36 protein-coding genes (1 of these 36 running past the window's edge) are annotated in these 57,671 nt (G+C 55.1%); 17 read left to right on the forward strand and 19 right to left on the reverse strand.

The features are described 5' to 3' along the window. The 3 genes from BM155_RS16035 to BM155_RS17165 form a co-directional block, all read left to right on the forward strand. Positions 1–222, forward strand: a 222-nt coding sequence (locus BM155_RS16035; protein WP_139223307.1) for a transposase, incomplete at its 5' end; no start/stop codon positions are given. Between the two features lie 224 nt (positions 223–446). Beyond that, on the forward strand, positions 447–689 hold the full coding sequence (locus tag BM155_RS17905; protein WP_437438175.1) for a DUF6988 family protein: 243 nt from the start codon (positions 447–449) through the stop codon (positions 687–689). 5 nt (positions 690–694) lie between these two features. After that, a complete protein-coding gene (locus BM155_RS17165) occupies positions 695–880 on the forward strand; it encodes a hypothetical protein (protein WP_139223308.1) in 186 nt (61 codons plus the stop codon). 903 nt (positions 881–1,783) lie between these two features. On the opposite strand, the gene BM155_RS16045 is transcribed toward BM155_RS17165, so the two are convergent. The 8 genes from BM155_RS16045 to BM155_RS16080 form a co-directional block, all read right to left on the reverse strand. Further along, entirely contained in the window at positions 1,784–2,557 is a 774-nt protein-coding gene (locus BM155_RS16045; RefSeq protein WP_074904265.1) for a nuclease-related domain-containing protein, read from the reverse strand. Positions 2,558–2,811: 254 nt separating this feature from the next. Beyond that, entirely contained in the window at positions 2,812–5,355 is a 2,544-nt protein-coding gene (locus tag BM155_RS16050; RefSeq protein WP_302848374.1) for a glycoside hydrolase family 3 protein, read from the reverse strand. Between the two features lie 427 nt (positions 5,356–5,782). Next, entirely contained in the window at positions 5,783–7,573 is a 1,791-nt protein-coding gene (locus BM155_RS16055; protein ID WP_074904271.1) for an IlvD/Edd family dehydratase, read from the reverse strand. Between the two features lie 97 nt (positions 7,574–7,670). Further along, positions 7,671–9,107 carry an aldehyde dehydrogenase family protein gene (locus BM155_RS16060; RefSeq protein WP_074904274.1) on the reverse strand — a complete coding sequence of 479 codons (1,437 nt, stop codon included), beginning with the start codon at positions 9,105–9,107 and terminating at the stop codon, positions 7,671–7,673. A gap of 43 nt (positions 9,108–9,150) precedes the next feature. Next, the gene (locus BM155_RS16065) at positions 9,151–10,353 is read right to left on the reverse strand and encodes a fumarylacetoacetate hydrolase family protein (RefSeq protein WP_067155710.1); all 1,203 of its coding nucleotides are present in this window, start codon (positions 10,351–10,353) and stop codon (positions 9,151–9,153) included. A 56-nt stretch (positions 10,354–10,409) separates the two neighbouring features. Next, the gene (locus BM155_RS16070; protein WP_074904276.1) at positions 10,410–11,291 is read right to left on the reverse strand and encodes an SMP-30/gluconolactonase/LRE family protein; all 882 of its coding nucleotides are present in this window, start codon (positions 11,289–11,291) and stop codon (positions 10,410–10,412) included. Between the two features lie 3 nt (positions 11,292–11,294). Beyond that, a complete protein-coding gene (locus BM155_RS16075; protein ID WP_074904279.1) occupies positions 11,295–12,737 on the reverse strand; it encodes a sugar porter family MFS transporter in 1,443 nt (480 codons plus the stop codon). A gap of 235 nt (positions 12,738–12,972) precedes the next feature. Further along, positions 12,973–13,992: a LacI family DNA-binding transcriptional regulator gene (locus BM155_RS16080; protein WP_067155715.1), complete on the reverse strand. Its 1,020-nt coding sequence runs from the start codon at positions 13,990–13,992 to the stop codon at positions 12,973–12,975. Between the two features lie 178 nt (positions 13,993–14,170). Here BM155_RS16080 and BM155_RS16085 point away from each other — a divergent pair, with 178 nt between their 5' ends. Further along, positions 14,171–14,989 carry an SDR family NAD(P)-dependent oxidoreductase gene (locus BM155_RS16085; RefSeq protein ID WP_067155718.1) on the forward strand — a complete coding sequence of 273 codons (819 nt, stop codon included), beginning with the start codon at positions 14,171–14,173 and terminating at the stop codon, positions 14,987–14,989. 68 nt (positions 14,990–15,057) lie between these two features. On the opposite strand, the gene BM155_RS16090 is transcribed toward BM155_RS16085, so the two are convergent. After that, the gene (locus BM155_RS16090; RefSeq protein WP_074904281.1) at positions 15,058–16,578 is read right to left on the reverse strand and encodes an MFS transporter; all 1,521 of its coding nucleotides are present in this window, start codon (positions 16,576–16,578) and stop codon (positions 15,058–15,060) included. Positions 16,579–16,899: 321 nt separating this feature from the next. Here BM155_RS16090 and BM155_RS16095 point away from each other — a divergent pair, with 321 nt between their 5' ends. The 4 genes from BM155_RS16095 to BM155_RS16110 all read left to right on the forward strand — a co-directional run bounded on the left by BM155_RS16095 (position 16,900) and on the right by BM155_RS16110 (position 24,186). Further along, positions 16,900–18,750, forward strand: coding sequence for a glycoside hydrolase family 13 protein (locus tag BM155_RS16095; protein ID WP_074904284.1), 1,851 nt, complete (start codon positions 16,900–16,902; stop codon positions 18,748–18,750). Positions 18,751–18,775: 25 nt separating this feature from the next. Next, positions 18,776–21,211 carry a glycoside hydrolase family 31 protein gene (locus BM155_RS16100; protein WP_254773215.1) on the forward strand — a complete coding sequence of 812 codons (2,436 nt, stop codon included), beginning with the start codon at positions 18,776–18,778 and terminating at the stop codon, positions 21,209–21,211. Between the two features lie 23 nt (positions 21,212–21,234). Next, positions 21,235–23,088 carry an alpha-amylase family glycosyl hydrolase gene (locus BM155_RS16105; RefSeq protein WP_074904289.1) on the forward strand — a complete coding sequence of 618 codons (1,854 nt, stop codon included), beginning with the start codon at positions 21,235–21,237 and terminating at the stop codon, positions 23,086–23,088. A 174-nt stretch (positions 23,089–23,262) separates the two neighbouring features. Continuing rightward, entirely contained in the window at positions 23,263–24,186 is a 924-nt protein-coding gene (locus BM155_RS16110) for a sialate O-acetylesterase (RefSeq protein WP_067155733.1), read from the forward strand. Positions 24,187–24,613: 427 nt separating this feature from the next. On the opposite strand, the gene BM155_RS16115 is transcribed toward BM155_RS16110, so the two are convergent. Both BM155_RS16115 and BM155_RS16120 read right to left on the reverse strand, forming a co-directional pair. Then, complete coding sequence (locus BM155_RS16115) at positions 24,614–26,320, reverse strand: alpha amylase C-terminal domain-containing protein (protein ID WP_067155736.1); 1,707 nt, start codon at positions 26,318–26,320, stop codon at positions 24,614–24,616. Positions 26,321–27,066: 746 nt separating this feature from the next. Continuing rightward, complete coding sequence (locus BM155_RS16120) at positions 27,067–28,728, reverse strand: alpha-amylase family glycosyl hydrolase (protein WP_074904292.1); 1,662 nt, start codon at positions 28,726–28,728, stop codon at positions 27,067–27,069. A 430-nt stretch (positions 28,729–29,158) separates the two neighbouring features. Between BM155_RS16120 and BM155_RS16125 the strand changes: the two genes are divergently transcribed. The 4 genes from BM155_RS16125 (at position 29,159) to BM155_RS16140 (ending at position 35,535) form a co-directional block, all read left to right on the forward strand. Continuing rightward, positions 29,159–29,830, forward strand: coding sequence for a DUF3014 domain-containing protein (locus tag BM155_RS16125; protein ID WP_254773216.1), 672 nt, complete (start codon positions 29,159–29,161; stop codon positions 29,828–29,830). A gap of 130 nt (positions 29,831–29,960) precedes the next feature. Further along, positions 29,961–30,809 (forward strand): universal stress protein, encoded by an 849-nt coding sequence (locus BM155_RS16130; protein ID WP_067155745.1) that lies wholly within the window; start codon positions 29,961–29,963, stop codon positions 30,807–30,809. Between the two features lie 428 nt (positions 30,810–31,237). After that, positions 31,238–33,523 (forward strand): alpha-amylase family glycosyl hydrolase, encoded by a 2,286-nt coding sequence (locus BM155_RS16135; protein WP_074904295.1) that lies wholly within the window; start codon positions 31,238–31,240, stop codon positions 33,521–33,523. A gap of 164 nt (positions 33,524–33,687) precedes the next feature. Further along, positions 33,688–35,535, forward strand: coding sequence for a glycoside hydrolase family 13 protein (locus BM155_RS16140; RefSeq protein ID WP_074904298.1), 1,848 nt, complete (start codon positions 33,688–33,690; stop codon positions 35,533–35,535). An 83-nt stretch (positions 35,536–35,618) separates the two neighbouring features. Here the strand turns inward: BM155_RS16140 and BM155_RS16145 are convergent, their stop codons facing one another. From BM155_RS16145 to BM155_RS16165, 5 genes are all read right to left on the reverse strand, one after another. Further along, positions 35,619–37,112, reverse strand: a complete 1,494-nt coding sequence (locus BM155_RS16145; RefSeq protein WP_074904324.1) for a tryptophan halogenase family protein — start codon at positions 37,110–37,112, stop codon at positions 35,619–35,621. Between the two features lie 91 nt (positions 37,113–37,203). Beyond that, positions 37,204–40,053 carry a TonB-dependent receptor gene (locus BM155_RS16150; RefSeq protein ID WP_074904301.1) on the reverse strand — a complete coding sequence of 950 codons (2,850 nt, stop codon included), beginning with the start codon at positions 40,051–40,053 and terminating at the stop codon, positions 37,204–37,206. Between the two features lie 175 nt (positions 40,054–40,228). Further along, a complete protein-coding gene (glk, locus tag BM155_RS16155; protein WP_067155750.1) occupies positions 40,229–41,191 on the reverse strand; it encodes a glucokinase in 963 nt (320 codons plus the stop codon). Between the two features lie 189 nt (positions 41,192–41,380). Next, positions 41,381–42,958, reverse strand: a complete 1,578-nt coding sequence (locus BM155_RS16160) for a sodium/sugar symporter (RefSeq protein WP_074904327.1) — start codon at positions 42,956–42,958, stop codon at positions 41,381–41,383. 361 nt (positions 42,959–43,319) lie between these two features. Further along, positions 43,320–46,172, reverse strand: coding sequence for a glycosyl hydrolase (locus tag BM155_RS16165; RefSeq protein ID WP_074904304.1), 2,853 nt, complete (start codon positions 46,170–46,172; stop codon positions 43,320–43,322). Positions 46,173–46,405: 233 nt separating this feature from the next. Between BM155_RS16165 and BM155_RS16170 the strand changes: the two genes are divergently transcribed. Together BM155_RS16170 and BM155_RS16175 are read left to right on the forward strand one after the other, a co-directional pair. Further along, positions 46,406–47,560 carry a helix-turn-helix domain-containing protein gene (locus tag BM155_RS16170; protein WP_067158061.1) on the forward strand — a complete coding sequence of 385 codons (1,155 nt, stop codon included), beginning with the start codon at positions 46,406–46,408 and terminating at the stop codon, positions 47,558–47,560. A 533-nt stretch (positions 47,561–48,093) separates the two neighbouring features. Then, complete coding sequence (locus tag BM155_RS16175) at positions 48,094–50,475, forward strand: alkaline phosphatase D family protein (RefSeq protein WP_074904306.1); 2,382 nt, start codon at positions 48,094–48,096, stop codon at positions 50,473–50,475. A gap of 358 nt (positions 50,476–50,833) precedes the next feature. On the opposite strand, the gene BM155_RS16180 is transcribed toward BM155_RS16175, so the two are convergent. Further along, entirely contained in the window at positions 50,834–52,048 is a 1,215-nt protein-coding gene (locus BM155_RS16180) for a multidrug effflux MFS transporter (RefSeq protein WP_074904308.1), read from the reverse strand. A 388-nt stretch (positions 52,049–52,436) separates the two neighbouring features. Here BM155_RS16180 and BM155_RS16185 point away from each other — a divergent pair, with 388 nt between their 5' ends. From BM155_RS16185 to glcF, 3 genes are read left to right on the forward strand one after another with little or no spacing between them, the layout of a single operon-like run. Next, a complete protein-coding gene (locus tag BM155_RS16185) occupies positions 52,437–53,903 on the forward strand; it encodes an FAD-linked oxidase C-terminal domain-containing protein (protein ID WP_074904310.1) in 1,467 nt (488 codons plus the stop codon). Next, the gene (gene glcE / locus BM155_RS16190) at positions 53,896–54,963 is read left to right on the forward strand and encodes a glycolate oxidase subunit GlcE (protein ID WP_074904313.1); all 1,068 of its coding nucleotides are present in this window, start codon (positions 53,896–53,898) and stop codon (positions 54,961–54,963) included. Before BM155_RS16185 ends, glcE begins: the two co-directional genes overlap by 8 nt. A gap of 13 nt (positions 54,964–54,976) precedes the next feature. After that, positions 54,977–56,191: a glycolate oxidase subunit GlcF gene (gene glcF / locus BM155_RS16195; RefSeq protein WP_067155765.1), complete on the forward strand. Its 1,215-nt coding sequence runs from the start codon at positions 54,977–54,979 to the stop codon at positions 56,189–56,191. 44 nt (positions 56,192–56,235) lie between these two features. On the opposite strand, the gene BM155_RS16200 is transcribed toward glcF, so the two are convergent. Next, positions 56,236–56,880, reverse strand: coding sequence for a hypothetical protein (locus tag BM155_RS16200; protein ID WP_067155768.1), 645 nt, complete (start codon positions 56,878–56,880; stop codon positions 56,236–56,238). Between the two features lie 213 nt (positions 56,881–57,093). Further along, positions 57,094–57,671, reverse strand: partial view of a hypothetical protein gene (locus BM155_RS17170; protein ID WP_139223309.1) — the 3' portion only. The gene runs 211 nt beyond the window's last position; the window shows 578 of its 789 coding nt (coding positions 212–789); its start codon lies beyond the right edge, outside the window — the gene reads right to left on this strand; it ends in the stop codon at positions 57,094–57,096.

A 57,671-nucleotide genomic window follows, 5' to 3' on the forward strand; every position in this document is an offset into this window, starting at 1 on the left:
ATTTACACCACAAACGCCGTTGAAGCCGTGCACAGGCAGTTTCGAAAACTGACCAAAACCAAGGGTGGCTTCGCCAATGAGAACAGCTTACTCAAGCTGCTGTACGCCGGTATACTGAAGGCCTCCGAGCGCTGGACGCACCCAATCCAGAACTGGAACCTGACGCTGTCACAGCTGGCGATCCACTTCCCGGAACGCTTGGAGAAATACATCAGTCTATGACTATTTGGCTGACACAGAATTTTGAACACCCTCAACCTGACGCTGTCACAGCTGGCGATCCACTTCCCGGAACGCTTGGAGAAATACATCAGTCTATGAGGCTATTTGGCTGACACAGAATTTTGAACACCCTCTCACGATCTGCTGAACTCGAAAGCAGACTCTTGGAGTTTTTAGCGCTCGCTCCTTTTGAGGATTCGGAGAGAGTCATGGCTAGTAGAGTCATGTGTAGTATTGCATTCGAGCATGCTGAAAGCGCGAAGATGCTGATTTCGGGTGGTAATCTCACCTCCGCGACGGGACTTGTTCGTCTTCAGTATGAGGCTTTGGTCAGGGCAATGTGGCTTCTCTACGGCGCTCCCGACAGCGCCGTTTCTAAGTTGACCAGTGAGCTGACACAAGTTGCTGCAGCCGACGGCAGGCAGCTGCGCAGTTTCGCCGCGATAGAGCTTCGGTGTTATGTGTAAGAATTATGGAACGGCTAGATAATCCTTCAAATTTCCTTGGATGGGCTTCAATACTTGTTGGCGGATTGTTTTTATCATTGAGTATTTATTTGCTAACAGACTTTCCTTTATCTAAAGAAATTGAATCAGTCCATGGCATAGTTGAGGAAGCGGCACTAAAATCCAGAGGCAAAGGCAGCGATACTTTTTAGTGCCTGTAGGCGGCGAGAAATTTCGATATTCCGGCTTCTGGAGTAAAGACATTTATACTTCCATAATGAGGGGCTCTGAGGTAGAGCTTAGTTACTACCAAGCATTCGATGGCACCAAGCGGTTGGCTTCCATGCGTATCGGTAATATTAAGGTGTTGAGTAAATTTCAATCTTTATCTGGTGCCGCAGTATTTCCAGGCGTGGGTGGTTTACTCAGTTTATTTTTTATCTTTTTAGGCTTCCGTGATCTCCGGCAACTTCGGCGCACATAACAATGCCAGACAGTAAAGCTCCGGGCCTTCGTCCCCCACGGGACAGCTGACGTCCTTATGCATCAATACATGAGAGATTCAAAATGAAACTAATAAAACTATTTTTAGTGCTCCTTGTTTTAGCGGGTTGCTCGAACAGAGGAATCTATGAGGGAGCGATAAAAATGGACACCCACCAATTGAAACATTAATGCGAAGGCTACTGCATTCTTAGTCCCTGTTGCCAGAGCTTTGTTTTCGGGCAAGTAGAGCCTGCGTCCTGTGTGGAATTTCGCCAAACAGTTTTGTTGTGGCGCAGCAGTCCTTCGCAGAAGCCCGCGATGACGTTTTTCCGTGACAGGAGAAATTTTAAGAGGTGATCGGCGGGGAGAGATAGCGCGCGCAGTCGCGGATTCCGTGGGCCCAACGTTTTCCGATTTGTTCGCAGGCAGAGCGCACTGAGTGGGCGGTACCAACCAGAGACTTGAAGCGACTTTCAAAATTGCGGTTCAGGTAGAGCCAGTGCAGTGGGTCGATCTGCAGCTGTTCGAGAATTGGCAGTAGTTGTTCGTCGATCGCTCCTCGCTTGTCTTCACGAATGAACTAACACTCATCTGTCTCCGAACAAACATAAGCACCCTGAAATATTGTTTCATCTGATATTTTGAATCACTCTGCATTTCGGAAATGCAGAACATCCCCAGAATTGCTTACCTGCATTTACACCGCGCTTACTTGTCCTCCTGACCATCGGGCTACCACATTTAGGACATAGCCGTTCTGCTTCAGGGTTATTTCGAGATTTAAGATTCTGTATATGCTGCTTATGTGTCTCACGCGTTGGAGCAAGACGCCCGGATTGAATCCGGCTGACTAAATTCTCAACTTCCTCGTTCGTCAATACAGCACTCCGAAAGGATTTTATATAACGAATACAGCCTCCCTCCTTGGTAACATTATCAGGCATTTTAGTCTTGAATGTACTGGAACCAACGAAAACAATTACTGAGTGTATGAAGTGCTCGGGAAGACCAAGAAGTTTTGCCAAAGCTTTTGTATGTTTGTAGTTCTGCCTGAGCGGATTCTGAAATCTGAAAGATTTATTGTAGATCTTCTGTGTCCAATGAGCTTGATGTTCCCCACCAAAAATCCAACCCCGCATATTCTTTGTCTCCACCACGAATATTCCAAAGCGGGATATAAAAATATGATCAATCTGTGTGGTGCCGTCAGGAGTTTTTAAAGTTACATTATGTATGCGACGATATATGTCACTGGGGAGACGCAACCATCCGAAGAAACGGACCTGCAGCTCGCCCATCATCCCTTTAAACCAAGGGGATTTTACAGCTGCTGCAACTATTGCAATTGGCAGTAGCCAATAGACAAGTGGTAATACCTGATTAACAACGAAATCTAAATGCATACTGAGTTACTCTGCTGCACAAACTTTCTCAGAAGAAACGGCACATCAAAAATCTGAAAAATACGCCCTTCCCCTACACCAAAGAGCCACCAAGCAAACTATTCTGGTGGAAGCTATCAGAGGCATCTTTGATATTATTGGATATGGAAATATCCAATATCAGTGTTGAAAGTTCAATAGTTTTCCTCGCAGAAGAAAACAGATGCCCCGGCCCCTCCAAGAGGGAGGGGCCTTCGCAGCTGCTTTGGAAAGACTCAGCCGCCGCAGCGCAGCGTGGCGCTCTCCGCACCAGCGGGCACATATTTGATATCCGCCACTGCCAGTGACAGGGGCTTTTCGCTCTCAAGCAGCAGGCTGCTCTCTACCCGTGAGAAGTCCGCGCCTTGTTTGGCGAAACACTGGAGGTCGATGGACATCTCCGTCCATTCATTGACGGGGATTTGCTGCAGAGATTCCAGCAATGACAGGCTGCCGGCACAGTCTGATCCGCAATCCACCGAAGCTCGCACTTCGCCACTGGGTTTCTCATCCAGGCGCAGCTTCAAATTCAGGGTGCCGCCGGACTCCAGATAGCGGCTCATGTCCTGCGGTTTCCCCGCGCGCAGGGCCACGCCGCCGGGGCGCAGGCCGGCCCACTGCACCAGGCGCGCGTCTTCCTGATTGCGCATATCGATGGCGCTTACACGAATATTGCCGTCGCTGCTCTCGGCCACATTGCCCTCTACTTCAATCGGTGCACTGCCCTCGTCGAGCAACACAAGGTTCCAGGGCGCGCGCGGGCGCCATACCATCATCCAGGCATCCTCGAGTCTGCCTTCGGCGTAGCTCTCCCCCTGTTCCGTGAGGTCGGATGCTATTTCAACCTTGTCGCTGTAGGTGAGGCCGTAGCCGTAGGCAAACAGCGGATCATAGTCATCATCGCCCAGGTTGAGCGGTGTTTGATCCACCAACAGCGGCCAGCTGAATGAAAGTTTACCGGTAAAGTCATGGCGGATTTTGCCGTCGGCATCAGTGAGGATTACATCGGCCACCCCCGCGCCTTCAGAGCCCGGCAGCCAGGCGGCGACAAAAGCGTCAGACGCATTCAGCTCTTTGTTGACCCACAGCGGGCGACCGGAAATAAAAATACTCACCACCGGAATGCCCTGGGCCTTGAGTTTTTTCAGCAGCGCCAGATCGGTTTTGGTACCGAACTGATATTCAAGACTGGTGATGTCCCCGTGCCATTCCGCATAGGGGTCTTCGCCAAAGACCACCACGGCCACATCCGGCCGCTCGGCGTCGGTAAAGGTATCTGCGGAGAATTCTCCGTCGACAGACAATACGGCTTCACCACCGGCACTTTCCACAGCGGTTTTAATGCCTGCGTAAATGGAAGTAGCCCCAGGGAAATCCGCCTGACTGTTGCCGGTGCCCTGCCAGGAAATCGTCCAGCCGCCGCTCTGCTTGGCGATATTGTCCGCGGCGTCGCCGGCGACGAGAATTTTCTGTTTTGGATTAAGGGGCAACAGCTGACCATTGTTCTTCAGCAATACCAGCGATTTGCGCACCGCCTCGCGGGCTATGGCTCTGTGCTCCGGGCTGCCGAGAATACCGGTAGCGCCTGCCAGTGGTTTGTTGCGCTCGAACAGGCCCGCGCGCATTTTTACCCGCAGTATGCGCGTCACCGCGTCATCTATGCGGCTTGTGGGAATTTCACCACTCTTGGCCTGTGCAAGCGTGTTCTCGTAGAGCGCCTTCCAGTCGGAAGGTACCATAAACATATCCAGCCCCGCGTTGATCGCCTGGGGACAGCTCTCCAGGGTGCAACCTTCAACGAAGCGGTGGCCGTTCCAGTCTCCCACCACAAAACCGTCAAAGCCCAAGCGACCTTTCAGTACATCGGTCAGCAGGTATTTGTGTCCGTGTAGCCTTACCCCTTTCCAGCTGTTGAAGGAGGCCATCACAGTCTGCACGCCCGCCTCCAGCGCGGCGATATAGCCTGCGGCATGGATCTCCGCGAGTTCTTCTTCACTGGCAGGGGTATCGCCGCGGTCCATACCGCGATCGGTGCCACCATCGCCGATAAAGTGCTTGGTGGCGGAGATGAGCTTTTCACCGCCGAGGAATTCCGCCGAGGACTTTTCCCCCTGAATGCCTTCCACCATGGCGCGGGCGTATTCGCGCACGATTTTCGGGTCCTCGGAATAGCTTTCAAAGGTGCGCCCCCAGCGGTCGTCACGCACCACCGCCACCGTCGGTGCAAAGGTCCAGTCAATTCCGGTTACCGCCACCTCGCGCGCGGTGGCCTCGCCGATACGGCGGATCAACTGCGGGTCCCGTGTGGCGCCGAGGCCGATATTGTGCGGAAACAGAGTTGCGCCGATTACATTGTTGTGGCCGTGCACTGCGTCGGAGCCCCAGAGTACCGGGATTGCCACGCCGCCGTCGGAAGTATCCATGGACGCGCGGTGATAGGCTTCCGCCAGCGCGAGCCAGTCTTCAGGCTTGGCAAATTTGTCGTTGTTCGGGTAGGTGCCGCCGCCGTTTAGAATCGAACCCAGGTGATAGTTCTTCACGTCTTCCGGGGTGGCGTACTTGATCTCCGCCTGAATTAACTGGCCGACCTTTTCTTCCAGCGTCATTTTCGCCAGTAGGGCTGCAATCCGCTTTTCAATTTCCGGGTCTTTCGCCAGCGCCGGTTCGAGCTTCGGCCAGGGGCTGTTATCCGTGACCGTATGGCTTTCTGTGGTTTTATCTCCAGTCCCACAGCCGCACAACAGCGCCGCTATTACTGGGGCTATCAATCTCTTTTTCACTATAAAGTTCTCCCTTCGCCTATCGTTTTTATTGCTGTGGCGCGATTATCTTTTTATTTATTCGATAAAATTTGCCAACTCTAATTTCATAGCCTCAGATCAGATTCAGATACAAAAGCTCAATTCATCCACCAACGGATCATTAAACATCTTCTCTGCAGCCAACTGCCCATTTATCGAGAGAAAGTTGTCGGCGGCATTATTCTATCTATTTGCCGATTGATAAACCTATGATTGATCCGCATAAGCTCTGTCATATTTTCAGGAAGCGCGCTCAAACAATGGGATTCGAAAACGCGCGATAAAACCTCTGTATCCAACAACTTTGAAAGGTTCCCTATCGCCTGCGTTTCTCGTGCGATTACAGGGTTTCTTTAAAGCCAGGGAACGAGTTAATCGATGATTTCTGAATGATCCGCCGTAAGATTCAGTGGGAATTTCTCGGTGTGCCGTGACACTCGACAATATGCAGATGCGCTTCCTTCAGATCCATATCACTACCGTCGGCAAGCTGGGTAACGGTATTGCGGTATATCTCCTGCCAGGGGGTTTGATTGACCAGTCGCGGCGGCTGCCAGCGGGCGCGGCGACGCTGTAGTTCTCCGTCTTCTACCAGCACATTCACTTGGTTTTTATTCAGATCGATTTCCACTATGTCATTGGTCTCGAGAAGCGCAAGGCCACCGCCCACCGCTGCCTCGGGAGAGGCGTTCAATATAGAAGGGCTGGCAGAGGTGCCACTCTGACGGCCATCGCCGATACAAGGCAGACAGTTAACACCGCGTTTGATCAGGTAATTCGGTGGGCGCATGTTAACCACTTCCGCGGAACCGGGATAACCAATAGGACCGCAGTTGCGAATGACCAGTATGCAGTGTTCGTCGATCTCCAGTGCCGGATCGTCGATTCGGCGGTGGTAATCCTCGGGACCTTCGAACACTATGGCTCGGCCGCGCAGTACATTGGGGTGTTCGGGGTTGGAAAGATAGTTTTTGCGAAAATCATCCCCGATCACGGATTTTTTCATAATCGCCGAGTCGAACAGATTGCCGCGCATAACGGCAAAGCCCGCGTGTTCCCGCAGCGGATCATCGAAGGAGCGTATAACCTGCGTATTGCGGGGTAACTGCCGAGCGTAATTCTCACCGAGAGTTCTACCGTTTACACTCCGGCAGCTGCCGTCGATATGCCCCGCGCGCAGCAGCTCTCCCATTACAGCCGGCACGCCGCCGGCACGGTAAAAATCTTCCCCCAGGTATTCGCCCGCCGGCTGACAGTTAACCAGCAGGGGAATTTTTTCGCCGAAGGTTTGCCAGTCGTCGATGGACAACGCCACCCCCAGGCGGTTGGCGATCGCTTGCAAATGGGGCGGCGCATTGGTGGAGCCGCCAATTGCGGAACAGAGGCGCACGGCGTTGAGAAAAGCCGCACGGGTCATAATGTCCGAGGGTTTCAGGTCTTCCCACACCATATCGACAATGCGCCGCCCGGTGTAGTAGGCCATAGCCGAGCGTTCCTTGTAGGGCGCCGGTATAGCGGCACAGCCGGGCAGCGACATACCCAGCCCCTCGGCGAGACAGTTCATTGTCAGCGCCGTGCCCATGGTGTTGCAGTGGCCGACGGAGGGCGCAGAGCGGGTGACATTCTGCATAAACTGCTCGTAATCGATATCGCCGCGGGCATAGTCCTCCCGCGAACGCCAAATAATGGTCCCGGAGCCCACCCGCTGTTCTTCGTTATTTTTTGTCTCCCAGCCGTTCAGCATGGGACCGCCGGATAGAACGATTGCCGGGATATCAACCGCCGCCGCTGCCATCAAAGTGGCCGGCGTGGTCTTGTCGCAACCGGTGGTGAGCACCACACCGTCTAGGGGATAGCCATAAAGAATTTCTACCAGCCCCAGATAGGCCAGGTTGCGGTCCAGCGCGGCAGTGGGACGTTTGCCCATTTCCGCAATGGGATGCACGGGAAATTCCAGCGGAATACCGCCCGCGTCGCGGATGCCCTCGCGCACCCTCTGTGCCAGCTCCCTGTGGTGGCGGTTGCAGGGCGTAAGATCGCTCCCTGTCTGGGCGATGCCGATAATCGGCTTACCGGACTGTAATTCCTCCCGGGTGAGGCCGTAGTTCAGATAGCGCTCGATATAGATAGCCGTGTGGTCCGGATGGTTCGGGTCATTGAACCAATCGGCACTGCGGAGCTTTCTTTTTTTATTCATCAATTGACAACCAAACCTTCGCGAAAATTGCCGCTCAGCGCGACGTGATACTGCAGGCCGGTGCCCTGCTGAGTCGCTGGCACCGGCCACTCTTGGCTCAAGCCAGGGTATAGGCCGTCTTCACCGTGGTGTAAAACTCCCTCGCGTAGCTGCCCTGCTCCCGCGCCCCGTAGCTGGAGCCCTTGCGGCCGCCGAAGGGCACGTGGTAATCCACACCGGCGGTGGGCACATTGACCATCACCATGCCCGCCTGAGCGTTGGCCTTGAAGTGGCTGGCGTGTTTGAGCGAACGGGTGACGATACCCGCGGAGAGGCCGAATTCCGTGTCGTTGGCGAGCGCCAGCGCCTGCTCGTAGTCATCGGCGCGGATTACCGTGGCAACGGGGCCGAAAATTTCCTCGCGGTTTATGCGCATCTGCGGCTCGGTGCCGGTAAACAGGGCCGGGGTCAGATAGAAGCCCGGCGTTTCCCGCTCCACCCGCTCGCCACCACACACCAGGGTCGCCCCTTCTCCACGACCGATGTCGATGTAGTCGAGGTCCTGCTTGAGCTGGCGCTCGTCCACCACCGGACCGATATGGGTACCGGCCTTTAGCGCGTGATCGGTGACCAGCGCTTTCATGCGCTCGCACACCGCTTCGACAAAGCGATCGTGTATGCCACTGGTGACAATCAAGCGGCTGGAAGCGGTACACCGCTGGCCGGTGGAGAAAAAGGCGCCATTAACCGCGCACTCGACCGCGGTATCCAGATCGGCGTCGTCGAGAACAACCAGAGGGTTTTTGCCCCCCATCTCCAGCTGCACCTTGGCCAGGCGCGCGGCGGCGACCGCGGCTATGCGGCGGCCGGTATTCTGCGAGCCGGTAAAGCTGATGGCGTCCACCTGGGGATGATTGACCAGCGCATCGCCGATGACGCGACCGGGGCCCATCACCAGATTGAAAACACCGTCGGGCACACCCGCTTCCGCAATGATCTGCGCCAGCGCGTGGGCGGAACCGGGCACCAGCTCCGCCGGCTTGAACACCACGCAATTACCGTAGGCCAGTGCCGGCGCTATCTTCCAGGCGGGGATGGCGATCGGGAAGTTCCACGGCGTAATCAGGCCGATCACCCCAAGGGCTTCGCGGGTAACGGACACCTCCAGTCCGGGGCGGACCGACGGTTGCAGTTCACCCCGCAACTGTAGAATTTCACCGGAGAAGAACCTAAATATCTGCCCGGCACGCACCACTTCACCGGTGGCTTCCGGCAGCGTCTTGCCCTCCTCGCGGGCGAGCAGTTCACCCAGTTGCGCGCGGCGATCGAGAATCATCTGGCCAATACGGTCGAGCAGCTCGCTGCGGCTTTGAATACCGCTGCGGGACCAGGCGGGAAACGCTTGGCGGGCTGCGGCTACAGCCTCATCCAGCTGGGCCGGGCTGGCCTCGGCGTATTCGCCGATCCGGTCGTTGGTGTCGGAGGGATTGATATTGGCGATGGTGCCCTGGCCCTCCCGCCATTCGCCGCCGATGTAATTGCAGTGGATCGTCATGATTACCTCTTGGTTTTGCCAATTTTGTTGACGGGTCCGCGCCCTACAACAACCCCCTTGCCGTCAGGTTGTGCATGAGCGCAGAGATACCGAAGGTCCATGGGGGCGCCTTGTCGCTGGTAGTGACCGTGTTGATCAACGCCCCCAGCCTGGGGGAGCGGATGGTCACCCGGTCCCCCACCTTGTGTGTGAACCCCTGTCCGGGCAGATCGCGGTCCTGGGTGGGCGCGAACAGAGTGCCGGTGAACAGCGCCAGGCCATCCGGGTACTGGTGGTTTTCACCAATGGTCTGGGCCACCAGATCCAGCGGATCGCGGCTGATTTCTGTCATCGGACTGACTTCGCGCAGGCGGAAACCGTCCTCGCCCTCGATTTCCAGAGTTACCTCGGCATGGCGCACCTCATCCATGGAAAAGCGCTCGTCAAAGAGGCGCACGAAAGGGCCGATGGCGCAGGAGGCGTTGTTGTCCTTGGCCTTGCCCAGCAGCAGCGCGCTTCTACCTTCGATATCCCGCAGGTTGACGTCGTTGCCGAGAGTCGCCCCTCGGGGACGGCCGCGGCTGTCCACCAATAGCACGACCTCCGGTTCCGGGTTGTTCCAGTGGGAAATCGGGTGAATCCCCACCTGCTCGCCAGGCCCCACCGCGGACAGGGGTTGGGCCTTGGTAAAGACTTCCGCCAGGGGGCCGATGCCCACTTCCAGGTATTGCGACCAGATACCCTGCTGTTGCAACGCCGCCTTCAGCGTTTCCGCCTCGGCGGAGCCGGGCACCACAGCGCCGATATCGCCCCCGATTTTTTCCGCCAGTAAGCTGCGCAGCGCCTCGGCCCGGCCCGGATCACCACCGGCGCGCTCTTCGATCACCCGCTCCAACATACTGCAGGCGAAAGTGACGCCGCAGGCCTTGATCGCCTGCAGGTCCACCGGTGCCAGCAGGTAGGGATAGCGCGGGTCTCTCTGCCCCCCGTGCAGTGGCGCCATGCTGTTGTGCAGCAATTCATCCACACCGCACAGACGGCGCTGCTTGCCCGCTGCCAAATCCTGCGGGCAAAAGCCCTTCTCTACGATTTCGGCCAGCGTGGGAGCCAGAGCGGAAAGATCGAAGACGCCATCGTCGCACAGCCAGACAGGGCTGGGCCCCGGCACCGGGGACAGGGTCTCCGGCAGCCACACACGGCCGAGCAAGGTGCCGGCGAGACCATCCTCGGGCAGCAGAAGCCCACGCAAATTGTCGTTGTCGCTCATGAACCCACCAGTGATGTAATCGTTTACAGTAAAACCCGAACAAATACCACCGCCGGCTAGCCTTGAAACAGCGGCGTCTCCAAGCCAGACACACCGGGCCTGCAACAGAAGAGGCCTCCAGCCAGGGGCTGGCGCTCCAGTTCCGCCTCGCTCAGCCCCTTGCGGGCGCTGGTGATATAAAGTTGGTCCCGGCCACCACCGCCGAAGGTGCAGCTGGTCACATTGGACACCGGCAAGGCAATGCGCCCTACGACGTCACCGCCGGGAGAAAAGCGGCTAATGCCCCAGCCGCCCCAGTGGCAAACCCAGAGGCAGCCCTCGCTGTCCACCGTCATGCCGTCCGGATAACCGGCGGAATCCGGCAACTGGAGAAAGAGACGCTTGTTTTGCAAACTGCCGCTATCGCTCACCTCAAAGGCGTAAATACGCCGCCGCAGCGTATCGGTGTGGTAGAGAGTCCCGCCGTCGGGGCTGAACGCCGGGCCATTGGTGATCACATAGCCCGCATCCAGCCGCTGCCAGCGGAGATCTGTATCCAGGCGGTAGAGTGCGCCACTGGGGGCCCTTTCGCCGTCGTCCATACTGCCGGCCCAGAAGCGGCCGACGGCATCCGTCTTGCCGTCATTGAAACGGTTGCCGGGCAGATCCCCCTCGGGGCCACCGAGCATTTCCAAACGCGCAGTACCGCCGTCGAGGAAAAGCAGTGCGAAGCCGTCGCGGGTAGCGCAGACAAAGCCCCCGCCGGCACGGGGCGCCAGGGCCGATACCTGGGCATTGATGCGCCAGCTGGCCCGCTCCCGGGACTCGGGGATGTAGCGGTGCAGTCTGTATTCCTTGATATCCACCCAGTAGACCGCCCGCTCCCGCGCCACCCACACAGGCCCTTCGCCAAGGGTGGCACCTGCGGGCCAGACACACTCCGCACTCAGCTCCCGCACGCGTCATCCCTCCATCTGTTCCAGTTCGCGTCCCTTGGTTTCGTGTACCCAGCGGGAAACAAAAAGGATGGAGATAAAGGCACCCAGCGCATAGAGGCCATAACTGCCGGACAATTGGATGGCCGCCAGTAACATGGGGAAAGTCCAGGTGATCAAAAAGTTGGAGCCCCACTGGGCCAGGCCGCTGACCGCCAGGCCGGAGCCGCGGATCTGGTTGGGGAACATCTCTCCGAGCATCACCCACATCACCGGCCCCCAGGAGGCGTTGAAAAAGACCACATAGGCATTGGCCGCCAATAGCGCCACGGTACCAACGGTATCGGAAAGCTGCAGGGAACCGTTTTCATCGAGGGTGGCCTGGGAGAAAGCCGCCGCCATCACCGCCAGGGTCGCCGCCATGCCCACCGAGCCCCAAAAGAGCAACGGCTTGCGGCCCACCTTGTCGATCAGCAGCAGTGCGGTGATCACCGCGGCGATACTCACCGCGCCGGACACCACGTTGATCAGTAGGGCATCGCTTTCGGTGAAGCCCACGGACTGCCAGAGCACAGCGCCGTAGTAGAAGACCACATTGATGCCCACCAGCTGTTGGAAGGAGGCCAGGCCAATGCCCACCCAGACGATTTTGCGCAAGCCGCCTCCGGGGGCTTTCAGGTCGGAGAATTTGGGCCTGTGGTCAGAGGACAGCGAGCGCTCGATATCCGCCACCTTTTGCCTGCCCTCGCGCTCGCCGAACAGCCTGCCGAGCACTGCGCCGGCGCGCGCTTTCCTGCCGCTAGCCACCAGGAAACGCGGGCTCTCCGGGATAAAAAAGAGACCGACCAGAAAGATGGTTGCCGGCAGCAACTCCACCCAGAACATCCAGCGCCAGGTCTCGAACCCCCACCAGAACTCGGTGGTAGAAGAGCCGGCCCAGCGGGCCAGGCAGTAGTTGCTGACAAAGGCGCCGAACAGTCCGAAGATAATCGCCACCTGTTGGACCGTGGCCAGGCGCCCGCGGTAGGCAGCCGGCGCCACCTCGCTGATATAGGCCGGTGTCATCACACTGGCCGCGCCGACCGCAAGGCCGCCCAGCACCCGGTAAACAACGAACTCCAAGGAACCGGAGGCGATACCGGAACCCCAGGCGCTGACGATAAAGAAAACAGCCGCTGTTATCAGTAGCGCCCTGCGCCCGTAAATATCCGCCAGCCGCCCGGCAAAAAAGGCGCCCACTGCACAGCCGAGCAGCATGGAGGCCACATTAAAGCCCGTACCGGCGCTGTCGGAATGAAACGCCGCCTGCAGGCCGTCTACGGTGCCGTTGATGACGCCGCTGTCGAAGCCGAACAGAAAACCGCCGATGGTCGCTACGGTGCTGATGGCGATAACGAGAAAGTGGTTAGTCTCGGAGGCGACGGCACCGGATACCCGGTCCGATACCGCACTGGTGGAAGTGGGATTCATATTCTTATTTCCCTCATTCGCTGTGGCCCGCGGGCCGGTTTATTTATTGTTTTGCTATTTTGTCAGCTTTAGCCGCAGCTTTATTTCTTATTTTTGTTTTCATGGCAGCAGATTCGACGGGAATTGCAGCCGTCTTACCCACCTGTGCTCTTCACATTAATGTAAACGTTTACATTCCGTCAAGGGCGAGAGCGATGTGCAGGACCTGTAGCGGGCAAGCGGTTCCGCCGCTGTATCACTTCGGCGGCGCGGCGCTGGATTCACGCACCACAAGTCGGTGCGACACGATTTCCGGCCCCGCACCAATATCGCCGCCGTCGATGGCGCGGCACAGGCGACGCATAGTGCGTTCGCCGATTTCCTCGACGGGTTGGGCGACGGTGGTCAGTGGCGGGTCGAGAATTTCCGCGTAGCGGATATCGTCGAACCCCACCACGGAGATATCTTGCGGAATACGCAAACCGGCGCGGCGGATCTCGCGCATGGCGCCCATTGCCATCTCATCATTGGCGCAAAAAATAGCCGTGGGCCGCGCCTCCAGTGCCAGCAGCCGGCGCGTGGCCGCGCGGGCACCCTCCAGCGTCTGGCGCCCTTCCACCACCCAGTGCTCGGAGACCGCGAGACCAGCAGCGGCCATAGCACTGCGATAGCCCTGTTCCCGGTCGCGGGTCAGCAGTGAAGCCGCCAGACCGGAAATAAAAGCGATGCGTTTATGACCCAGACCGATCAAATGCTCTGTGGCCTCGGCGGCGGCGCGGGCATTGTCCACCCGCACACTGGGGAAGGGACTGAGCTGGGGCGCCACCGCTTCACAGCCGACCACTATCGGCGGCACACGACCGCCTTTGCCGGTCACTTCCGCGTCGCCCTGCATAAACGGCGAGATACTCGCCAACAGCACAATGCCATCGGCCTGCTTGGAAAAAACGATATCGGTGTACTCGTCGAAAGCATGGGTGTTGAACTGGGTTTCGCGGATCAGGATGCTGTACCCCTCTTCGTCGGCAACCCGCCAGATGCCCCGCATTACTCCGGCAAAGAAGGGGTCACCTACCGAGGGCAGCACTACCACCACCAGACTGGTTTTACCGCGGCGGAAATTGCGTGCCAATGTATTGGGGGCGTAACCGGTCTGACGGATCGCCTCCCGCACTTTTTTGCGGGTCTTTTCGCGCACAGCTTCGGGACTGTTCAGATAGCGCGACACAGTGGCGATGGAAACGCCGGCGAGCTTGGCCACATCTTTGATCGACAAAGTAAAAGTCCTTGAGATGCCCAATAAAAGGCCGATGTTAGCGCTTCCTTCACGAAAATTCCCGCAAATACGCCCGGGCACCCCCATATTTGTAAACGTTTACATCATTTGCTAGCCTAGCTGGAATTCGACCATTGACTGCCGGCCAGCCGAGGCTGCGCATGTAGAGATAGAGGAAATGACCAACAACAACAGACTGGCGGTGATTACCGGCGGCACAACCGGCATCGGCAGGGGGATCTCATTGAGGCTCGCCGAGGCCGGCTGGGCTATCGCGGTCAACAATTTGGAGGCCGAGGACGCGTCAGCCCTGCAACTGGTACGAGAAGTGGAAGCCATGGGTGGACGCGCCTGGTACGCCCCCTGCGATGTGGGTGACAGCCGCTCCGTGGACCGCTTTTTCCACGGCCTGACTGACCACTTTCAGCAGGCACCAAACCTGCTGGTCAACAACGCCGGGATACAGACCTGGGCGCCGCTGCTCGACCTGGCTGAAGAAGATTGGGACAGGGTAATTAACACCAACCTAAAAGGCTGTTTTCTGAACACCCAACGCGCCGCGCGCCTGATGGTGGAGGCCGGCAGCGGGGGCAGCATCGTCAATATCGGCTCCGGATGCAACAAACTGGCCTTTCCGCGATTGGTGGACTATGCGGCCAGCAAAGGGGGCATAGAAATGCTCACCAAGGCATCCGCCATCGAGCTGGGGGAGTATGGCATCCGCGTCAACTGCGTGGCCCCCGGAGGGGTGCTGGTGGAGCGAACCGAGCGGGAAGCGCCGGACTACGCGGCATCCTGGTCCGCCATCACCCCGCTCGGCCGGGTGGGCTACGCCCGGGATATCGCCGATGCGGTATTGTTTCTCGCCGGAGAGGAATCGTCCTTTATCAGCGGCCAGACCCTGTGGGTAGACGGGGGCGCCTTTAGCAAAGCCAACTGGCCCTACGCCAACACGGAAGAAACCGTACCGGACTTGACCCGGGAGGAATCCGCGTAAAAAAACCACCCCTTGGCGATCTGCAGTGCCCGCAGAAAAAAAGCCCCTGTGGTTCAGGGGCTTTTTTGTCAAGCGGCTGCCGCTTCCTCAGCTTCCGTGCCCGGCTCACTGCCGGCCTCCCTGACAAAGAACACTGACACGGCTCCCAGCGCCATAAACACACCCGCCAGCACAAGAATATAGATGGCCTGGTTGCCGAACAGCCCTGCCAGAATCGGCCCCGCCACCAGCGCGGACAATATCTGCGGCGCAGCGATGGTGAAATTGAAAATGCCCATATAGACACCGGTTTTATCCGCCGGCAAAGAATCGGAAAGAATCGCGTAGGGCATGGCCAGTATCGCCGCCCAGGCGATACCCACCCCCACCATCGGCAGCAGCAGACCGAGGGCGCCGCTGGGCACTGTCACCTCCGTGATCAACAGATTCACCGCCACCGGCTCGCCCCCCTGGAACAGCAGGAAGCTGATATAGCCGGCGCCGCCGGCCAGCAGCGACAGCGCGTAGGTGAGCTTGCGTCCCAGTGTATTGGCCACTTTCGCCAGCACAACGGAAAAGATGGCGGCAAACAACGAATAACCGGCAAAGAGGATACCTACCCAGTCGCCAGCGGCCCCCTTGGCTGCGGCGATATGCGCAGGCACCTGACCGACGCTCTCCAGATAGTGGGAGTCGAACCACTTGGCCTCCACACCCCAGACATGCTGAGTGATCGCGGGAGTGGTGTAGACCCACATGATAAAGAGCGCGAACCAAGAGAAGAATTGCACCACGGCCAGCTGGCGCATGGTCTTGGGCATGGTGATCAGCAACCGCAGGAAACCGCCAATCCGCTGGGACAGGGGCTTGTGCTCCGCCTGTGTGCGGGCCAGTTGTTCCGCGTCTATGCCCTTGTAGGCCGCATACTGCGCCGGTGGGTACTCTTTGGTGCGGATCACCGTCCACAATACAGACCCCAGCAGCACCGTGCCGCCAATATAAAAGGCCCAGATCACCGAGGGCGCCACTTCACCGGCGCGGGCGCTGTTTTCCAATCCGATGACATTGGTCAGTACAAACGGCAGTATCGAGCCGCACACAGCGCCGATATTGATCAGCAGCGACTGCACCGAGTAGCCCAAGGTGCGCTGCTCAGAAGGCACCATATCCGAAACCAAAGCGCGGAATGGCTGCATGGTGACGTTAAAGGCTGCATCCATCAGCGCCAGCATCACGCCGCCAAACAGTATCGGGGCGACAAAAGCCACCACGATACCGGCATTGGGCATCAATGCCATTCCCAGAGCAGCCGCTATGGCACCAAAAAGGATATAGGGGCTGCGGCGCCCGAAGCGGTTCCAGGTGCGATCGGAGGCAGAGCCGACAATCGGCTGCACAATCAGGCCCATCAGCGGCGCCACTATCCAAAAGAAGGACAGCGAGTGCAGGTCGGCGCCCAGATCGGAGAGGATACGGCTGGCGTTGGCATTTTGCAGTGCGAAACCGAACTGTACACCGAGAAAACCGAGGCTGACGTTCCAAACCTGCCAGAAAGGCAGACGAGGCTGTTGCACGGGCCGCACATCGGCGCCGGAAGCTGATTCAGTCATGGGGGTCACCGCTGATAACTGATTATGATTATGCGCGGATTGTGTCAGGAGTGTGAACGGGGGCCCTCCTCCCCCCTCAGGGGGGAGAAAGCTCCAGTGTTTCCAGGCAGCTTGCACCGCCCCGCTTGCCGCCATTAGCCGGCCGCGGAAGAAACTCCGATTTATGCCGCGAGCGGAACCTCAGTATCGCCACAGGTGCCACACCCGAGTTCCGGTGCACTATTTTGCGATCTCCCCCCAAACAGAGGGGGATATCACCCGCTCCGAAACACTACACAATCAAACTCGGGAAGTTGTAACCATAATCATTCGGAGCCCGCCATGAAACGCCTATCGACACTGCTGCTCGCACTCGCCTGTGCGTCCACCGCACACGCGGAGACCACCGTGGACCGGATAGAACCGCCCAGCTGGTGGACCGGCATGGCAGTGCCGGTCCTGCAGCTGATGCTGCACGGAGACGATATCGCCGAGCTAGAAGCACAGATCGACCACCCCGGCGTTACCCTGCTGGACACCCAGCGCACGGAAAACCCCAACTATCTGTTTATCAATCTGCAGCTGTCCCCGGAGGCAAAACCGGGCCAAATGGCAATCACCCTGTTTCACCGCCGCGAAACAGAGGCCGTCGTCAACTACCAACTAAATAGACGCACACCTGGCTCCGCCGAGCGCCGCGGTTTCGACGCCACGGACGCTATATACCTAATCACCCCGGACCGGTTTGCCAATGGCAACCCGGCTAACGACCGCAGCGCTGATATGCTTGAGGGGCCAGACCGCAAACATCCCGGCGGCCGTCACGGCGGCGATATCGCCGGTATGCGCGCACATCTCGACTATATTGCGGACATGGGTTTCACCCAGATCTGGCCCAATCCCCTGCTGGAAAATAACCAACCGGCCTACTCCTACCACGGCTACTCCGCCACCGATCACTACCGCATAGACCCGCGCTTCGGCAGCAACGAAGACTTCCGCGAATTCGTCACCGCCGCGCGGGAAAAAGGGCTGGGCGTCATCCAGGATGTTGTACTCAACCATATCGGCGACCATCACTGGTGGATGCGCGACCTGCCCGCTGGCGACTGGCTGAACGGCCGAGCTACTGAAAAGAATGGATACCGGATAACCAACCACGCCCGCTTCACCCACGTAGACCCCTACGCGAGTGAATACGATAAAGAAGGTTTTACCGAGGGCTGGTTCGTGGACTCCATGCCGGATCTGAATCAGCGCAACCCCCTGGTAGCCAACTACCTGATCCAAAACAGCCTCTGGTGGATCGAATACGCGGGGCTCTCCGGAATCCGCGCCGACACCTATGCCTATTCCGATGCGGATTTCCTGCAGCAATGGGCGGCGCGTATCCGGCGTGAATACCCGAACTTCAATATTGTCGGCGAAGAGTGGACCCGCAATCCGGCGCTGGTGGCCCACTGGCAGCGGAGCGAAAGCGAGCCGGTCACCGGCGGGCGACTGAAAAGTATGATGGACTTTCCCATCTTTTACGCGCTGCGTGAAGGACTGGCCCAGAGCGACAGCTGGGAGAGCGGCCTGACACGTCTCTACGAAGGATTGGCCAATGACTTTCTCTACCCGCAACCCAACCGCCTGGTGATCTTCGGCGGCAACCACGATACCAGCCGCCTTTTCAGCGCACTGGATGAAGACCCCGCACTGTTCAAAATGGCCGTCGCCTATATTGCCACCATGCGCGGCATACCGCAGTTCTTCTACGGCGATGAAATACTTATGCGAAGCCCCAAACAACGCGACGACGGCATAGTGCGCAGCGACTTCCCCGGCGGCTGGGCCGACGACAAGCGCAACGCCTTCACCGGCAAGGGACTGAGCAAACCGCAGAAAACCGCCCAGGACATGGTGCGCAAGCTGTTCAGCTGGCGCAAGCAGACACCGGCAGTGCACAGCGGAAAACTGAAACACTTTGCGCCCGAAAATGGCACCTATGTCTATTTCCGCTACGACGACAAGAAAAAAATTATGGTGGCCATCAATAAGTCAGACCAAGCGAAGAAACTGGACATGAAGCGATTTGCCGAAGTGATCGACGGCGAGACCCACGGCACCGATGTGATCAGCGGTCGGCGTTATACACTGGCAAATCTGACCCTTCCCGCCCGGGATGTACTGGTGTTGGACTTACACTAATTAAACAACAAAAACCGAACCGATGATGAAACAGACACTCATACTGCGCGGTTGCGCTTTACTTATCCTACTGTACAGCACTCTGGCCAACTCAGCGGATCTACGGCAATACCGGGAACACCAGTTAAAGAAAAACGCTCTCACCGTCTACACCAGTGACGGCAGTGTCACCCTGACGCCGTTGAGTAAAGCGGCCATGGAAGTCCACTACACACGGGAGGGCATGAAACAGCTGCCCTCTTTCGCCATCGATTACTCGCGGCAACGCAGTGTGAAAACAAAGCTGGCCGAAACTGAGAGCACACTGACCTACAGCACCGCCGATCTCACCGCGGTTATCCACAAGTCGCCGTTTCGCATCGAGTACCTGCACCGGCAAACGCCGTTGATCGGCGAGGAAATCGGTTTCTTCATCAATGAGACCATGCGCGGCTTCCGCTTTGCGCTGTCACCGCAAGAAAAGCTGCTCGGCGGCGGTGAGAGAGCGCTGGGTATGGACCGCCGCGGTCACCGCCTTCCCCTGTACAACAAGGCCCACTACGGCTACACCACCGAATCGGAGCAGATGTATTTCTCCCTGCCGGCAATCCTTTCCAGCAACAAATACATACTGCTGTTTGACAACTCCGCCACAGGCACACTGGACCTGGGGGCAAGTGAGGAAAATGTACTGCAGTTCGAAGCGACCGCCGGACGCACCTCCTACATCATCATCAGCGGCGAAAGCTATCCGCAACTGATTGAACACTATGTGGACGTCACAGGCCCGCAACCGATGCCGCCGCGCTGGGCACTGGGCAATTTTGCCTCCCGCTTCGGCTACCATACGGAACAGGAAGTGCGTGCCACCGTGGATAAGTTTGCCGAAGAAGACTTTCCGCTGGACGCAGTAGTACTGGATCTCTACTGGTTCGGCCCCGATATCCAGGGCCATATGGGCAATCTGTCTTGGGATAGAGAAGCCTTCCCGGAACCGGAAAAAATGATGGAGGATTTCCGCCAGCGCGGTATCAACACCATTCTGGTAACAGAGCCTTTTATCCTCACCACTTCCAAGCGCTGGGATGAAGCGGTGGCTGCCGACGCACTGGCGAAAAATCTGGCCGGGCAACCCAAGCGTTTCGATTTCTACTTCGGCAATACCGGACTGGTCGACGTCTTCTCCGACAAAGCCGGCGACTGGTTTTGGAATATCTACGACGGCCTCCTGCAACAGGGCGTGGCTGGCTGGTGGGGCGACCTGGGAGAGCCGGAGGTACACCCCTCGGACACAGTGCACACCATCGGCACCGCCGACGAAATCCACAACGCCTACGGCCACCGTTGGGCGCAGTTACTGTTTGAAAGACAAACCGCGAAATACCCCGAGCGCCGCCCCTTTATCATGATGCGCGCCGGTTTCGCCGGCTCCCAACGCTTTGGCATGATCCCCTGGACCGGCGACGTGGCCCGCGAATGGGGCGGCCTCCAGTCTCAGATGGAGCTTTCCCTTTCTATGAGCCTGCTCGGCTTCAGCTACACCCACTCAGACCTGGGCGGCTTTGCCGGTGGTGAAAAGTTCGATCGCGAACTTTATATCCGCTGGCTGCAGTACGGCGTTTTCCAGCCCGTTTACCGCCCCCACGCCCAGGAGCATATCGCTCCCGAGCCGGTATTCCACGATCGCAAGACCAGAAATATCCTGCGCGAATACGTGAAACTCCGCTACCGCCTGCTGCCCTACAACTACACGCTGGCGTTTGAGAACAGCCAGACCGGCATGCCGCTGATGCGCCCGCTCTTCTTCGAAGACGAAAACAACCCAGAGCTGATCGATTACAAAGATGCCTACCTGTGGGGCCGGGACTTCCTGGTTGCACCGATAACTGAAGCCGATATCGACGAGATGGAGGTGAAATTGCCCGGCGGCGTCTGGTTCGATTACTGGAATGACGACCAATACATTGGCGATACCGCAAATGTGGAAGTGGACCTGAAAACCATCCCGGTATTAGTGCGTGCGGGAGCCTTTATCCCCACCATCAGCGACATCGACAACACCCGCGGTTACACCAGCGCAAAACTGACACTGGACTACTACGCCCATCCGAGTGCAGTGACCTCCAGCGGCTATATCTATGAAGACGACGGCAAAACCGTCAATGCCTTTGCCCGCGGCCAATATGAAAAACTGGACTTTTCCGCCAGCCGCAATAGCGACGGCATTACATTCAATTTCAATCGTACCGGCGGCGGCTATCAAGGCATGCCGGAACAGCGCCATATCACGCTGAAAATTCACAACTGGCAACAAGCTCCAGCCGCGATAGCGGCCGATGGGCAGGAGCTAGCACTGTTCCAACGTGAAAAGGACTTCTCTCGCGCGACCGAGGGCGCTTGGTACGACAAACGCAACGACCAGCTGCTGGTGAAATTTTCCTGGGAAAAACAGCCGTTACAACTGGCCGTCAAGAACCAGTAACAAATACATAGGCAAAAGTAGCGATGAAAAAAATTCAATCTCTTTTTACCGCGGCACTGCTCGCCACCGCGGCGGGCTGTGCAGACGACCCCAGCAACAGTGCGGAAAGAAAGCCTGAATCACTAGCGGAGGAAAAACCGGTAATCTACCAGGTAATGACCCGTCTGTACGGCAACACCAACCCCACCAACAAACCCTGGGGTACCCTAGAAGAAAACGGCGTAGGCAAATTCAATGACTTTACGCCGGAAGTGCTCGGAGAAATCCGCGACCTGGGCGCCAACTATATCTGGTACACCGGCGCCCTGCACCATGCACTTGTAGGAGACTACACCGAGTACGGCATCGGCAACGACGACCCGGACGTCGTCAAGGGCCGCGCCGGTTCACCCTATGCCATCAAAGACTACTACAGCGTAAACCCCGATCTGGCGGAAAACCCCGCCCAACGCCTCGACGAATTCCGCGCGCTAATCGAAAGGAGTCACGAGCAGGGACTCAAGGTCATTATTGATATTGTTCCGAATCATGTGGCCCGCGCCTATCACTCCGTACAAAAACCAGAGGGCGTGCGGGATTTCGGCGCGGACGATGACACCTCCGTGACCTATGCCCGGAACAACAACTTTTATTACGTGATCGGCGAAGACTTTAAAGTTCCAGAAAGCAACGACTACAAACCGCTGAATGGCGAGCCCCACCCACTGGTGGATGGAAAGTTCCACGAGAGCCCGGCCAAGTGGACCGGCAATGGTGCCCGCGCCGCACAACCGGATATCAACGACTGGTACGAGACCGTCAAGATCAACTTCGGTGTGCGCCCGGATGGCAGCAAGGACTTCCCCGAACTCAGCGCCGAATTCGCGCAAAAGGATTACAAGGCCCACGCCGAATTCTGGGCCGACAAAGATGTGCCGGACACCTGGAAGAAATTCCGCAATATCGCCGATTACTGGCTCAGCTTCGGCGTGGACGGCTTCCGCTATGATATGGCCGGCATGGTCCCGGTGGAGTTCTGGAGCTACCTGAACTCATCGATCAAGATGAAAAAACCGGATGCGCTGCTGCTCGCGGAGATCTATACCCCCGAGCGCTACCGCGACTATATTCACCAGGGCAAGATGGACTACCTCTACGACAAGGTGGGCACCTACGATACCCTGCGCGCGATTATGGCCGGTAATGAAAGCACCGACGCCCTGGTGCCGCTGCAGCAAGGCCTCGCGGATATAGCGCCGCATATGCTGCACTTTATGGAAAACCACGATGAACAGCGCATCGCCAGCGGCGCGTTCGCCGGCAATGCCGAAGCTGGCAAACCGGCAATGTTAGTTTCCGCCACCATTTCTGCAGCACCCACCCTGGTTTACTTTGGCCAGGAACTGGGGGAAGCCGCCGCTGAAGATGCCGGCTTCGGCAAAGCCTCCCGCACCACCATCTTCGACTACTGGTCTGTACCCAGCGTGCGCCGCTGGCTGCTGGGTGAATCCACCGAGCAGGAAAAACAACTGCGCGATTTCTACAAACGCCTGATGAACTTCTCTGCCGCCAGCCCGGCACTGCGCGGTAACTATCTGGAAATTCACAGTTATAACCGCGAACACAATCGGGATTATGACGGGCAGCTATTCGCATTCGCGCGCTGGACAGAAGGCGAAAAACTGCTGGTAGTGGCTAACTTCGGAAAGGAAAGCAAAGATGTGACACTGCGGTTGCCAGAGACACTGTTACAGCAATGGCGATTAAGAGATGGCACATACAGGCTTACCGACCAGCTCAGCACTGCGGAAAGCACCCTTGTGATTTCCCGGGAGGAAACGAAGATTCCCCTGCAGATCGCACCACTATCCGGCTATATCTTACGCTTAAACCTATAAGCAGATCTATTTTCATAGGTGCGTTTTGGACTTCGGAGTGCTCAGGCAATGGGGTAGATATATAGGTGGCTTTAGATGCTGAACTCCCCTATTACTGGCTAATTTTGACCTTCACATAACAATAAAAACGTCAAAGCGGCTAAGCCCACAAAAACATCACAACAGGAGTAAATAATGAGATATATCAAAAAACTAATCGCTGCACTGGGACTATGTTTCAGCAGCACGGGATTTGCCGCTACCGAAGGCAATACGTACAAACTATACTTTTTGGGCGGCCAGTCGAACATGGAGGGTTTCGGCTATACCAATGAACTACCAAAAGGGGAATTTAAAATTAATGACAGGGTAAAAATTTTTTCTGGACAGCCGGCCCTGGACAACCAAACTCATGGTGGCGTCGGCTTGTGGCAAACTCTAGAACCGGGTTTTGGTACAGGTTTTAAAACCGACGGTAAGAAAAACATACTTTCCGGACGCTTTGGCCCCGAGCTCTTTTTTGGTCAAGTGATGGCCAGCACCTATCCGCAAGAGCGCATTGCCATTATTAAATACGCTGCCGGTGGCACAGGTCTGGCCCAAGGCGTAGGGTATGGAAACTGGCATCCGGACTTCAACGAAGGTGCGGGACTAAATCAATACGACCACGCCTTAAAAACCATACGAAACGCTTTTGCAAATCGCGATATAGATGGCGACGGTGCTCCCGACACCCTGATTCCTTCAGGGATTGTTTGGATGCAAGGAGAGGCCGATGCCTATGACAGCCAGGCTGCCGCCGATGCCTACCGTGCTAACCTTCAGCGCTTAATGGATTTACTGCGGGCCACGCTGCGCGTGGATGACCTGCCCGTGGTCATTGGCAAAATCACCGACTCAGGAATGAGTGAAGACGGGAGCGTAATGGACTACATCAAAACGGTACAAGATGCTCAGCAAGACTACGTAAAAAGTGATACCTGCGCAGCCTACATGACTGCCACGAAAGACTTCGGTTACCTAGATGACGGCTGGCATTACAACACCGAAGGCGTTATTCGCATGGGCGCTGAATTTGCCAAAACGATGAGTAAACTGGAAGCGAAATGTGGTAAATAATGCTCCGAGGTATGTAAGTATTTGATTATACATGCAGGGTATACTGTAAATATGGATACCCTGCATGAAAAAGTACAATTATTGATTGACCCCAGAATTAATATGGAAATAAACGAGTTTCAAAAATCTGAAAACCTGTCAATCTCCATGATATTGGCTGTCATCTATCCGCTGTAACTCTCAGCAATTGTCCACAGACCGCTTCCGCATGACGATTTCTTCTCATTTTGAAAGGTTAGATGTCATTTTCAAGTTCTTCATACATTTTGCTTTGATAGTAGGTACACTAACTAGTATGAACAATCCCTAAAATGCAACTATGCCCAGCCGTCAAATTCCACGCCCCAGGCACCACCACCCACCTGTTTCATTTTTTATCGCCACATTGATCTGGTGTACCGCGTAAATACAGGGAAGAGAGGCTTCCCTAGTATTCCCCACATTCGAGGCAGTGTAGACTGTAAGTCATTGTCCGGTCGTTGACTTCCACCAGGTAGTCGCCGACGACAGGGGTATAGATATCCGCCCCGGTTCGATCGAGCGTTCCATCGGCTCCGCTATCGCCGTAGTTCTGACGCCAATCCCCGTAGACATCGAACTTAAATCGCTGATCCGCCTGACCATCAAAGGAAACCGAAATCTGCCAGGTATGGTCGGCAACAAGAGCCATGGTGTCCACGCCCCAACCATTCGCGGTACCGCGGAAATATAGTTGCGGAAAATTCTGCGCGGCACACTCTCTGCAGGGAGCAGCTACAGCGCCGCCATGAATAGCCGCGGCAGAATTGGCGGCGATATTGAAGGTCGCGTAACCCTTGCCATCAACGGTAATCATATGACCGCTGCAAGCGTCGTCGCCGGCAAGCACGTTGCAGTATTCCCCGGCAGGCAAGCCTGTGTACAAGGTTTGATTGAGCTGGCCGGACTCATTATTGATCACCACAAAACCCTTATTGCCACGGCCAAAGGCGATCTGGTTATTGCCGTTATCCCACCAATTGGTCATCGCTGTGCCATCCACAAAATTGCGGAAGCCAACCATATTGGCAATATTGCCCCACCGGTGCTGACACACCCAGGCACTGTTGGTACAGCCCTGCGGGCCAGTGGCGGGTGGGCCGATGTCGGTATTTGTAAATCTGTAACCGGACATCACTTTGGGATAGCCATAGGGGTGTGCAAGCATAAAAACATTGGCGAGGTTGTATTTTGCTCCATCCTTGTAAGTGAGATTGCCGCCACCACCATGGCCCCGTTCGCGATCGTGGTTATCGACAAAGTTGACCGCTTTATACGACGGCAACAATCCCCAGGACTCACCGATACTGGCAAGGTATTTGATCTGACCGTTAAAGTTACTGGCCAGGTCGGTGCCGTATTTAAATTCAGTCACATGGCCCAGGTAGGTATAATTTCCCGGCTGAATTTCCGCCGCTTCACCCGCCGCACCAATCACTTCGGAAAAGACCCAGGGGTTGCCGGCCTTATTGAGAATCGCCTGCAGGTCTCCCGGCGCCATATGCTTGACCGCGTCCACGCGGAAACCGTCCACCCCCATGCCCTTCAGCTTATTGAAGTAGGCCGCCAATCGATCCTGTACATAACCGGAACCCGTATTCAGATCTGGCAGCCCGCTGAGCCGGCAATTCCACACGTTATAGGCATCACCGTAGTTGCTGACGGTGCAATCAGAGTGGTAATCCTGTGGCGAGAACTCCGGGTGATTGGTCACCGACCAGGGCGTCCCTCCCCAACCAGTGCCGCCCTGGTTCCAGGCAGCGGTGTGATTTATCACCATATCCGCGTAGACCTTCACCCCAGCGGCGTGACAGCGCTGAATCATGCTCGCCAGCTCCGCTTCGGTGCCACTGCGACTGGTGAGATTGGTATAGGTCACCGGCTGATAGCGCGCCCACCAAGTATCCAGGCTGATATGCTCCTGCGGCGGGGATATCTGCACGGCATCGAATCCCTTGGGGCCGAGGAAATTTTCACACTCGCTGGCAATATCATTCCAGCGCCATTCAAACAGATGCACAAACGCGGTACCCGCACTGGCATTACCGGCAGATAGTGCGCCCAGCGCGAGGCCCACACCACTGAGCCAACACCTGAATCCCTGTGGTTTTTTCATCGTAATTTTCCTTTTCTCTTTTGGGGGGAATCTCTGGTTAATTTGTATAAACGCGCTATAGCGATATTTAGACGCTATCTAGAAAACAAAACTACTGGTGAACTTCTGATTGATTGCTGCTTGGGCTTTAAAGGTGCGCTGCACCGAGACAAATAGCGCAACTGATAGCGCCGTGGATTTTCCAATCCGACGAGACACCTTTTGCGGAACAGGAAAATAGTAGACTGGGGAAGGCAAGCAGCCGGAGCTGAGCGCCGGGAAAGGGATTATTCATCGCTCTGTACCATTATTATTTTTTAGATTTATTGACCGAGCAGCGCGGTACAGCAATGGCTCCGGCTTGTGACAACAGCAGCTTCACAGCCTAGATGGGGATAAAGACGGAACACATCCTCCCCCAAAGGGGGCGTAGTGGAAAATTATGACAGAGATCGCCTTTTGTGCCCGAAAGATGAAGGCCCTCACAGAAAAACGCCGCACAAGGCGGCGGAAGTCAGAAGAGAGGATGGCGATATAAAAAGGAACAATAATTAAGGAACCTCTGATTAATTCGCGCGAACACTCTGGTAGCTTCCGGGGCGCTCAGGCAATAGGACGGGAATTTCGAAAACGCACGAGTACTTCCCTGTAGCTCCGACGGATACATCCCTGTATCCGACGGAGCTACAGGCGAGTATTCGTGTATTCACATTGCCTGAGCGCCCCTGAAACAACTACAGCGGTCAGACGAATGAATCACAGGCGCCTTAATGGCTGTTTGCGGCCTGTCCCAGCAACAGGAGATCGAACTCCGTATCAAACGCCACCCGGCCGTTCTTAACCACCGCCTCACGACCGGAATAAAAATCCTTCACTCGTGTACCTTCGGCAAACAAACCGTATACCGGCAGGGATTTTTTCCCGGTGCCAGTACCGATAGATACCAGCACGGATGCTTCTCCCTCCAGCGTGCGGGCAAAAGTGTAGGGCTTGTCCTGCAGTTTTCTGTGCACCCCGGCACCGACTGCCGGGTGCGCCTGGCGGAATTGGCCCAGCTTGCGCCAGTGATCCAGAACCTCACGTTTTTCCGTCTTTTCGAGGTCGCTCCAGTTCATCGGCGTGCGCAGCTGGGCGTCCCCTTCTGCATCACTGGCCATCAGAGGCCGAGCCACTTCGTCGCCGTAATAGATTTGCGCCGCGCCCGGCGCCAGTAACAACTTGAGCGCTGCCTCCCGCGGCCGTTGGCGTTCGCGGTCGAAAGAGTGCGCATCGTCGTGTGAAGTGAGGTAATTGAGTACATTCAAGCCACCGAGCGCCCCGCCGTGCAGCATTTTCGAATAACTGGAGAAGATAGATTCCATATCTTCTTTTGCGGCGCGCGCAGTCATATCGAAATTGATCAGGCTATCGAAGCCATAGTCGAAGAAGTCCACCTTGCGATCACCGAAATCGTATTCGCGCCCGCCGGTGATACCGTAGCCGTAAACTTCCCCGATCATATAAAAATCGCGGTCATCGAGTTTTTTGTCCGGGTTGCGCTTCTTCCAATCCGCCAGCGCGAGGCTCGCCTCCCTCTTCAGCACTTGCCAAACCTCCGGCTCCACATGCTTGACGGTGTCCACCCGGAAGCCGTCCACGCCGTACTCACGCACCCAGTCAGTAATCCACTTCACCAGATAGTATTTCGGTGCGCGCGGATAACCGGTGCGCTGGAAAAAGGCTTCCAGTTCCGCCTGCTCCTGTTCGAGGCGCCCCTCGGCTTTCCATTTGTCGACCAGCTGTGGCGGCAGCGCCACCGGCTTTTCATCCTCTGTACGGATATCCGGCAGGTTTTTGACCAGCGTGCAGGACACCGTGCCAGAAAAACCACTCCAGTCGCAGACCGGCTCCGCACGCACCCAGGATTCCGGCCAGAGCGGGTCCTTATCTGTCACCGGGCCCGTGTGGTTGACGATCACATCGAGCAGCACGCGGATGCCGTGACGATGGGCCGTTTCGATCAGCTCCGCCAGCTTTGCCTCGCTGCCGAAATTCCGGTCCACGCTGGTCCAGTCCTTGGGCCAATAACCGTGAAAAGCGTAAGTGCGGCCGGTGCCTTCGTCAGTGGCGCCGTGGATCTGCTCGTAAACCGGGGACATCCACAGGGCATCTACCCCCAGTGCGTTGAAATACCCCTGGTTCAGCTTATCGATAACCCCCTGCAGATCGCCGCCGTGAAAACCGCGCAAGGGCGCAGCGTCATTCCCGCGGCCGTAGGACAAATCGTTTTCCGGATCGCCATTGGCAAAGCGGTCCGGCAGCAGGAAGTAAACAGTAGCGTTGCGCCAGAAAGCGTCTGCGTTGGTATCCGCGACAGCGTCTGCATCCCTCTCCGCGCAGGCACTTGAACACAGCAGCAAAGCTGCGCATAAGCTGGCAAATTTCCTCATTATTCTCTCTGCTCATTGATCGCAATTTGGTCAATGCAACTTTAGCGACCCGTCTCTGTCCCACATCCTCCACCCCGGGGGCGTAGGCCGCTCTATTGCCCCGCGCGCTGTCACCGAGCCTGGAACACGCCGCCGGGCCCTGGTGACGCTGAGACTGTGCCGGTCGAAAGCTTTGCGGCCCGCGCCTGTGCGGAGTAATGTAGCTACACTGAATTCTGCGTCACAGGAAACCGCTAATCGGCAGCGCGGTCCAACAGTCAAACCTCAGCTACAGGAGGCAGGGAATGTCGGAAATCAGTCGACCCAGTGGATCATCGGCCTGGTTGTCTTTGCAGCGGTAGCGGCGGGCGCCTACTGGTTTTGGTCCGCAGACAAAACAGAGGCGCCACCCAAGGCGGTAATAGAAGAGCCGGCGCCAGAGCCCGAACCTATGCCCGAAATCGCGGCACCACCGCCCCCGGAACCGGCACCCGTGCCCGAGCCCGAGAAGGGGCCGCCCCCGGCCCTGAACGAGAGCGACGAAGCCGCATACCGGGATCTGATGAGTCTCGCTCCCGACGGCGCCCTGGCCAAGTGGCTGGTGCCCGATGAAGTGGTGCGCAAGTGGGTAGCCGCAGTCAACGCCGCCTCCCGCGGCGAGCTGATCCACAAACACCGTCCCCTAAAAACCATCAAAGGGCCAATCGCGATCACCGAGGCAGGTCCCACCGGCATAGAATTGTCCCCGGAGAACTACCGCCGCTATGATCAAGCGGTGCGCCTCTTCTCCATGATGGACACCGACACCGCCGTGGAAATCTACCGCTATTGGTACCCGCGCCTGGCCCAGGCCTATGCCGAGCTGGGTATCAGAAATAAGAATTTCCACCAAGAAGTCATGGAGGCCATCGACAAGGTTCTGGCGGCGCCGGCAGCAGAGGAGCCTATCCAGCTGGTGCGCCCTTCTGTCTACTACAAATTCGCCGATCCCGAGCTGGAAAAGCTGCCCGGACTGCACAAACTGATGATCCGTATGGGGCCGGATAACGCCGCGCGGGTCAAGGAAAAACTGCGGGAGCTGAAAGCGGCATTGGAGCAGATTCCGCTGCAACAATCCGAATAGTCACCACCTGAAGCCACGGCACAGGGTTTGTGCTAATCTCCTCCACAGCGGCCGCTGCCGGCCGGAAGGTTGAACCCGGCCGCTGCGGTACGAAAACAACAAGAAGATCCATTCCAGCCGAGGAGAGAAAATGCAGGCCGAGCAGACTACTGTCTTTGTTGTCGTAGACCCCAATGACGAAAAACATGTGGCGCTGGAGCGCGCCCTGATCATCGCCAAGCTCCGCAACCCCCAACCCAAACTGGTCATCTTCGTCGCCGTGGACGGCGAGGCGGTAGACACGCGCGCGGTCAACGACCACCTGTTCCGCGACGAAACCTGGTTCCGTGAAAAAATCCGCCAGCCTGCGGAAGACGCTGGCGTGGAGCATGAACTCCTGGTGTGCTGGTCCAGTGACTGGCAGGGTTCCATTATTCAGGAATCAAAGCGCTATAACGCCGAAATGATTTACCTGCCGCTCCACCCGAAAACCAACCGCCGTTGGACTTTCGCCGAATCCAAGTGGGAAGTACTCAAGAAAGCCAAATGCCCGGTGGTGCTGATCCGTCCCGGCGCCAAAGACAGCCGTCAAGTTGTCCTGGCCACGGTCAACTACCAAGCCCAGACATCGCAGCAACGTCAACTCAACCGGCAGATCACCGAGCGCGCCAACTATATCACCAGCTGTTATGAAGGCGCTGAACTCCACCTGGTGAACGCATACCTGGACTCCATGCTCTACCCAGACCGCGGCGCCCTGGCCAAACTTGCGGATAAGACCGGCGTACCCACCAGCCGCATTCACGTGAGGCAGGGCTATACCAACGAAGTGGTCGCCCAGGTGGCGAAAGAAATCGATGCGGACCTTGTGGTGATGGGCACCCTGAACCAGTATGGCGCCACCGGCTCACTACTGCGGGGCAATACCGCGGAGCGAGTGATCGCCTCCCTGGATACAGATGTGATGGTTTGTAACGAATTCACCACAACGACCAAGTGAACCTCACCCAAAGCGCTCCACTCACTGATTAGACAAGAGCGCCTCTCGCAAGCCAGTCAGTCAAACCCGCTGACTGGCATTTCTTCCCCCGGCACTAACCCTCCACCGAATGTGGTCAAAAGTCACCCACTACAGAGGTACAGCCTTCCGTTTGTTGTCGGCCTTCTGTTGCCCCCTCACTGTAAGAAGCACCGGGTTTTCCAGGGCATAGAAGGCGACGACCAACCCTGTCTACGCCCTTAGAGGGGAGGAGGGTTGCAACCGTGGCTATAGATAACATCAGATCGAGCCTTTAGATGAGGTAAAAGCGGTTTCATCCCCTGCTGCTGGGTACGCTGTTCTTTACCTGTGCATAAATCGGGGGCTGCGGGCTCAAAGACGTGACACTGATCCGTTCACTCACACAACACTATAAGAGACAAAACCCAATGAAAAAGAAAAAAAATGTATTGCGATGTTTGGGATCTTCCATTGCGCTGACCGCCACAGTCGGCTTGAGCACGCTATCAGCACAGCAAGCGGAAGCGGCAACGTCCTCCGGTATGCTCTCCCCGGTCACTCCTAAGGACGTCGTTTACCAGATTATTACCGACCGCTTTGTCGACGGCGATACTTCCAACAACATCCCGACAGGATCGAGCGCCAGTCTGTTTGACGATCCAGACCAGGACGGCCTCGGTAACGGAGACGACCTGAAACTGTATCAGGGCGGCGATTGGCAGGGGATCATCGATAAAATTTCCTACCTGAAAAACATGGGCGTTACCGCGGTGTGGATTTCCGCCCCCTACGAAAACCGCGATACGCCAATTTACGACTACCAGCAGAGCGGTGGCTACGACCTCTGGACCAGCTTCCACGGTTATCATGTGCGCAACTATTTCGCCACCAACAAGCACTTCGGCCTGATGCAGGATTTCGAAGCGCTGAGGGACGCGCTGCACGCCAACGGCATAAAGCTCATTATCGATTTTGTATCCAACCATACGAGCCGCGGCACCAACCCGACCAGTGGCAACTCACCGGAGGACGGCAAGCTGTACGAGCCTGACAAGGACAGCAACGGCGACTATGTCTTTGACTCAAACGGCAACCCTGTAGACTACAACTCCGATGGAAACGTCGAAAACCTGCTCGCCGATCCCAACTATGACATCAACGGCTGGTTCCACAACCTCGGTGACCGAGGCAGCGATGACACACAGTTCGGGTACCGCTTTAAGGACTTGGGCTCTCTGTCTGATTTCTCCACTGAGAACGCAGCGGTTGTAGAACATCTGGAAAAAGCGGCCACCTTCTGGAAATCCAAAGGCGTAGATGGTTTCCGCCACGACGCAACCCTGCATATGAGCCCCTCATTCGCCAAGGGATTCAAGGATGCGATTGACTCCGCAAGCGGTGGTCCGCTTACCCACTTCGGAGAGTTCTTTATCGGACGTCCAGACCCGAAATACGATGAATACCAGTCTTTCCCGGATCGCACGGGTATAAACAATCTCGATTTTGAGTACTTCCGCGCATCAACCAACGCTTTCGGCTACTTCTCTGAGACGATGAGTGCATTCGGCCAGATGCTGATTGCGACCAGCGCCGATTACGAGTACGAGAATCAGGCAGTCACTTTCCTCGACAACCATGACGTCACCCGATTCCGCTACATTCAGCCGAACGACAAACCTTACCATGCGGCTCTGGCCACACTGCTCACTGCACGCGGCACGCCCAACATCTACTACGGTACAGAACAATACCTGACCTCTGCCGACAGTAGCGACATTTCCGGGCGGGTGTTTATGGAAAGGGAGACCTCGTTCGATCAGACAACCACGGCCTACAAGATCATTCAGTCCCTGTCAGCACTGCGCAGGCAGAATGAAGCGGTCGCCTATGGCGAAACTGCCATACTTTACAGCAGCGACGATGTGCTTGTTTTCAAACGGCAGTTCTATGACAAGCAGGTGATTGTCGCGGTAAACCGCCAACCAGACCTGTCCTTTACTGTCCCGGCAATCAATACGACCCTGCCTGCGGGAAGCTACGATGACGTGCTGAACGGCCTGCTGTACGGGGACTCCATGACCGTCAACAACGGAAAGATAGGCTCCTTTACACTCGCAGGTGGCGAAGTCAGTGTCTGGTCTTACAATCCCGATCTGGGCACCGCTATTCCCCGCATTGGCGATGTCGTGTCCACAATGGGACGCGCTGGAAATACCGTCTACATATACGGCACAGGTCTCGGCGGCACCGTTACCGTCAAATTTGACAGCACAGCGGCAACCGTAGTGTCCAACAGCGATACGATGATCGAAGCAATCGTACCCAATGTCAGTGCGGGAGCCAGACAGATTACGGTCACGAAAGGTACCAACGTCAGCAATCAGTTCCGCTACGAGGTATTGTCCGACGATCAGAATCAGGTCATCTTTAAAGTTAACGCCACTACCAGCTGGGGAGTGAATATCTATATCGTCGGTGATATTCCGGAACTGGGCAGCTGGGACACCTCCAAAGCTGTAGGCCCCTTCCATACGCCGAACTATCCGGAGTGGTTTCTGCCGGTCTCAGTGCCGAAGAACACCACCATTCAATACAAGTTCATCAAAAAGGACAGCAGTGGCAATGTAACCTGGGAAGGGGGGAACAACCGCTCCATTACATCTCCCTCTTCATCCACCGGGACTCTGGATACAAGCGTTTTAACCTGGCAGTAAACGCTTATCGGACCCCAAACGGAGAAAGCCTGGCCAGGAATGGCCAGGCTTTGCAGGGGTAACCCAAGGTTGTCCATGGTGACCTAGAGCGCCCATCAATCGAGCGGATGATTGCTTTACTCTAATTTTTATATTGATTCATGTGCGTTGAGAAAAAGTTGTCTATGAAAAACATTAGCCGGATCACAATAAGCGCCCTATTTTCCGCGGCACTCGCCTTTCCCACCGCATCCAACGCCGGCGAGAAAGTTGAGTTTGTGCCGCAATGGGCTAAACAAGTCGTCTGGTATCAGATCTTCCCAGAGCGCTTTCGCAATGGCGATACCACCAACGACCCCAAAGTGAAAGATATCCTCGGAGCGGACCCTCAGGATCCGCCGAAACACTGGCAGATCCACCCCTGGGGTAGCGACTGGTACAAATTACAGCCCTACGAGAAGGCCAACGGCGAACCGGAGTTGTGGAAACACCTGCTGCGGCGCCGCTATGGCGGCGACCTTCAAGGCGTTATCGATAAACTCGACTACCTGAAAGATCTCGGCATCAGCGCCATCTACCTGAACCCTGTCTTCGATGCCCCGTCGCTGCACAAATACGATGGCGCCAGCTACCATCATATAGATCCAAACTTTGGCCCCGACCCGGAAGGGGACCGCAAACTGATGGCCACGGAAAATCCACTGGACCCTTCAACCTGGGTCTGGACCAAGGCCGATGAGCTGGCACTGAAGCTGATCGACGAAGCCCATAAGCGGGATATGAAAATTATCTTCGACGGTGTGTTCAACCATATGGGCATCAACAGCTTCGCCTTTCAAGACCTGCTGAAGCACCAGCAGGCGTCTCCCTATAAAGACTGGTTTATTGTCGAGTCTTTCCGCGACGAAAAAAAAGGAACGGAATTCAAGTATTCCGGTTGGTTTGGCGTAGCCTCTCTACCCGAGTTCAGGGAAGATGAAAACGGTCTGGTCAAAGGGCCTAGAGACTACGTATTTTCCGCAACTGAACGTTGGATGAATCCGAAAGGCAAAGGCATAGAACACGGCATCGACGGCTGGCGGCTGGACGTGGCCTTCGAGGTGCATCACAACTTCTGGAAAGCGTGGCGCAGCCATGTGAAGTCGATCAATCCCGAGGCCTATCTCACTGCGGAAATTGTCGACGAGCCGGAGAAAGTGAAGCCGTATTTTCAGGGCGACGAGTTTGACGGCGAAATGAACTACAACTTTGCCTTCACCGCAGCCGAGTTCTTCTTCAACCCGCCGGGCATGAATATCAGTGCCAGCGAATTTGACCGCAAGCTGAAAGAACTCAGGAACCTGTATCCACAGGGTGTGGCCTATGTGGTGCAAAACCTGTTTGGCAGCCACGATTCCAACCGTATCGGCTCACATATCGTAAACCGCGGTATCGGCAACTTCCGGGATTGGGACAACTACTTCCCCACCTCACAGGTCACCAATAACCCCGACTACAACGTCAGGAAGCCCAACGCCCAGGAGATACAACTGCAAAAACTCTTTGCCATCTTCCAGATGACCTATGTGGGCGCACCGATGATTTATTACGGCGACGAAGTGGGCATGTGGGGCGCAAACGATCCGGATAGCCGCAAGCCGATGATCTGGCCGGACATCGAATACGAAGATGAAGTTTTCCTGCCCGACGGAAGCAAGCGATCGCCCGACAAGGTTGCCGTGAATAGTGATCTGCTGTCGCACTATCGAAAACTAATTCATATTCGCAACCAAAACCCGGCGCTGCAGCAGGGAGATTTTAATCCGGTAGTGATCGATGACGAGCGCCAGCTTTACGGTTATCTGCGGCAGTATCGCGACAATCGGGTACTGGTGATATTGAACAACTCTCCGAAGACACAGAGTATCTCGACAGAAATACTCGGTGATTCCACTTGGCGGGATCTACTCAGCAACAAAACAACTACGCTCGACCAGAGCCTGGGGGAAATCAAGATTTCTCCACGAAACGGGCTTGTGCTGGTAATGCAATAAAAGACCGGCTCCATTCTCTCGGAAAAATTCTGCGGAGAGCTGCGCGAAACAGCTCTCCGCAGAGCCGAGGAGCCCGCTCTCCGTTATCCAACATTCGGTAAATACTGTTCGTGCTCTGGCAGACTATTTACCGTGCCGTCGATCAGAGTCCTCAGGCTCGCCATCAGATCTCCCAGTTGCTCATCCGACAAAGCATCCGCAACTGGGTGATAATCCTCCGGCACTATGCCCTGCCCGATCATTACCTGCTGCCAGGCCGCCTCGCTAAACAGATCGTCGTAATCGCGGAATACCTTGCCGGTTCTGCGGAAGAGCTCCACCTTCTCGCTCAATGTATCCGGCACCCCCATCGCCTCACAGTCGCGCCAGAAATCACTGTCCCGGCGCTGGTTGGCCTTGTAGTGCAGGATAATGAAATCGCGGATATGTTCGATTTCTACCCTGGACTGGCGGTTGAATTCGGCCACCTCTTCCGCGCGGATGCCGCGATGAGGGAACATTTTCATCAGCCGGGTGGCGGCGGTTTGAATCAAATGGATACTGGTGGATTCCAGAGGCTCCAGGAAGCCACTGGACAGGCCGATACTGACTACATTCCTGCACCATTGCTCGCCCCTGCGGCCGGTGCGGAACGGGATAACCCTGGGTTCCGCCAGTGGCTCACCATCCAGATTGCTCATCAACGCTTCCCGTGCCCGGTCATCACTCCAGTGCTTACTGGAATATACCAGGCCGTTGCCCGTGCGGTGTTGCAGCGGAATACGCCACTGCCAGCCAGCCTCGTGGGCAATGGAGCGCGTGTAGGGCACGATGGGTTTTGCTGATGCACTGGGTACCGCCATGGCCCTGTCGCAAGGCAGCCACTGGGACCACGCCTCGTAGCCGACGCCCAGGGTTTTCTCTATTAGCAGCGCGGCCATACCGGTGCAATCCACAAACAGATCGCCGTCAATCTCCAGGCCAGACTCCAGTAGCAGGCCTTGGATAAAGCCGTTGTCCGACCGGACTCTCACCTCCTTGACCATACCTTCGATCCGTTTGACGCCCCGGCCCTCGCTATAGCGCCGCAGAAACTGGGCGTAGAGCCCCGCATCGAAGTGATAGGCGTAGGAGATACCGGGTAGATTGGTGCCTTGGATATGCGTCAGTGGAGCGAACTTATTGTTGATGGCCGCCTGGTAGTTCAACGAGTAATCCCAGAAGCTCGAAGTGTCGCCGCTCAGGCGACTGCGGTTCCAAATATGGTGAAAATCACAAAAGGCGAGATTCTTGCCGATACTGCCAAAGGCGTGCATATAGCTGTCGCCACGCTGCAGCCAGTTCTCAAACTGAATTCCCAGTTTTATAGTGCCTTTTGTGGCAGTTAGAAATTCCCGCTCATCAATCCCCAATGCACGGTTGAAATGGATTATCGGTGGGATGGTAGCTTCACCTACCCCTACAGTTCCGATGCGGTCCGATTCCACCAGAGTGATATCGATGACTTTTCCCAGCACCTTGGCTGCCAGGGCTGCAGTCATCCAGCCGGCGGTGCCGCCGCCCAGTATGACCAGTTTTTTTATATTTCCATCACTCACTTGAAACACCCGTTCGTGAAGCGAAAAATAAAAAGGCCCTTGCAACACGGGATTGCAAGGGCCTTCAACCTGTGAGACTAACTACCGGAAATCAGAACTCGTAACTGAAACCCAACAGATAAGTCTTGCCGTAGCTCTGATAGTCACGAACCTGTAGCTCATTGTCGCCACTCAGGGTAGTGAACGGCTCATCGGTCAGGTTAATGCCCTGCAGGAATACGGACAGGCCCTCGAGACCGCCAATACCGGATTCGGCAAAGTCGTAGCCAAGCTGTGCATCCCAGATGGTTTCCCCCAATACTTCAACCTGTTTTGGTTCGAAAGCGATATCGTAAACCTCTCCTTTGAAGTCGGAGCGCTTGCGCATACTGGCCCGCGCTGAGAAACCGTACTTCTCATAGTAAAAGGTAAAAGTCTGGATTTTGTCGGACAAGCCCGGCAGCTCATAATCGTTGCCATATTGGTCTTCGATATCTGAGCTTACGCCAGTATGGCTGGCCAGCATGCCGAATCCGTCCAGGTATTCGCTGAACACGTTTAACGGCAGGGCGACAGAGACTTCGTAACCCTGCAAAGTACCGCCACCACCATTGACCTTGCTGCTGCGAGTCGCAGTGGTATTCACTCCGTCCGGTAGTTGCACGGCACTTAGGTCCATAATTTCGGAGAGATCCACCTCGTAAATATCGTCGAAGTGCCAGTTGTCCAGGTCTTTCCAGAACAAGGCGATAGAGAAGTAGCCTTCATCGCTGAAGTAGTTCTCATAGGACAAATCCAGGCCCACTGCTTCCTTCGGCTCCAGGTAGGGATTACCTCCACTGATGCTGAAGTTATTGCCATTTGCGTCCTGTACTGCCAGGTAGTCGTAGCTCACGGAAGAATTCATCTCATCCATGCGCGCACGGGATATGGTCTTGGCCGCTCCAAAGCGCAGCGTCTGCTGCTCATCGAGCGCCAAGGCCAAGTTCAGACTCGGCAACAGATGTCCATAGTCGTGCTGGATATTGGACGGCACGGCAACCACCGCTCCGTCTTCAAGCTTCCCGGCGTAACCTTTAGACTCCACTTCGGTATGAACATAGCGCAGCCCCGCGCTACCAGTCAGCACCAAGCCGGCAACTTCGGTCTCGAAACCCGCTTCAACAAAGGCGGCGGTAACCTGCTCACCCACAGAGTAAGACTTGGTCAGGTGCGAGAGATCGGCCAGGGACGCATCGGTCAGCTCATAGTAACCATCCGCCAGCAGGGCTTTGGAATCATAGGCGATCATTTCATCCATGCCGATAAAGTCCAGCGATACACTGCCCAGGCGATACGCCTCCGGCACTACGAGAGTATCCGGGAAAGCAGCCAGGGTTACGTAGTAACCGTGAGACTGTTTGTCTTTCTGCCGATCGCGGTAGGAAATACCATAGCTGATTTCGTTGACAATACCGGCATTGACCATCTGGGTCGCAGCCAACTTCAGAGAGGTCAGCTCATCATCAATTTCCGGCGCATTGAGAAAACCGTCCTGCGCAGTATTTATCAGTGCATCATCAGTAACGTACTTGTTGTTGAGAGTTTCATTCCAGCCCCAGGTAAGCGGGCCGCCCAATTGGATCAGGTCCCAATCACTGTAATCCAATCCGTGAGTAAAGATAGCACCGGCATTACCAGAATTAAGGGTGTAACTTAGAGTATCGGCCACTCCCCCATTATCACCTCGACCGGTACCTGAGTAGCTCTCAAAGCTCCAGATCTGACGTTCTACCTTGGAGTGGCTGATATCAAACCCCAACTGCAGATCATCACTGAAATCGTATTCGACGTTAAACCCGAATGATTGCAGTTCGGCATCGCGATTCTCCACATCGTTTCGAACCACGACGCGCTGACCTTCGGTAATACCGCTGGTATAAAAGCCATTAGTCGCATCCCCGATAGGCTCGAAGACACCCTGCCCCCCAGCGAACGGGATTTCAATACCGCGCAGGATTTTCTTATCGGAGTAGTCCACATACAGGCTGTCGAAAGTCATATGCAGTTTGTCTGTGGGCCGGGCCTCGAGCACCAACATGGCGCTGTCCCGATCAAGAACAGACGAACGCACATAAGGCTTGGCCCCACTGAGCATGCTGGTCTCCGTAGAGTCCCATGGGGTTCCATCTGAATTTCGATTATTCTCGTCACCCGGCCAGCTCTTGTAAACACCCTGGTCAGTCACAAAAATCTCGGGATATCCCCAGGCATTCCAGCGCTCTTCCTGGTTCGGCGAGCTCATGGTGTTAAAGGCGAAGGCCACACCGATAGTGTCATCGGCAAATTGATCGATATAGGAGAAAGTGGTGCGGTAGCCGGAATCCTCACCGTCGGGATTCAGCTTATCGAAGCTGGTCATCTCGTACTGACCGCTGACCTTGACTAGCCGCTCGCCGCGCTCGAGGGGCTTAACGGTCTGCATATCGATCACACCCGCGATGCCCTCGGCTTCGAGGTCCGCTGTCGGCGTTTTGTATACGGTAACGCCGCTCATAATCTCGGACGGGTACAGATCGAACTCAACGCCGCGGTTATCGCCGATGGACACCTGCTCGCGGCCGTTGAATGTGGTTGCGCTCTCGTTCTCACCAAAACCGCGGATAGTCACACGGCTGGCGCGGCCGTCCAGGCGCTGGGAGGCCAGGCCCGGCAGGCGGGAAATGGATTCTGCAATGGAGGAGTCGGGCAGCTTGCCGATATCTTCGGCGGATATGGCTTCAACGACCGCCTTGGCATCGCGCTTGGTGTCGATGGCATCCATCACACTCTTGCGGAAGCCGGTGACCGTTATCTCTTCCAGCTCCTGTGGCTCCGCGCCCTCTTGTGCATGCACGCCCAATGAAGCGGTCACAGTCGCCGCCACGGCAGCAGACAGCAGTGTCGGCCGGAAGCCCCCTTTACCTTTATTGGATAGACTCATCATCTTCTCCCAGGATTTATCGTTATGGTGAGGCCTTGCATCCTAGGCCTGCCAAATATCCGTAACATCCTCCCCCGAGGGGGGAGGAGGCGGGAGAATCCATGGCGCCCTTTGTCCAGGCGCCTTACCACAGCCTAACCCATTGATTTATTTAGCTTTTACCAATCAACCAGAATCAATCTTCCAGATGTGCTGCGGCCCCGATCAAGGCTTGATAGCCGGCATTTAGGGCGTAGACGGGCACAGTCTCCATCCAGCGCTCCACCCTGCCCTTGCTGAGGAAACGTTGCTCGAACTGACTCTCAGGCAGCAACTCAGCGATGCGTGGCAGTATACCACCGCCGAGGAATACGCCGCCGCGGGCCCCCAGATAAAGGGCCGCATCACCCGCCGCACTGCCGAGAAAGTTGAGGAAGTCCAGCAGCGTTTCCCGACACAGGGGGTCCGAGCCCTCCAGGCCGCGCGCACTGATGTCCGGCGGCGTCAGCTCTTCTGCCTTGCGGCCATGCAGATCACAAACAGCGCGATAGAGATGAACCAGGCCACTGCCGGACAGCACCCACTCATTGAACACTGGCTGCTGCTGTTTCATAAGCTGCTGCAGCAATTGCAGCTCGCGCTCCGTCGACACCCCCAGATTCGCGTGGCCACCTTCACCAGCCAACACGTGATAGTGACCGTTATCAACGCCCAATCCGGCCACCCCCAGACCGGTACCGGGGCCCAGTACCACCATGGCGGCGCCGGGCACCCGCGGCTTGTCACGCAGTACCCGGTAGTCTTCCCCTGTCAGCCGAGGCAGGGACAGTGCCAGAGCGGCGAAGTCATTGATCAGCTCCAAGCGCGGGAAACCGAACTCCTCTTGCAGGGACTCAGTGGTAATGGTCCAACCCAGGTTGGTCATATAGACACGGCTGCCCTGCCCATCCTGCTCCAGCGGCCCGGCCGCGGCGATACATACCTGCTGCGGGTGTGGCTGTTCCAGCCCATCCAGCCAGTGGCGCAGCGCCGCGTTGAAGCCGTCAAAGCGCCTGCAGTCAACCACACTCAGTGATTCCAGCTGATAACCGCCAGCTACGGGCTTGGCAATAGCAAAGCGGGCATTGGTGCCGCCGATATCCGCTACGATGCTTGTCATCTTTATCCTTAATCCCTACCGCAGAAAAAAATGGCGGTATAAGGTACGGCGTCGCGCAAAATAAAACCAGTCCCATCGCGGTCATAGCCCCTTCCCCGAAACGGCACGGTCTTACCGCAATGCGCTCCGGGGGGGACAGACACAAAAAAAAGCCGGCACTGTGGCCGGCTGAACAGAGGGGGTACCCGGTTACCACCAGGTGGCATAAAGCGCTGCCAGCACTAGAGAAACCCCCAGTGCGGCCAAATTGAAGCTCTGACTGGTGGAAAAGTCGATTTCACGCAGAGCCAGGGCACCATCTGCAGTAGTTGTCGCCGCCTGGGCTCGCCCCTGGAGCAGGGACACGCCCACCGCCAGAGCAGTACAGACCAGGAATACCAGCCCCACCCGGTCGATAAACGGCAGCGCTGGCCACCACAGTTTCAGCGCCAGTGACAATAGCGCCGAGGCGATAGCGGCCACCAATGCCGAATTTGCCGTGGCGCGGGGCCAGAAGACGCCGAGCACAAAGAGCACTACGATTCCCGGGGTAAAGAAGCCGGTGAACTCCTGGATATACTGGAACGCCTGCTCAAACTGACCGAGCAACGGCTGAGCACAGAGCATAGCCAGCAGCAGGGAGGTCATGCTCGCGGCCCGACCCACAGTCACATAGTGGCGCTCGCTCTGACCCGGCTTGTAACGGGAGTAAATATCCATCGTAAAGATGGTGGCAATGCTGTTGGTCATCGACGCCAGGGATGAGACGATGGCCGCAACCAGGGCAGCGAACACCAGTCCTTTGAAGCCCACTGGCATCAGGTTCATCAGCTCCGGATAAGCCTGATCCGGGCGCGATAGACCGGGGAGCAGCACCGCCGCGGCAATACCGGGCAGAACAACGATAATCGGCATGAGCAACTTCAGATAAGCGGCGAAGGCAATGCCCTTTTGGCCCTCCTCCACACTCTTGGCCGCCAGGGCGCGTTGCACTATGTACTGATTGAACCCCCAGTAGCTGAAGTTCATCACCCACATACCACCGACCAATACCGACAGCCCCGGCAGACTCGCATAGTGGGGGTTGTCCTTCGACAAAATCATGTCGAACTTTTCCGGTGCCTGACGTGTCAACTCGATAAAGCCGGCAACGGGTCCACGCCCTCCGGCAATCAGATCCAGCGCCAGCCAAGACAGCAACAGGCCGCCAAACACCAGCAGTACCACTTGGATAATATCTGTCAGCGCCACCGCCTTGAGGCCGCCATAGAGGGAGTAGGCAGCGGAAAACAAACCGAGGAATAGCAGGCCGAACAGCAACTCGACACCAGCTATTGCATTAATGGCCAAAGCACCTAACCACAACACCGCTGTCAGGTTTACGAAGGTATAAACCCCCAGCCAGAAGATAGCCAGTACTACCTTTACCCGATGATCATAACGCTGTTCGAGAAACTGCGGCATGGTGTAGATTTTCTTGCGCACGAATACCGGCAGAAAATATTTTCCGACCAGAATAAGCGTGATCGCCGCCATCCACTCATAGGACGCAATTGCCAGTCCTATCGCGTAGCCGGAACCAGACATGCCGATAATCTGTTCGGCGGAGATATTAGCCGCAATCAACGATGCACCCACCGCCCACCAGGGTAAGCCTTTGCCCGCCAGAAAATAATCCTGGGTATTTTTCTGGTGGCCGGACTTTTCCCTGGAGACCAGGTAGCCAATAGTAACCAGAGCGGCTACATAGACGGCGAAAATTACGATATCTATTGGTGCTAACTGCATTTCTCTCACCATATTTTTTATTTTCTGGTTGGCTTTGGTTCATTGCCTCAGCCATATTGTGATGCGACAAATTATTGGAAATACATTCCTACAACCTGTCTCTGTCGCGAGCGACAGAAGGGCAAATCGAGCTTAGGGAACCTCTGATTAATTCGAGTGGATACTACGGTGGGTTCCGGGGCGCTCAGGCAACAGGATGGATATTTCGAAAACGCAACAAGCACTTCCCTGTAGCTCCGACGGATACACCCCTGTATCCGACGGTTTCGAAATATCCGTCCTATCACCTGAGCTTCACATCCGCCCCGAAGCGCCTCCGCCACCAGAAAGTGACTTAATCAGAGGTTCCTTTAATAGTTTTTTAGATTTTCACGATGCGGAACCAATTGATATTCCAGCCACCCTGTGCCGCATAAATGCCCAGCTGATATGTTCCCGCCGGCAATTCCACTTGATGCTGTATCGTGGTCCAATTCTGCCAACCGCCAGTTGCGGGAATATCTAATGCACCTAAAACGGTCTGGCCTGCATCCTTGTCCAGTGAAAGCCGGCCACCACCGGAGTAACTGGCGACACGATATTCAATGCGGTAAGTACCAGCTTCAGGGATCTCTACTCCCGCATAGGCCAACCAATCGCCTGTGTCTATCCAGCCTACATTCAGGCCGCCGCCGGTATCCGAGGTAGATTCGGTCTGGACCCCGGACATTGCGGTGTAATCCTCTGCCTGAATCGTCAGATCAAATTCGGTCGGGGATTCAGCTGGCGGTTCCTGGCTAGATGAACCGTTAACCGACATCTGCCCCGCAGGCACTTCAAAGCTGGTGCCATCCGAGAAGGTCACAGTGCGGGCGCTGCTGCCGAAGTTATAGGCCAGATAAGTTTTCTGACCGTTATTATCGAATACTAGTGCTGCCGGGTAATCGGCACTTAACACACCATCACCACTGGCCAATTGGCCGAGCGCCTTGTAGGTATGAATCCAATGGTAAGTGTGCGCTTTGGTTTCACCGGCTTCGGGCGTGTAGTTAAAGTTCACCGTGTTGAAATCAGCAACGGCAGCAGTGCCGTCTGTCATAGCCCAGATATTCCACCAGACATCCCGCCAGTGCCCCTCGGGCAGGCCGGATGGCTTGCCATTGCTTGATTCACCGCTCATACCGAGGGCCACATAGTCCGCCAGGTAATCCGGATGCTGGCCGATATGCAGCACCAGCGGGCTCAGCGGCAGGCCCTGAATACCGAGGATGTGTGCATAGGCACCACTAAACCAAGTGGCAAATACATGACCATTGCCCCAGATAATCGAGGTGGTCATCTTGTCGTAATCGGGCAGGAAGTTATCGTAGTCGCCGCCGAGACCGCGGTAACGATCAATATTGTTCCAGTACTCCCAGTACGCCGCTGTGGAGGATGCGTGTAAATACATACCCCGCTCCACCAACTCATCATTGCCGGTAATCAGACCATACAGCACTATCGCACCGTAGGCGTTGGCCGCCTCCGAAGTGGATTCATTGTTGTTACCGAGGGCAAAGTTGGCGTGACCAGAAGCCCACGAGAATCCGTTAGCCGGATCGAAATTGCGCAGATAGGGGAACATCGGGTCGTCGCGTCCGCCCGCATAGTCTCGGATCAGCAGCTCCACCATTGGGCCCCAGGCCGAGGGCGCGCACCAGTCCGGATCTACACGGCAGATCTCCGCCGCCGCGCGCACAAAATAACCGTAGTGGAAGTGGTGGTCATTGAGTTGCTGCTGAGCGCCGAAGGATTCATCGAAGCCAAGTAACGTATTCCAGTTTTCGTCATAAACGAAATACTTGTTGATATCCAATCCGCCACTGGTGTTCGCACGGAACCAATCCTCCAGCTCGCCTTTGAGCCAGTTAATTAACTGATCCGCCTCGGTCGTCATGCCGTGACTGCGCGCAATAGCGGCGAGCTCGGCCACTTTCCCGTAGTTCTTTCCGGACCAATAGGTGTCTGTATTGAGATTCCAGTTACCGGCGTCGATAAACTCTTGCACCAGCTGACGCAGCTGGTTTTCATCGTAGTCACCGATACCCTCGGGGAAATAAGGCAGAACGCCGACAAAGGGCAGCTGGTAACTGAACTGGCTGGTAGCCGCAAACTGCACCACACCGCGGGCGCTGCGGGCATTGTAGCCAGACAATGGCTGAGCGGAATTCTTCCACTGCAGTGGCATCAGGCCGGCCAGCGTGGTTACCGGGGTCCCCTGATAGCGATAGGAATGGGAAATTGTTACCGAGTTATCGCTGCGGTCGACGGAGTAATCGATAAACACCTCATCTACCGGCTGCTGCGCGTACTGGGCAAAAGTCTGAATGGTGGCACTGCTTGAGTCCGGCAGCCAGGCCACGGTAATGGTGTCGCTGCCCACCACTGAGATCTCAGAGCTGCTGGAATTATCGAACTGAGTATCGCCATCCCCCACGATCAGGAAGTGGTTGCGTATTTCCGCCACATTTGTCCACACGCCCAGGCTGTTGCCGTCGCTGTAGAAGGTGCCCTTCTCCGCGCCATCTGCGGCCTTGGTACGCAGCACCAGCTGCCCCTGCAGTGCGGTGAAATATACATAGGGTGAACCGTAGACAAAGGTCGCCTCCATCACCGGGGTCGAACCGCTGCGCCACTGTACGGTGGCGGAGCCATCGCTGTAATCCTTCAGGTAGGCGTCCATATCGTCGTACGCGGAGTTGCCCACCGCTATCCCATCGAATACCTCATTAAAAGGGTCGGGGATTTGGTAGGTACTCTCAATCCCGTTAGAGAGCGTTTTGATACCCGCGGGAATTGATAACAGGCGCGCACCGCGATTGCTAATACGTGCAGTGATCGGATCCGGAGTGATATATGCCGCATCCCCACTATCGCCGATGGTCATCTCACCGAGGAAGGACACCGATCCCCACCAGCGGTGGGTCATAGTCGGCTTTTCGCTGGCTGGCGCCACAAGTTGCGGGTAGCGCGGAGTCGGAGTACCAATGGGATCACAGGAACTGACACCGGGTTCTACCACTCCCGCGTTGTGAATCCAGTACCCATAGTCAACCACGCAACTGTAGCCCGCCGGGTTGATGGTGTCGCTGATATTGCCAGCCCCGTAGCTAGTAAAGGCCGCTTCGGCCAGAGGCGCCGCCGCAAGGCCGGAAAGCGTCGCCCCCAACCAGAAAGACTTGCTGAGAAGTTTCATCCTTTTGCACTCTCTAGTGTTATTGGTTGCTGTTAGGTACCGTTCGATACCTGATAGCTGGGCACAAGATCCTCCCACGGTGAAGGAACGACCGTCGCCCCACTTTATTCCCACCGGCAAACTGGGGCTTGCCCCCTGTCCCACCTTGGCAGAGGCAAAGCGGGAAGAACCGCTACCGATGCGAATTCGGGTATACTCTCGCCAAAAACGCCCATAAAAACCTCGGTGCGATGATGAAAGAGTACATTTTCAACGTTCACGACGTAGTTCTGTTGATGACTGCGGCGGAATGTGTATTGCTGGCGATTTTTCAGCAGGTGTTACCCATCCGCGAACGTAACTACGGGCTATTACTGACCGCATTCCTGCTTATCGTTGCCACCGCATCCGCCTGCACACTACTTCTTTGGAACGACCAGATAGAAGTGGCACCGCTATTTGGACGATCCCTGCTCCCTTACTTCCTTCTTACTGCAATAATGTTGAAAGGGCCGGCCATCTACCTTTACGTCTCCGCTCTAACACAGCAGCACCTGCGCCTGCACCGGCACCATGCCCTGCACCTGATTCCTGCGATGGCAGTGGCTCTATGGGTATTCGTATTTGATCTGAGCAGTGACGACCTGCGCCGACTCACCGAAAACCACCCGGATTTCCCCAAGTTGGCGGTAGATCTCGTATGGGACCTATCCACCGCTGTACCACTCGCCTACGCGGCTGCTGCGGTACTGCTGCTACGCCGCTACCGGGGCCAGCTAGAGGACGAATATTCACACTTTTCGACTACCGAGCTGCACTGGCTGAATATTCTCACCTATGGCGTTCTAGTCAGTTGGAGTTGGACCCTGCTGGTGCACATACTGGCCAAGTACACATCGGTTGAAACCGCAGATCAGCTGGGTATTGCCGATAATTATGTGACCTTTATCCTGATCAACGCTTTTTTCGCTTACAGTCTTAGCTACGCTCATCAATTGTTGGCTACGCAACCACAACAAAGCCGTGAGCCGAATGAGGAAAAACCATCGGACAGCGCTATAACCAAAGTGCGTCAAGCGATGGAAGTAGAAAAACTCTATCTGAAAAAGAACCTTAACCTGGAACAGTTCTCCAATTCTGTCGAACTGTCAGCAAAAGAAGTGTCGAATGTAATTAACAAGCATTTTGGCACTAATTTCTTCGAATTCATCAATTCTTATCGAATAGAAGAGGCCAAAGCACTATTAGCAAACCCTGACAAAAAGGATATGACTGTTCTGGATGTGCTAATGGAATCTGGCTTCAACAGCAAATCGGCGTTTCACCGTTTTTTCAGCCGCTTGGTTGGCATGTCACCAACGGAGTACCGCAAACAGGCACTCAATAAAAACAAAGCTGTCTCTACATAAGTACGAGAAAAAGTGAGTTACATCTATCACCAGTCGGATTTTATCTCCCGCTCTGCAGCTGTGAACAAAACCAAATGCCACCCCACTGCCTGATCGCACCTAGACCAACTACTGCACTCAAGCAAACTAAATCAGTCACTCCCAACAATAAAAAGCGAGAACATCCGTATTTTCTGTTTTTTTCAGAAAAAATATTACATTATCCTCAACACGCATAGACCAAACATTGCCATTTGAAAACCGGCAGGCCTACGTATCTTATCGCTCTCCGCAGCCGCTCGATAACCTTCAATAAATACACGAGCCCCCTCTATTGATTTTGATTATCACAAAAAAACAATCAATAGGGTCCGCGATCCTCAAGCCCCAGATACCAGAAACCACCATACCTTCGCCTTCTACAGACTCAGGAAGCCTCTTAATCAAAATATATTGAAACGCCAAAATCACCATGATATTGTCAACAATTAACTGTTACCAAACTATCAGCACCCGTTTGTTATAAAACAAAAGAAAACTTTGAAGGGTAGAAAATGAAATACCGGATCTCACGTCGTGACGCATTAAAGCTAGCCGCCGGAATGGCTGCAGGCGTTGTTGGCTGCACATCAACAACTAATAACACTCAGCGCAATCAGACCAACAACCTTACAAAAAAGTTTAGCGACAGCTGGGATCAAACCCATGACCGGATCTGGGTAGGCGGTGAGTACTGGGCAAACCCAATGGAAGACTGGCGCGTTGTCGATGGTGGCGTTGAATGCGTGAGTACCGGGGGCAATCGAAGCATTCATTCCTTAACGCATCAATTAGTCGCACACAAACCCTTTGTTATCAGCGTAAATATAAAAAGGTTGCAAACAAGCTCAAAAGATGGCGGCGCCGGTATTCGAGTCGGTGTAAAAAGTGATATTAATGAATACCGCAGCAACTGTTTTGTTCAGCAAGGCCTCGATGCTGGGATAATCAACAATCAACTGTCGCTAGGCGACAAAAAAACAAACCTGTCTCAACAAGTTAATGCGCAGAATGTAAGTTTAGTGCTGCGCGGCGAGCCACGAGATGGCGTATTTGCTTTAACTCTCGATGCCTATTTATCAGAAAATGGACAACATATTGGCCAGTTAAGTGACCTTTTCTCCGTTGACAAAGTGCTTGGGAATACCTGTATTGTCAGCAACTTTAGCCTGCCATCAGACAATCCTGATGATTTTATGGTTTCCAACAATGGCCCCGCTAAAACCGATGGTACGCGCTATCGCTTTTCTCAGTGGATGATAGAAGGAAAGGCGTTTAACGATGTCCCCGAGCAAAAATTTGGCCCCATATTATGGGCAATGTATACCTTAACCAATAGCCGGTCTGATGAAGGTTATATTATGAAGCTCAACGCACTGACGGGGCCGCTGGGTAAAAAAGATAACCAACACGTTGAATTACAGATTAAACAATCAGGCAAATGGGTTTCCCTGGCGACTGCTCAACTTGATCCCGACGCATGGACAGCCACATTCCGCATTGCCAACTGGAATGAAAAAGTAGCTACGCCTTACAGGCTGGTATACCGTGAAAAACGCCGTGATGGCAGTGAAGTTCCGGATATATTCACCGGCACCATTCAGGCCCAACCCGTTGGTAGAAAATTGAGAATGGCGGCACTAACCTGTCAAAATGACTATGCCTTCCCATACGAGCCAGTAGCCAACAATGTAACAAAGTTAAAGCCGGATCTGATTTTATTTTCAGGCGATCAAATCTATGAGAATCACGGCGGCTTTGGAGTTATTCGTTTCCCCGCAGAACCCGCTATATTGAACTATTTAAGGAAATTTTATCAATTTGGCTGGGCCTTTAGAGAGCCGATGCGCCATGCGCCCACCATTTGCCTACCTGATGACCACGATGTATTGCAAGGCAACCTGTGGGGTGAAGGTGGCGCAAAAATGTCTGATGAAGCTAAAAAGCTGGGGCGCAGCGATATGTTGGGTGGCTATATTGAACCAATACGTGTGCTCAATGTGATTCACAAGACTAACACTGCCCACCTTCCCGATCCTGTTGACCCGACGCCATCAGACAGAGGGTTGAATGTCTATTATACGGAAATGGTCTATGGGAATATCAGCTTCGCCATATTGGCAGACCGCCAATGGAAAAGCGGCCCAGATCGCTTAAATATAGTGGTAGGAGAAACCGGTCAAGATGAAGATCCCTTGTATATCAACCCGGATTTTGATCGGGAGGATTTACAACTACTTGGCAAACGCCAGGAAGCGTTTTTAGAACAATGGGGCAACGACTGGCGCGATCACACTTTAAAAGCGGTTATCAGCCAAACCGTATTTGCAGGAATTTCCACTCACCAACCCCTGCCCGACCGCTACCTCAAATATGACTTTGACAGCAGCGGCTGGCCGGCTACAGCACGCAACCGGGCAATAAAAATAATGCGTCAATCCAAAGCATTACATATTTGCGGTGACACCCACCTGGCCACACTCTCTCAATACGGCGTAGATAAACAACGGGATAGCAACTGGGCATTCTGCACCCCCGCTATCGCCGCTGGCTGGCCAAGGTGGTGGCGTCCAGACGACTTACCCTTACCACATGCTAACCGCCCTTCTCATGGCTTATCACAAACTGGTGAATACCTGGATAGCTTTGGCAACAAAATATACGTTTACGCAGCGGGAAATCCGGAAGTAGAAAAATCCGCAAACCGCTATATTCGAGCGCATGAAAAAGGTTCTGGGTTCGGATTTATCACTTTTGATACCGAAGATAGAACCTATACAATGGAGGCATTCCGCTTTCTGGTTGATGCAACGGATAACAATCCAAACAACCAATTTCCAGGCTGGCCACTGACGATCCATCAGGATGAAAATATCGGAATCAATAAAGTAACTTAATTAAAAGCGGCCTCCATCTATAAGACTCAGCACTCCAGTAGTCAGCTGGAGTGCAAAACCGCCCCCCTTTTATAAAACTGATTTTTCGCAAAACGGCTGCCGGAAAGGGCTTTTAAGGAACCTCTGATTAAGTCACTTTCTGGTGGCAGAGGCGCTTCGGGGCGGATGTGAAGCTCAGGTGGTAGGACGGATATTTCGAAACCGTCGGATACAGGGATGTATCCGTCGGAGCTACAGGGAAGTACTCGTGCGTTTTCGAAATATCCGTCCTACTGCCTGAGCGCCCCGGAAGCTACCATAGTGTTCACGCGAATTAATCAGAGATTCCTTAAGTCACCCCAGGTTTTTCGGAAGCCCGTTAAACTTCTGGCTTAGAAGTTGCCTGAACGGCACGTATTTCTCGCGCTACCGCCTCTGGTGCACCCAGAACCAGAAATACCGCACCCGCGGAACAGGCGGCCATAGTCAACGCAATAGGTAGCAAAGCATGTCCACTTACCGATGACGAGAAACTACTGATCAAACCGGCAATGACAAACTGCGTCGCACCGAGCAGTGCCGCGGCAGTCCCCCCGAGATGAGGGAAAAACTCCAATGCATTGGCCATATTGTTCGGAACAATGGCACCCTGAAACCCTACACAACAGATAATACACACTGCTACAAGCCAATAAGGGGCCTCAAAGAAGGCCGCCATCACCAGCGCCAAGACCATCACGCCCTGCAAAACGATAACGGCTCGAAGGATAACCACGGAATCAAAAGAACGCAGTAACTTGCGATTCAATAGATTCATGCCTGCCATAGCGGCAATATTGGCCGCGAACAAGCCGGAGAACATACTCTTGGAAAGACCAAACCACTCTTGGTAAATGAACGAGGAGTGGGTAATAAAAACCAGCATAATCGAAAAGCATAGAGCCTGGATGCCAATAAACCTCATGGTCACCAAGTGGCGGAGCACCATCGCGTAGTTGGTCACCAAGGTGACCATAGGCGTAACGACAGGCTTGCGGGGCGGTAAACGGCGGAAAAGCCCGAAGTGGAGTACCACCATAAGTACGACAGCATAACCCGACAGCACCAGAAAAATGGCCGGCCAGTCTTTCCACTCCAGCAGGATAGCCCCCAGGGTTGGAGCGAGCGCCGGGACAACAAACATAATCAGCCCTATCAAGCCGAAAAGGCGTGCTGATTCGGCCCCACCAGTCTGGTCGCGAACCACCGCGGGCACGGACACAGCGCAGAAGGCTCCGCCAATGCCTTGCAAAATCCGCCAGTGCAGCATTTCCTGCAAAGTACCTGCCTGAGCAACTAACCAGGCCCCCAGAGCAAAGATTGCCAGCCCTAGCATAAGGATTTTCTGCCGCCCATACCGGTCCGAGAGCGGGCCCCCGATCAATTGCGCCAGTCCCATGGTTCCCACATAGGCGCCCAACGTAAGGCCCACAGCACCGTGGGCTACACCGAGCTCATCAGCAATTTCAGGAAATGCGGGCAGATAAGCATCCAGGGCGAGCGGACCGAGAGCAACAGTCATTCCCAATAGGAATGCAAGCTGAATACGGGGCAATACTTGTACCTCCTTAAATTACATCAAATTGAGGTTGGGCAAACCGGCCTGAGACCCCAATAGGCTTTAGGAACCTCTGATGTATTCAAGTGAGTGCTGCAGTTGGTTCCGGGGCGCTCAGGCAAATTACTCGCGAAAAGAACAAAACCCTACCTGTGTGGTCTGCACCAGCAGGCCCTGCGCACTTGAATAGGAAGAATGCATCAGCAAAGATAAGCCTGAAACCAATGTGTCCAGATACTAATGGTTGGTTGCCTATGAATTAAAATGCCGTATACACACTCTGCCTGCTGAAAAACAGGAAGATAGGGCGCTGTAGTAGCGGTCACGTCTAAGTGGTTTGACGTCAGTGAGTAGTTTTTAACAGTTTACAACCCTAGAGAGCATTATGGCGAGCAAAGCGAGAATCAGCAAACTCCAGCTGGCAGAGCAGTTCCGGGCCTTCATTGACCCCCGATTCGTTATTACCGACGAGGAAACCCTGAAGCCCTACGAATGTGACGGCATGGCCACCTACTGCGAAATGCCCATGCTGGTCGTGCTGCCGGACACTGTGGCGCAAGTGCAGCAGGTGATGCGTATCTGTAACCAGTACGGCATTCCCGTGGTGGCCCGAGGCGCGGGGACCGGACTCAGCGCCGGTGCCATGCCCCACCGTGACGGTATAGTGCTCTCCCTGGCCCGCTTCAGCCGCATTCTCGATATAGACCCCCTGGCGCGCACCGCGCGATTACAGCCGGGGGTCCGCAACCTCGCTATCAGCGAGGAAGCGGCCAAATACGGACTCTACTACGGCCCAGACCCCTCATCCCAGATTGCCTGCAGTATTGGCGGGAATGTGGCTGAGAACGCCGGCGGTGTGCATTGCCTGAAGTACGGGCTGACCGTGCACAACATTATCAGCGTGGAAATGGTGACCGCCGAAGGGGAGCTGGTAACCATCGGCAGTGACGGCCTGGACAGCTGCGGGATGGACCTACTGGCGCTATTAACCGGCTCCGAAGGGCTTCTGGGCGTGGTGACTGAAGTCAAAGTGAAGCTGCTGCCAGTGCCAGAAGTAGCTCGGGTTGTGATGGCCGGTTTCGACAGTATTCAGAAAGCGGCAGATGCGGTCGGTGGCATCATCGCCAACGGCATTATCCCCGCGGGCCTGGAAATGATGGACAGCCACGCAATTGTGGCGGCCGACGATTTTATCGGGGGTGGCTATCCGCGCGAGGCAAAAGCGCTGCTGCTATGCGAAGTGGACGGCACCGAGGAAGAGGTAGATGAACATATCGCCCAGACAGAAGCCCTCTTCCACGAGCTTGGCGCCACCTCTGTGCGCACATCACGTACCGAAGAGGAGCGGGCTCTGCTGTGGAAAGGGCGCAAGAGTGCCTTTCCGGCGGTGGGAAAAATTTCTCCGGATTACTATTGCATGGACGGCACCATTCCCCGCCGCCATTTGGCCCATGTCCTGACCGAAATCGAAAAATTATCCGGGCAATTCGGGCTGCGAGTGGCCAACGTATTCCACGCCGGCGACGGCAACCTGCACCCACTGATCCTGTTCGACGCCAACGCGCCCGGCGAATTGGAGCGCACCGAGGCCTTTGGTGCCAGTATTCTCAGACTCTGTGTCGAGGCCGGAGGCTGTATCACCGGCGAGCACGGCGTCGGCGTGGAGAAAATCCGACAAATGGTAGTGCAATTCACCGATGAAGAATTGCGGCAATTCCACGATGTGAAAACCGCGTTCGATCCAGTGGGCATTCTCAACCCCGGTAAGAACGTGCCCGCACTGAAATTCTGCCAGGAATACCGCGCACTGGCCCCCACTCAGCACACACAAACGGATGCCCCCCATGGCTGATATATTTCCACAACTTCAGGAGCAGGTACTCCAGGCCCGGGAAGACGGGAGAAAGCTCAATATTATCGGCGGTGGCACCAAGGCCTTTATGGGGCGCCCGGTCGATCCGAACACAGACATCCTCAACCTGGCAGAACACACCGGCGTGGTTGAATATCATCCGGTGGAGCTGGTACTAACGGTACGCGCCGGCACCCCGCTGCGCGAAATTGAAGCAACACTGGCAGAACAAGGCCAGGCTCTGCACTTTGAACCGCCAAGACTGGGAGAGAACGCCACCATCGGCGGCACACTGGCCTGCAACCTGTCCGGCCCGGCGCGCCCCTGGGCCGGCTCCATTCGCGATCAGGTACTGGGTATCCGGCTGCTAAATGGCAAGGGTGAACACCTGCGCTTTGGCGGCCAGGTGATGAAAAATGTGGCCGGTTACGATGTTTCCCGCCTGCAGGCCGGGGCTATGGGAACGCTGGGCGTCATCACTGAAATCAGCCTCAAAGTCATGCCGCAACCCGCCGCCACCCTCACGTTAGTGCAAGACATGGCGCCGGGCGAAGTCATACAGTATATGAACAGCCGCGCTGCGGAACCCAAACCCATTACAGGCGCCTGTTGGGTAGACGGCAAAGTCTATCTGCGCCTGTCCGGCGCCCGTTCCGCGGTAGAAGCAACCGCCGAGAAGTGGTCCGGGAAAATATTGGAGCAAGGCGAACAGTTCTGGCAACAGATCCGGGATCTGCAGCACGGTTTCTTCACCGCCACAAATGTCCCCCTGTGGCGCTTCTCCATCAGCGCCACCGCCCCACAGCCCAAACTAGAGGGCGAGTGGCTGATCGACTGGGCGGGCGCCCAACGCTGGTACCGGGGCGAAGGCCAGATGATGGAGATGGAAGCGCTGGCCGCTGCCGCAGGTGGGCAGGTCAGCCTCTTTCGCGGCGGCGACCGCAGTGGCGAAGTCATGCACCGCCAACCCGAGGCCCTGAAAACCATTCAGCAACGCATTAAGAACGCCTTCGATCCGGACCACCTTTTCAATCCCGGACGCCTATACAGCTGGCTGTAAGAGCAGAAACACCATGCAAACAAATCTGGTTCAACAATTTGCCAAAACACAGGAAGGTCAGGAAGCGGAAGCCATTCTGCGCGCCTGTGTACACTGCGGTTTCTGCACCGCGACCTGCCCTACCTATCAGGAACTGCACGACGAGCGCGACGGCCCCCGGGGACGGATCTACCTGATGAAAATGTTCCTGGAAGGAGCGGAAATTACAGAAAAAACCCGCGAACACCTGGACCGCTGTCTGACATGCCGCAGCTGTGAAACCACCTGTCCCTCCGGGGTTCAGTACGGCCGCCTGGTGGATATCAGCCGCGGCCTGATAGAAAAACAGCTGCCCCGCAAGCCGATAGACCGCTGGTTGCGCTGGGGCCTGGCCCGGGTGCTGCCCAGGCGCCGACTGTTCGGATCACTGCTGCGCATCGGGCAGCTATTCCGGCCGCTGCTCCCTAACAGCCTGCGCCGCAAAGTGCCCCCCAAAAAACAAGCCAGCCCCTGGCCCAAAGTCAGCCATCAACGCAAAGTTCTGGCCCTGGCCGGATGTGTTCAACCTTCGGCTACACCCAATACCAACGCCGCCGCCGCGCGGGTATTAGACAAACTCGGCATCACCATGGTGGAGGCGCCACAAGCCGGCTGCTGTGGAGCCGTCAATTACCACCTGTCGGAACACGAGCAGGCGCTGGCGTATATGCGCCGGAACATCGACGCCTGGTGGCCCGCCATCGAAGCCGGTGCAGAGGCCATTATCATGACCGCTTCCGGTTGCGGCGCCATGGTTCAAGATTATGGACACCTGCTAAAAGACGATCCCGCTTACGCCGAGCGGGCCAAAAAAGTCAGCGAGCTCTGCACTGATCTGGGCGCTTTCCTACTCCAGCAGGACCTGGAAAAACTCCACCTAAAACAAAACCCAGGCAAAGTGGCCTTTCACTGTCCCTGTACACTCCAACACGCCATGCAACAAAGCGGTGTAGTGGAACAAGTCCTGACTCGCGCAGGCATCGACCTTGCAGAAACCCGGGACAAACACCTGTGCTGTGGCTCGGCCGGGACCTATTCCGTGCTACAGCCAAAACTGAGCCAGCGACTGCTGGAGAAAAAACTGGACGCGCTGATGGTGGGTCAACCAGACCGTATCGTCACTGCCAATATCGGCTGCCAGATGCACCTGGAATCCCAGGCAGAGGTGCCGGTTCAGCATTGGATTGAGTTATTGGATACGCACAAATAGCCAACATAATCGCTTTTGGATTCAAGTAATCATAAAATCACTCCCTAATTAGAGAATTCATCTATGTAGCAAATTTGGTTAAGCTGAAAATTTTCACTGAGCTCGGAGACCACAAAGTCGTCATGCCCGATGAAATGGAGTACAAACAGCAGGTAATTACGATCTTGAAAACTAAATAAATATGGATGGAATGGAATTCCAAACTTCCGGCCAGAGCCATCCAAAAACAGTCTATCTCTAAAACCAAAAGATAAGCTTTCCCTGGCAATACTTAGCGTGATCAGATTTTCAACATCTTTCCTTTTTATATATTTATTTATAATCAGACCCTCACCCTCAGCTTCCCGACCGGCCTGCTCATAGAACTTTGCAACAAACTCCTCTTCTCCGTCATTATTTATGTCTACAAACTGGAATAGCTTAGCAAATACATATTCCCGTCCTTTCACGCCAATAGACAACACATCCTGAGACGTCCATGAATTTAGGGTGAAGTTAAAATCCACATTGATTCCAATTTTTTCCTCATAATGTTTTCCCTGATTTCTTTTATCAATCTCTTCTGTAAACCTTAATATCCTCTCCTTTGCATAAGCACAGACATCAACCGATGGCGCGACCGTATTGGCTGATGCATTGAAGGACAACATGAGGCCCCAAAGAAGTAATGACTTGGAAATACTACTCATATATACCACTCCTAAATCTTGCGTAATCTTCTCTTTAAGAACTCCAACTACGACTTCGTTCGACTAATTATCTGGATGCCCCTATAAAAACGTCCTTCACCATCCTCAAAGGTGATAATATCACTTGTATTCCTTTTACCGGCGACGCATCCTGATTGAACAGATACCTGGAAACCACTTGCTCGATTGTTGGCATAGCCATAAATACTCTCCTTACATCCATTTAACAAAATCCAAATTTAAACCATTTTCAACCTTTTCTGTCATAACATTCCCACAATTGGATACAGCGACAACTTGGCTATGAAATGCAACACCACGATCAAATTCTTCAACGGTATCCCTGTAAGCCTCCCGCTTATTTTTCATGTATTCCCGAATGGTTTGCCTATAAAATTTATTATCACAGCAATCTTTATGTATGATTAAACTTTTTAAAGAATAAAAATGCTTTCCGAAACCACGATATCTATCAAACAAACTAATCTTATATCTCTTTTTATAATCATCATCATTTTCTATTTCATAAACACTTTTCGTTGATATAAACCTTGCTAAACCAGACTTATCATCCGTAAAAAATACCAAAGAAAAATGCTTCTTAGGAAAATCAATACTTAGACTCTCTTTATATGTTACAACTAGTTCACTTGGCGCAATAACATCTATGGAAAAATTTTCTTCAAAAGATTTTTCATTGCCATAAGATTCTCTAATCAATCGTTTTACATCAACTCTAGACAAGTCAGGAGAAATACCAACCCGCCAAGAACCACTGCGCAAAATTCTGT

Origin of the sequence: Microbulbifer thermotolerans (assembly GCF_900112305.1) — a bacterium.
GTDB lineage: Bacteria > Pseudomonadota > Gammaproteobacteria > Pseudomonadales > Cellvibrionaceae > Microbulbifer > Microbulbifer thermotolerans.

Bases quoted from the DNA above. Each gene is read 5' to 3' on its own strand.
- BM155_RS17905 (WP_437438175.1), top strand. From the start codon at position 447: ATGTGTAGTATTGCATTCGAGCATGCTGAAAGCGCGAAGATGCTGATT.
- BM155_RS17165 (WP_139223308.1), top strand. From the start codon at position 695: ATGGAACGGCTAGATAATCCTTCAAATTTCCTTGGATGGGCTTCAATA.
- BM155_RS16045 (WP_074904265.1), bottom strand. From the start codon at position 2,557: ATGCATTTAGATTTCGTTGTTAATCAGGTATTACCACTTGTCTATTGG.
- BM155_RS16055 (WP_074904271.1), bottom strand. From the start codon at position 7,573: ATGAATAAAAAAAGAAAGCTCCGCAGTGCCGATTGGTTCAATGACCCG.
- BM155_RS16060 (WP_074904274.1), bottom strand. From the start codon at position 9,107: ATGACGATCCACTGCAATTACATCGGCGGCGAATGGCGGGAGGGCCAG.
- BM155_RS16065 (WP_067155710.1), bottom strand. From the start codon at position 10,353: ATGAGCGACAACGACAATTTGCGTGGGCTTCTGCTGCCCGAGGATGGT.
- BM155_RS16075 (WP_074904279.1), bottom strand. From the start codon at position 12,737: ATGAATCCCACTTCCACCAGTGCGGTATCGGACCGGGTATCCGGTGCC.
- BM155_RS16085 (WP_067155718.1), top strand. From the start codon at position 14,171: ATGACCAACAACAACAGACTGGCGGTGATTACCGGCGGCACAACCGGC.
- BM155_RS16090 (WP_074904281.1), bottom strand. From the start codon at position 16,578: ATGACTGAATCAGCTTCCGGCGCCGATGTGCGGCCCGTGCAACAGCCT.
- BM155_RS16095 (WP_074904284.1), top strand. From the start codon at position 16,900: ATGAAACGCCTATCGACACTGCTGCTCGCACTCGCCTGTGCGTCCACC.
- BM155_RS16100 (WP_254773215.1), top strand. From the start codon at position 18,776: ATGAAACAGACACTCATACTGCGCGGTTGCGCTTTACTTATCCTACTG.
- BM155_RS16105 (WP_074904289.1), top strand. From the start codon at position 21,235: ATGAAAAAAATTCAATCTCTTTTTACCGCGGCACTGCTCGCCACCGCG.
- BM155_RS16110 (WP_067155733.1), top strand. From the start codon at position 23,263: ATGAGATATATCAAAAAACTAATCGCTGCACTGGGACTATGTTTCAGC.
- BM155_RS16115 (WP_067155736.1), bottom strand. From the start codon at position 26,320: ATGAAAAAACCACAGGGATTCAGGTGTTGGCTCAGTGGTGTGGGCCTC.
- BM155_RS16120 (WP_074904292.1), bottom strand. From the start codon at position 28,728: ATGAGGAAATTTGCCAGCTTATGCGCAGCTTTGCTGCTGTGTTCAAGT.
- BM155_RS16125 (WP_254773216.1), top strand. From the start codon at position 29,159: ATGCCCGAAATCGCGGCACCACCGCCCCCGGAACCGGCACCCGTGCCC.
- BM155_RS16130 (WP_067155745.1), top strand. From the start codon at position 29,961: ATGCAGGCCGAGCAGACTACTGTCTTTGTTGTCGTAGACCCCAATGAC.
- BM155_RS16135 (WP_074904295.1), top strand. From the start codon at position 31,238: ATGAAAAAGAAAAAAAATGTATTGCGATGTTTGGGATCTTCCATTGCG.
- BM155_RS16140 (WP_074904298.1), top strand. From the start codon at position 33,688: ATGAAAAACATTAGCCGGATCACAATAAGCGCCCTATTTTCCGCGGCA.
- BM155_RS16150 (WP_074904301.1), bottom strand. From the start codon at position 40,053: ATGAGTCTATCCAATAAAGGTAAAGGGGGCTTCCGGCCGACACTGCTG.
- glk (WP_067155750.1), bottom strand. From the start codon at position 41,191: ATGACAAGCATCGTAGCGGATATCGGCGGCACCAATGCCCGCTTTGCT.
- BM155_RS16160 (WP_074904327.1), bottom strand. From the start codon at position 42,958: ATGCAGTTAGCACCAATAGATATCGTAATTTTCGCCGTCTATGTAGCC.
- BM155_RS16165 (WP_074904304.1), bottom strand. From the start codon at position 46,172: ATGAAACTTCTCAGCAAGTCTTTCTGGTTGGGGGCGACGCTTTCCGGC.
- BM155_RS16170 (WP_067158061.1), top strand. From the start codon at position 46,406: ATGAAAGAGTACATTTTCAACGTTCACGACGTAGTTCTGTTGATGACT.
- BM155_RS16175 (WP_074904306.1), top strand. From the start codon at position 48,094: ATGAAATACCGGATCTCACGTCGTGACGCATTAAAGCTAGCCGCCGGA.
- BM155_RS16185 (WP_074904310.1), top strand. From the start codon at position 52,437: ATGGCGAGCAAAGCGAGAATCAGCAAACTCCAGCTGGCAGAGCAGTTC.
- glcE (WP_074904313.1), top strand. From the start codon at position 53,896: ATGGCTGATATATTTCCACAACTTCAGGAGCAGGTACTCCAGGCCCGG.
- glcF (WP_067155765.1), top strand. From the start codon at position 54,977: ATGCAAACAAATCTGGTTCAACAATTTGCCAAAACACAGGAAGGTCAG.
- BM155_RS16200 (WP_067155768.1), bottom strand. From the start codon at position 56,880: ATGAGTAGTATTTCCAAGTCATTACTTCTTTGGGGCCTCATGTTGTCC.